The organism is Paenibacillus sp. GM2 (genome assembly GCF_900069005.2).
Taxonomy (GTDB): Bacteria; Bacillota; Bacilli; order Paenibacillales; family Paenibacillaceae; genus Fontibacillus.
Window position 1 is genome coordinate 1,307,138 of record NZ_LN831279.1, and the last position, 57,180, is coordinate 1,364,317.

Consider the following 57,180-nt stretch of genomic DNA (forward strand, 5'->3'; position numbering starts at 1 on the left):
ATATGATCTTCGGTACGCATAATATTCATCGTCTGCCTTATTTGATTCAGGAGGCACTGTTCGGTAAAGAGATGGTGGTCGAGGTCTGGTCCAAGGAAGGCGACATTATCGAAAACCTGCCGAAGAAACGCGAAGGCATGCGCGCTTGGGTGAATATTATGTATGGCTGTGACAAGTTCTGTACATATTGCATTGTTCCATTCACACGTGGGAAGGAGCGAAGCCGCAGGCCAGAGGATGTCATCGCCGAAGTGAGGGAACTGGCACGGCAGGGCTTCAAGGAGATTACGCTACTGGGTCAGAATGTGAATGCTTACGGCAAGGATTTTACCGATATCGATTACCGATTCGGGGATTTAATGGATGACATCCATAAGATCAATATTCCGCGCATTCGCTTTACGACCTCACATCCGCGCGATTTCGATGATCATCTGATTGAAGTATTGGCGAAGGGCGGCAATTTGGTGGAGCATATTCACCTTCCGGTACAGTCGGGCAGCAGCGCTGTTCTGAAGAAAATGAGCCGCAAATATACGCGCGAGAGCTATTTGGAGCTCGCTGCGAAAATTAAGGCTGCAATACCCAATGTAGTGCTGACAACAGACATCATCGTTGGCTTCCCGGGGGAGACGGATGAGCAGTTCGAGGAGACGTTGTCCTTGGTTCGTGAAGTCGGTTTTGATTCGGCATTTACATTTATATATTCGCCGCGGGAAGGCACACCGGCAGCGGTCATGGAAGATAATGTGCCGATGGAAGTGAAGAAGCAGCGACTGCAGCGGTTGAATGAGACGATCAACGAATACAGCCGCAAGTTTAATGATGCGCTTCGTGGTGAAATTGTTGAAGTATTGGTCGAAGGGGAGAGCAAGCGGAATTCGAATATCCTCTCCGGCCGAACAAGAACGAACAAGCTCGTTCATTTTGAAGGAAGCACCGATTTGATTGGCAAATTCGTCATGGTAGAAATCACCGAGCCGATGACCTGGTATATTAAGGGGAATATCTTACCGGAGAGCATCACTTCCGTGTCTTGATTAGGCGATGGAAACCGCCCGAACGAATAAGAACTCTACTAACCGAAAGCATATGATGAGGAGGGAAAACCTTGACGCAGCAACATCAACAGCAAACCGATTGCGGGATTCCAAAGTTTGATTCCCGGGATACGGTAATTCGCGAAGATATTATGGCAAAAGCGAAGGAATTGGCCGCCTTGATCGGCACTAGCGAGGAAGTTCAGCAATTTAAGAAAGCCGAGCAAAAAATTCAGAGGCATGATAAGGTGCAAAGTTTAATTAGCACCATCAAGAAGAAGCAGAAGGAAATCGTTGCCTTCGAAAGCTTTCAGAACAAAGCAATGGTGGATAAGATCGAAGCTGAAATTTCAGCATTGCAGGATGAATTAGACAATATTCCACTCGTTACTGATTTTCAGCAAAGCCAGAGTGATATCAACTATTTGCTGCAGCTTGTCATTTCGGTAATAAGCGATACTGTGTCACAGAAGGTAAATGTAGAGACAGGAAGCGGAGAGCCGGCAACGACTTCCGGCTATGGAGATTAATGACGTAATTAGTCGGTGCGGAAGTATGCTTCCGCACCTTTTTATTGATTGCTGAATCGGCGCCTTGAAGAGAAGATGGCCTAGAAAATAAGGAGGTAGCGATTCATGGATTGGTCAGAAATTATGCTGAAGGAGCAAATGAGCTTCTCAGGCGATTTGGGTATGAAATTCAACCAGATTGATAAGGAATGTGTGGAGCTCGAGCTGGAGATCCAGGAGAAGCATTTAAACTATGTTGGCATCGTGCATGGAGGGGTTTTGTCCTCGCTGATGGATCAAGCAATGGGAACCCTGGTTGGCGCGATTAAGGGACGCCTTGGGGTTACGACGCATTTGAATGTTAATTTCCTGCATGCAGCTAAAGCAGGGGCCATCAAAACCTATGCTTATCCTGTACACGAGACTTTCCGTACGATGACCTGCCGTGCAGAAGTGCGTGACTGCAATGATGAGCTTTGCTGCGTGGCTACCGGTACTTTCCGTTTGCCTCGCGAGTGAGCGAAGATAAACGACGGGACAGATTATGGCAGGCAAACACATGTGATTAACCCTATTATTGATTAATAAGATTAATAAGGAAGCTGTATTTTCTTTTATTGCATTTTTCGTCCTTAGGGTAGAATGTTATATAATAATAGGTTCTAGTAAGTGCTCCAACGGTTGGGTTTTCAGCATCAAAGCGGATGCTTCCGAAGTGCGTTTTTCCATTAAGCTTCACCCGGTTGATGTTAGGGACAAGCGGAGCTACAGGTTTTCACAGAAACGACTTCGGAAGCATGTGCTTAAAGTTTTTACATGAGCATCTGAGATGTTTGCAGAGGAAACATAATCCGGCAAGCATATGCATGTGCTCGGCTGAATTCAGGATTCGATGTTGGGTTACTGCTTCTTGGGGTTACTTGCGTAATCAAAAGGGGACCTTTGAATGAACTTAAGGGCGTTATCATTATGACTGATGTGGTGATGGTGAATCGTGATGAGTAAAGAACAAGAGCAAGAGAGGACCAAGGGTGTGATGGAGGTTAAGAAATATCGCACTCCGGACGGAATTCCGGCGGATATCGTGATGTTTACTTTGACCCGTCAGGAGAGAAAGGCCTCGACCAAATCTTTGCCAAGGTTTGATCTGAAGGTCATGCTGATTCGCAGAAGAAGCTGGCCGTTTGCGGGGGCATGGGCATTGCCGGGCGGATTTTGCCAGGAGGATGAATCGCTGTACGAGACGGCGAGAAGAGAACTGAAGGAAGAGACCGGGGTTGACGGACATCATCTGGAATATCTCGGCGTATACAGTAAGCCAGGCCGCGACCCGCGCGGGTGGATTATTTCACACGCTTTCTTCGCCCTGGTTGAGGAATGGGTGATCGAGAAGCGGCAAGCTGCGGATGATGCCCAGGAAGTGGGGCTGTTTCCGGTGCGCGAGGCGCTTGAAGAGCTGCAGCTGGCTTTTGACCATCGTGAAATATTGCAGGATGCCTATTTAAGAATCCAGCAGCAGATGCTGCATACAACCATTGCCAAGCAGTTCCTGCCCCCCCATTTTACGCTGGGCGAGCTTTATCAGGTGATTCAGACGGTGGTACCTGATTTTGCAGAGCTCAATTTTATTCGTAAAATTACTTCCACACGGAGCAGGCAGGGCATTCTGGAAGAGGTTCGCGACGAAAACGGCAAGCCGATGTTGTCCAACCAGTATTCCCAGCGTCCGGCACAGCTCTATCGATTTACGGATTTTACACCTCAGTTATCGATTTACACATAGAGTAAGTATTTAAGTAGCTCGGCCGGATTTTGGCCTCATTTATGAATAGGGCAGAGGGGATTACCTGCTGCCTCTTTTTTGTCATCAGGATGGATAGAGAGGGCGAGGACCATGTACTGTACAGATATGGCGTTACATACGGATAAGTATCAAATCAATATGATCTATGCACACTGGCTGAATGGTACCCATCTGAAGCAAACCGTATTCGAAGCTTACTTTCGCAAGTTGCCGTTCGGGAATGGATATGCGGTATTTGCGGGGTTGGAACGGATTGTAAACTATATATCCGGTTTGAAATTTACGGAAGAGGACCTCAGCTATTTGGCAACGCAGGAGGAGAATTATCAGCCGGAATTCCTGGACCTGCTGCGCAGCTTCCGCTTTAGCGGCAATATCTATTCCTTTAAAGAGGGGGCTTTGTGCTTCCCGAATGAGCCTTTGATTCGTGTGGAAGGCACCATTATGGAGACTCAGCTTGTGGAGACGGCGCTGCTTAACTTCATGAACTTCCAGACGTTGATCGCGACCAAGGCATCGCGCATTAAGCGAGTGGCTGAGCATGATACCTTGATGGAGTTCGGAACGCGCCGTGCTCAGGAAGCCGATGCGGCGATCTGGGGAGCGAGGGCCACATATATCTCGGGATTTGATGCAACATCAAACCTGTTGGCCGGCAAAGTATTTGGAATCCCGACCAAAGGGACGCACGCGCATTCCTGGGTCCAGATTTTCGATTCCGAGGAAGAGGCATTTGATATCTATGCCAAGGCGCTGCCGGATCAGGTATCGCTGTTAGTTGATACGTTCGATACGCTGGAGAGCGGTGTGCCAAATGCCATCAAGACGGCACACAAGCTTGAGGAAGCCGGCAAACGTCTCGGCAGCATCCGTATTGATAGCGGCGACCTTGCCTATCTGTCTATTAAGGCCCGCAGGATGCTGGATGATGCTGGACTTCCTTATGTGAAGATTGTCGCCTCCAACGACTTGGACGAGAATACGATCTTTAACCTGAAGGCACAAGGGGCGAGAATCGATTCCTGGGGAGTCGGAACACAGCTCATAACAGCAGCGGACCAGCCGGCGCTAGGCGGGGTGTATAAGCTGGTGGAGCGCGAGTATAATGGCGTGATGGAGCCAACGATCAAGATCTCCGGCAATCCGGAGAAGGTAACTTCTCCAGGCAAGAAGGATGTGCTGCGGATTGTCAGCAAGGAGAGCTGCAAGTGCATCGCCGACTACGTTTGCTTCCCGCATGAACAGCAGGCCCGGACAGGCGGCAATTTGCGGCTGTTCGATCCTGTGCATCCTTATATTAAGAAGTCCGTGAAAGATTATGAGGCAATCCCGATGCTGCAACCGATTTTTGAGCAGGGGGAATTAGTTTATGATATGCCTACTTTGGAGGAGATCAAAGCCTACCATAAAGAGCAGGTTGACATGTTCTGGCCGGAATATTTGCGCAAATTAAATCCAGAAATCTATCGTGTCAGATTAAGCCAGGAGGCATGGGAGCTTCGGCAGAGAATGATTGAGGAACGGCTTAGCGTACATGAGGTTATAGAGGAATAATCTATTTATAGACCAGGACTGCTTGCAGGCGTTCGCTTGCGGCAGTCTTTTTTGCGTGCAATAAAATTATTTCTCGGGAAAGCGCAAAAATCGATTTTTTTAGAGATTAGCTGCTCCTGTACCCCAACAAGGATAGTTTCCGAAGTCGTTTTCTGCGAAAACGTGGAGCTCCTCGCTTCCGGCTCTAGCTTCATCCAACTGAATGCAAAAAGACGCAGGTCCGAAGCATCAATTTGGTGTTTCGGTGCTGCAGTACTGCGGGACTTCGTTACTGAAAACGGGCCTTTTTGAGGCCTTAATTTTAGACACAAACAGTGACGAAATTCGACAATACTTAAATTTTGTGACAATCCAAGTAAAAAGCTCTAAATGAGATTGTCCATATGACATTTGTTACATTCGTCACACTGCTTCTATGATAGATTGAAAAATTAAGTAAGGTCTATTTTTTATCAAATTAATTACTGATTAACGTCGTTATGATCTCGCATTTGCGAAGAAGGGAGCTATGACGTGGCACAGTTACCGAAAAAGAACAAGCTTGGATTTTTTGAGATTCGTCTGGAATCCATTGGGGGATTAGGCGCTAATCTGGCTGGCAAAATGCTGGCGGAGGCTGGCGTAGAAGGAGCGGGCTTCAACGGAGTCAGCTTCTCGTCTTATGGTTCGGAGAAGAAGGGATCGGCGGTTAAGGCGCATATCCGCTTCTGTGATCTGGATACTCCGATCCGTGATACCTCACCGGTAGAGCGTCCGCATATTGTCGGAATTTTTCAGGAGGCGCTGGCCAAAACCGTAAATGTAATTAGCGGTATATATGAAGATAGCACGGTCCTCGTGAATTCAACGAAAACACCCAAAGAGCTAAAAGAGAAAATGAAATTAATCGGCGGAACGATCGCAGTGGTTGATGCTACGGGCATCGCGCTCGAAGAGAAAAACCGCGTAAATATGGCCATGCTGGGGGCTATGTTCAGACTTTGTCCATTCCTTGATCCGCAGACGATGAAGGATGTTATCCGCAAGTCGCTGGAGAAGAAGTATCCGCAGACGGTTGCACCGGCTTTGGCTACTTTTGAGCGAGGCTATCAGGAGGTAACGTTCGAGACGTTCGATCTTCCGGAAGGAGCAAGCATGCCGGAATTTGTACGGATGGACACGCCGGTGCTTGGCTACGAGACGCAACCTATCGGAGGTATTATCTCAAATCCGGGCAATAGTATTTTGAAGGACTTGAGCATTTCCCGTTCAGGGATGATGCCCCATTTCGAGGCGGCTTCCTGTATTCATTGCGCCCAGTGCGATAATGTATGTCCTGATAATTGCTTCGTCTGGGAAGAACTCCCGGATAAGAAGGGCAGACCCCAGATGTTCCTGAAGGGTATCGACTATCAATATTGCAAAGGCTGCCTGAAATGTATTCATGCTTGTCCTACAGACGCACTCTCCAAAGCTCGTGAAGAAGAAGGTTATGCAGAGGAGCATCGCGTTCCGCATTTATTCGACCTGGCCATTCAATAAATCTGAAACAGAAAGGCGGTAACATTGATGGCAATCAATATGGAGAAGGAACAGAGATTAGCCAAGGTGGAAGAACGGATTGTCTATGAATCCGGCAATGAGATGGCAGCGTATGCCGCCCATCAGATTAATTATCATATCATGGGGTATTTTCCAATCTCTCCATCGACAGAAGTGGCTCAATTTCTGGATTTGATGAAGGCGAACGGACAGCATGATATCAAGCTGATCCCATCAGATGGCGAGCATAGCTCGGCCGGTATCTGCTATGGCGCATCCACGGCAGGCGGTCGTGTCTTTAATGCTACGAGTGCGAACGGTTATATGTATATGCTGGAGCAAATGAACGTGCAATCCGGCACCCGCTTCCCGATGGTCATGAACTTGGTCTGCCGTTCTATATCCGGCCCGCTCGATATTCATGGCGACCATTCGGATTTGTATTTTGCCTTGAACACAGGCTGGCCTATTCTGATGTGCCGCGATCCGCAGGCTGTCTATGATATGAATATTCTGGCGCTTAAGCTTGCCGAGGATCCGGAGGTCAGATTGCCTGTTCTGGTTGCTTCGGACGGCTATTTCACGTCCCACCAAAAACGGCGGGTTCGCACCTTCGCACATAGTAAGGATGTATTGAACTTTGTAGGTGAGCGTCCACCGGCAGGCTTCCCGGACACGCTGGACCGCAACCATCCGATTACGGTTGGGCCTTACATGAATGAACCGGATTATATCAATAACAAATACCAGCAATCGGAAGCGATGTATAACGCCGAGAAAGTGTTTGAGAGAATCGCTGGCGAATATGCGGAGCTTACCGGCCGCAAATACCAAATGCTTGATACGTACCGGATGGAGGATGCCGAGGTAGCTGTATTCCTCATGAATTCAGCTTCCGAGATCATTAAGGACGTCGTTGACGAGCTGCGGGCACAAGGCATCAAGGCGGGTTCCATCGCACCGAATATGATTCGTCCGTTCCCGCAGAGGCAAATTGCTGAAGCGCTCAAGAATGTCAAGGCAATTACGGTTGGCGACCGCGCTGATTCCTTTGGTGCCCATGGCGGTAATATGGTGAATGAGATCAAGGCGGCTTTGTTTACTTACGGCAATCACTCAACGAAAGTGATCAGTCGTATTTACGGCCTTGGCGGCAAAGAGTTCTATGCTGAAGACGGACATAAGCTGTTCGAACTGGCGATTGAAGCGGCTAAGCATAATAAAGTGGAAGTTCCATTTGATTACTACGGACATACCCCTGGGGATAAGAGCAAAGAGCCCCAACGCGTATTGAAGCCGATGAAATTCGAGGATTTGAAGACCGGTCTGATTCAGGTAAAAGTGAACGAAGAGACCGGTAAGCTTGGCGTACGGATTCCACCGCTGCGTGCCTTGACGAAGAAGCCGAAACGGATTGCCCCTGGGCATGGCGCTTGTCCCGGCTGCGGTATATTCTCGGGCCTGGAGTTGTTCTTCAAAGGGATTGAGGGCGATATCGTAGCGTTGTTCCATACAGGCTGTGCGATGGTGGTCACCACGGGCTACCCGTATTCGTCGCATAAGGCTACCTACATCCACAATCTGTTCCAGAACGGGGCAGCGACGCTATCCGGCGTAGTTGAGATGTTCTGGGAGCGCAAGCGCAGAGGCGAGCTGGATGAATTTGGACTGCAGGATGATTTCACCTTCGTGATGGTTACTGGCGACGGCGGGATGGATATCGGCATGGGGCCGGCGATTGGCGCAGCATTGCGCGGACATCGCATGATCATTGTCGAATATGATAATGAAGGTTATATGAATACAGGTGCCCAGCTCTCCTACTCGACACCGCTCGGACATCGTACTTCGACTTCGAATATCGGTTCGGTGCAGAAGGGGAAGGTATTCCATCATAAAGATACGGCGCAAATTATGGCGGCGACGAATATCCCTTATGTATTTACCGGCAGTGAAGCGTACCCGCAGGATCTGGTGAAGAAGGCTGCCAAAGCACAGTGGTATGCACAAAATGAAGGGCTCGTCTATGGCAAGATTCTAATCGCCTGCCCGTTGAACTGGATCTCCCCGGATGATGAAGGTACCAACATCGTAGATGCTGCGGTAAACTCCTGCTTCTTCCCGTTGTATGAGGTCGAGCATGGACAGACAACGATAACTTATGATCCTGAGGAGAAGAACAAACGGGTTCCGCTTACGGATTGGCTGAAGACGATGGGCAAGACGCGCCACCTGCTTAAGCCTGAAAATGCCGAAGCGTTAGCTGGATTCGAACAGGAAGTGGATCGTCGCTGGCAGATTCTGAAGGCGAAGCATGAGAATCCTCTCCTGTAGCAACGGGAATTATTCTATAGTTAATATGAAGTAAAGCATGGAGCTGGAGATTGAAATATGCCACAATGAGTGGGTAGATTTCAATCTCCAGCTTTTATTGTTGTAAAATAGAAATAAATGATTACGACTGATAGATGGCCTTTACCAAGATAGATCTAAGGAGGAGTATAAGATGGAGCAAGCCTATAGAGCTTTTCGAGTGAATCAGGACGAACGGGGATTTCGGACGGGGATAGAGACGATCCGGATTGCGGACCTTCCGGATGGGGACGTAACGATTCGGGTTCACTATTCGAGTGTCAATTATAAGGATGGACTGGCCAGCATTCCGGATGGGAAAATAGTACGAAGCTACCCGATCACTCCGGGAATCGATCTGGCTGGTGAAGTGCTGGAGTCGAGCGACAGCCGTTATCAGCCCGGCGACCTTGTGCTGTGCACCGGTTACGGACTTGGTGTGAGCCAGGACGGAGGATTGGCGGATATCGCCCGTATACCTGGGGATTGGCTGGTAAAGATGCCTGAGGGGTTGACCCCCATGGAGACGATGGCTATTGGGACGGCTGGCTTCACAGCGGCCTTATCGGTCGAGCGGTTGATTGCGAACGGGCTCTCGCCTGACTGGGGGCCGGTTGTAGTGCTTGGCTCTTCCGGGGGCGTTGGAAGCATGGCGGTATCCATTCTAGGCAAGCTTGGTTACCATGTTATTGCCGTCACAGGAAAAGCACAGGCCCGTGAGAAATTGCGTGCGCTAGGCGCCGCTGAGGTCATTAGCCGTGAGGAAGCCACGGCTGGCGGGAAAGGGCCGCTGTCCAAAGAGCAATGGGCTGCTGTCGTTGATCCTGTGGGTGGCGCGGTGACAGGTGAAGTACTAAAGAAGATCAAATACGGCGGTTCGGTTGCCATCTCCGGCTTAACTGGAGGTAATAAAATTGATACTACGGTATTCCCGTTCATCCTGCGCGGGGTGAATCTGCTTGGTATCGATTCGGTGTTATGTCCGATGCCGCTGCGCTCAAAATTGTGGCAGCAGCTAGCTGCTGAGTGGAAGCCGGAGACGGCGCTCGCTAATGGGATCACTGAACTTCCGCTTGAGCGGGTATCAGAGGCATTGACGACCGTTCTCGCCGGACAGGCCGTGGGAAGACAGGTTATTAATCTTATAAAGTAATTAAGGGCTTCAGGGTTAGATAATATAGCAGGGATAGAAATGAGCGTTCAAAAAGGCTAGTTTACTGCAAGAAGGTTGGATGAATCCAGGGCATGAGGAGCGGAGTGTACGTTTTGGGTGCGAGAGCAGCGGAAGGCCGGCTGAATCCAAGATTCGATGTCGAGCTTGCTTCCTGATTCACTCCGTAATTTGAAGTAGATTTTTTGAACAACCTCTAGAAGCAAGTGAAGCTAACAGATCAGGGGAAAAGTCCCTCTGATCTGTTTTTTATACCGTGCAGCGTTGTTAGGATATAGTTGTACCTTTGTCGTTATATTATATATAATTGTCGTATACTTTGACTAAAAAACAACGATTTATTGTGGTAACTTAATAACTAGATGTCAGGAAATTATATATACTTGGGAGGCTGGAATAGATGACGATTCGAATAGGCAAGGTTAGTTACTGGCATGTCCATGCTTGGGATTACACACGTCAAGCCCAGGAGCACCCAGACACAGCAATCACAGCAGTTTGGGATGACAATGAGGTGCGCGGCCGGGAAGCGGCTGAACAACTAGGGGTTCCCTATTATGCGAAGCTTGATGAGATGTTGGCCAACCCGGACATCGATGCAGTCATTGTAGATGCTCCAACCGATAGACATGAAGACATCATTACCGCTGCTGCAAATGCGGGCAAGCATATTTTCACTGAGAAAGTGCTGGCTCCGACTGTTGAGGAAGCGGAACGAATTTTGAAAGAGATCAAGCGTAATGAAGTGAAGCTGACGGTTTCACTGCCTCGCTTGAATGATGGTTATACGCTGGCTATTCAGGATATTTTGAAGCAGGGCTTGTTAGGTCAGATCACTTATGTGCGTGTTCGTCTATCTCATAACGGCGCTATAGCCGGCTGGTTGCCGGAGCACTTCTATAATTTGCAGCAATGTGCTGGCGGAGCGTTAATCGATCTCGGCTGTCATCCGATGTATTTGACGCGCCTGTTCCTGGGCCAGGAGATTACTGGCGTAAGCGCGAACTTCGGCTATATTACAGGCAAAGAAGTGGAGGATAACGCCGCTGTTAGCCTGTACACAGCATCGGGAGCGATCGGTATCGTTGAGGCGGGGTTTGTAAATAGCCATTCTCCATTTTCGATCGAGGTTCATGGCACAGAAGGGACGCTGATGTATGGAACGCCGGATGAGACGCTGTTGATCAGAAGCAACCGTGAACAGCTTGGGGAAGCTTGGCAAGAACGGTCCACCGGAAACCGTCGCGAGAGCGCGTTTGAGCAGTGGGTGCAGCATATTCAGAAGGATACCCAGGCTGATGAGAATGTCAGCATAGCTCTGGAGTTGACCAGATTGATGGAGGCAGCAAATCGCTCGGCGAAGGAAGGCCGTGTAGTGCAGCCCGTGCAGCTAGGCGAGTAAGATGGAGCCCAGGCTGGTGAATTCATTTCCGTATGAAGTCATGTTCGGGAAGAAGGACATGATGGAGAGATTGGAGATCATCGTCTCTTGGGGGCATTATGAAATTCGTGTTCTCCGATTTCATTTAACGTCGTTTGATGCCGGGAGATTTGTTGACTTTCACAATCACGCTGAGTTTGAATTCCATTTCATCCCCAGGGGCAAGGGGGCAGTTATTCTGGAGGATACCCCTTTCACCTTGGCTGAAGGCATGTTCTATTTAACGGGGCCCGGCGTAATGCACTATCAGGAGGCATCGCCGGAAGAGGCGATGGATGAATTATGCCTCCATGTCGATATTGTCCCCAGATTTAAGAATGACGTGGACCCATGGGAGGCGGCTGAAGCGGAGGAATGCATCGAGAAGCTGCGCCATTTTCCGCTCAAGCCGACGTTGGATACGCATAATGCGATGCAATGCTTCCTTGAGGCCTATGAAGCGGCCGATAGGAAGTATCGGGGGTTCTACACATCGATTAAGCAGTCTGTGATCAGCATTCTGCTGAAGGCAGCCCGGGCTTGGGACTCGGGCGATACCGGAGCCGAGGCGCCGATCCGCGATATGCTGGAGCATCGCTATCATTATGCTATCCAGTATATTGAAGCAAACTATACGAACAATTTGACCTTGGACAATGTAGCCGAGAAGCTGAATATTAGTGCCCGGCAATTGCAGAGGGTGTTCAGAAGCATGGATGAGAGCCGTCCATTTAGTAAAATAGTTGAAGACATTAGACTGCGAGCTGTGTGCCGCAGACTGGAGGAGAGCAGCATGCCGATAGAGCAGGTCGCCCAGACCGAGGGCTTCTCGAATGCGACCTATCTGCATTCCGTATTCCGCAGGCGCTTCGGCATGACTCCCGCAGCTTATCGCAAGTGGAAGCAAGCTATTAACTAAGAATAGGGTGAGTATATATGAGTAAAGTATATCGGATTGGAATCGTAGGTTGTGGCGGTATCGCCAACGGCAAGCATATGCCTAGCCTGAGCAAGCTGGAGAATGTGGAAATGGTCGCTTTCTGCGATATTATTCCTGAGCGGGCGGAGGAAGCTGCGGCCAAATTCGGGACAGCAGAAGCGAAGGTTTATGCAGATTATAAAAAGATGCTGGCTGAAGAGCAGCTGGACATCGTTCATGTTCTGACCCCAAATGACGCTCATGCTGAGATTTCCATCGCAGCTCTGGATAGCGGTCATCATGTGATGTGCGAGAAGCCGATGGCGAAGACTGCGGCCGATGCAAGAAGAATGGTTGAAGCCGCGAAGCGCAGCGGAAAGAAGCTGACGATTGGCTACAACAACCGCTTCCGGGCAGACAGCTGGTATATGAAGAAGCTGTGCGAGGAAGGAGAGCTTGGGGATATTTATTTTGCCAAGGCACACGCGATTCGCAGAAGAGCGGTACCCACTTGGGGCGTATTCCTGGACGAAGAGAAGCAGGGCGGAGGCCCATTGATCGATATCGGCACCCACGCGCTTGATTTGACGTTGTGGATGATGGACAATTACAAGCCAAAGGTCGTTCTCGGCACAAAATATCATGAACTTGCCAAGCGTGAGAATGCGGCAAATGCTTGGGGACCTTGGGACCCTGAGAAATTTACGGTTGAGGATTCGGCATTTGGGATGATCGTGATGGAGAACGGCGCTACGGTCATGCTCGAATCCAGCTGGGCGCTCAACTCGCTTGAAGTGGATGAAGCAAAATGCAGCCTCAGCGGAACGGAAGCCGGCGCGGATATGAAGGGCGGTTTGCGCATTAATGGAGAGAAATATAGCCGCCTGTACACCAATGAGATCGAACTTAGCTCCGGCGGGGTAGCTTTCTATGACGGCAAAGCCGAAAATGCCTCCGACGTTGAAATGAGAAAGTGGATTGAAGCGATCGATCAGGATCTTGAGCCGGTCGTTACGCCGGAACAGGCCTGTGTAGTCTCGGAGATCCTTGAGGCGATTTACGAATCGGCACGTACTGGCAAGGCCGTATACATGAACTAGAAGCATTACATTATAGTAGGAACGCATCGCTAAAGCAGCGGTGCGTTCTTTTTTTGCGTGTATGTGTATGGCCGACTGCCATCCAAAAGTATGCTCCGAATTCCATACCGCCCACCGTACGCTCTATGCTCTGATTCATACCCCTCACCATATACGCTACCAGGTTTGGGTTTTCATACTACACATTGTACGCACCATACTCTTGGCCCCATACCGCCCAGCGAATACCCCATGCTCCCAATCCCACACCATTTCACCATACACACCCTGCTCCAGACTCCATGTCATCCACCATACTTATACTCCGGCTTCCCTACCACCCACCGTACGCACCTTGCTCCTGACCTCCATCCCGCTTATCATATGGCCTATACTCCGAATCCCACACCACCCGCCGTCGCCACCATACACAGGCAGACGTGCAGATGCTTGAATTGGGGCCCTAACCAATCGGCCTCTGAGAGAGTATATGAAATCGAACTTGGAATGCAGTGGTTTGTCCGCTAATGAAACTGGGAAGCGTTATATGGGTCAAAACAGGGCGAACTAGAGTTTAACGAAACACCATATCGTTATTTGGGCAAAAATAAGCCGTTTAGGCTATTTTATGTCCAATAGCGATACCCAGTTTCGTTAAATATAGATTAAGCCTATTTTCGTCCCAATAGCGATACCGTGTTTCCTTAGAACTGAATACACAGAGGTGTACAGGAAAATATGGTACAATATTGAAAATCAAATCGAGTGACGACCATATTTGGATTGAAAGAGGGGGGAGTATGATGGATACTTCTACAACGATTTTGGGATGGATACTCCCTATTTTTATAATCGTATTTTTTGTTTTGATCGCGGTGTTAGGTGTTTATTGCCTTATCCTGTCCATTAAGCTGACGCATCGGGGAATCAAGGCTCTGGACATTTACATTGCCGAGAAGAATAGAAGAGATCTCTAGCTTAAGGAGGGGGAAGATGGGAAAGAACAATCTCCGTTTATTGCTAGTATTTGTAGTTGCAGGAGTGATTCTTTCGGGATGTGGCAGCGCGAAGAACTTATCGTCAAATTCCGTTAACCCCACAGGCTCAACGGCCCCTCCCTACGTACAGCAGCGTAATCCGGATAAGGTTGAGTCTATGTTCAGCGTGGAGATGGTTATTCCATCGGATTTACAAGCGAATGAGCCGTTTGAGGTTGAAGGTTTGCTATGCAATCATAGTGATAAAAAGGTAGAGATTTTGCATGGGGCGGCGATGTTTACGTATGTTATCTATACGCCTGATGGCGTCGAAGTACCGATCGACAGGGGAACATATACGATAAATGACATTGGCATCGGAGTCCTCCTTGAGCCAAACAGCAAGTACAGCTATGATGGAGGTGGACATATCAGCACGAAATTAAATGAAATCATGCTTGAGCGGCCTGGCATATATTCGATTGTAGCCCAGGCTGAGTTCCACCTTACCGGCAGCGGGAAAAACGATAGGATAAACCTCCAATCAGAACCCTATCAGATCGAGTTAAAATCATGTAGGTGAAGGTTTTGTTAAATTTAAAAACATATCGTGATCGTAACGAGTTGAGGTCATTATTGGCTGAATGTATGTGGCCGGATGACGAACGAATATCTCGAGAACTCGATCGTTATTTAATGGATGATAGCAGAGGACTGTATGGTGCTGTGATTCATCAGCGGCTCGTTGGATTGATAGGCATTGTTCCATGTTCCGAAGAGGTGGTGGAGCTGAAGCATATCGCCATTAACCCCCAATACCGCAGGCATGGATTAGGTACAAAGTTAATCTATGAATATCGGCAAAGCTATCATCCAGTTAAAATCATCGCCGAGACGGATCGGGATGCAGTGGGATTTTACAGTAAGGTGGGGTTCGAAATTCATAGTCTAGGAGAAAAATACCCTGGCGTTGAACGATTTCAATGTATTTTATCGAAGGATCATGAGTTGATGTTAAAAGGTATGGGTTTATAAAGGTGCGTTGCAAGCGATCGTTCCAAGAGAAGGAGTGATATTGATGAAGTCTCCGGGTGGCTCGACATTTCCTTATTATTATAAAGGGGGAGAGATTCACTGTCTCAAATATGGGAACAAATACAAGGATGAACAGGCGCTGCTGCAGCTAATGCGGAAAGAAGAAGAATTTATCGTACGTATCAACAGGCGTCTGAAAATATGGGTTGATTTTGATAAGACCTCGTTTACTCCGGATGTCTGCAGCGCATTTATCCAAAATATTATCTATTTAAGCAGTCATATCGATAAGTTGTCGATTGTCGGATTGTCGGGCTTTCATCGTTGGCGGCTGCAGAGGGGAATTAGGAAAGCAAAGCTGAAGATGAGTATTTCATTTTATATGGACCCTGAAGAAGCCAAAACGTGGCTGATCTCTGAAGGAGTTATGCGATGATTAAATTCATTAGGCCCCAGAATGTATGAAAGCAAGCGATGCCTCCATGATCTATATCAAGCATTTCTTCAATCTCATTTTTGGGCAAGGAGCGGGATCATTTGCTTTATCATGTCAGTGAGGAGAGGAATATCGAAGTATTTGTTCCCAGAAAAGCTGAGGCTTGGCCGGATTTGCCGCCGGTCGTATGGGCGATGGACGAGAAGCATTTGATTAATTACCTTTTTCCCAGAGAATGCCCTCGCATTATATATGCAAATTCCCCAAGGGTTAGCGAAGCTGACCAAGCGAAATTTTTCTCGCAAGCGGCGGCAAATACAATCATTGCTGTGGAGAGCGGTTGGCTGGAGCGGATCAAGCAGGCCCGGATATACAAATACTGCTTTGCAGATGACGGATTTGAGCTGATGGATGAGAATGCCGGATACTATATCTCCAGAGAGACGGTAAGGCCGCTTCGCATCGAACCCGTCCAGGATTTGCTGGAGCGGCTCTTGTCTTATGAGATCGAACTGCGCTTCACTCCGAATCTTCATCCTTTGAAGGCGGCTATTCTTGCTTCTACAGTTACGGATTTTTCAATGATACGTCTGCGGAATGCCAGATCATGAGAAACAACTGGGGGTTAGCAATGATCTATAAAAATGATAAAATCACAGTCCGTTCGATTAAAGAGGCGGATCTGCAGCTTCTTGCAGACTGGCTGTCTAATCCGGAAGTGCTGCAATACTATGAGGGACGTGATCGGCCCCATGATCTTAAAATGGTTAGGGAACGGTTCTATCTGAAAGATGACGAGACGCGATGTATTGTTGAATATGAAGGCCAAGCGATCGGCTACATCCAGTTCTATCCGCTTGAGAAGGATTCCAGGCGGGAATACGGGTACACCGATACGGACGGGAGCATCTACGGAACGGATCAATTTATTGGTGAGCCAAGGTATTGGAATAGGGGCATTGGTAAGAAGCTGGTCCGTTCGATGCGGGATTATTTGATCCATCAGCGTAAAGCGGATAAAGTGGTCATGGATCCGCAAGCCTGGAACGACAGGGCTCTCGCTTGTTATGAACAGTGCGGATTCATCAAGAAGAAGCTGCTCAAGCAGCATGAACTGCATGAAGGGCAATTAAGGGATTGCTGGTTGATCGAATATACGGCGGAATCTGCGTTATCATAGGAGGGGGACTGAATTCAGCTCACCTTTTCCAATGGTTTACGGAATCATATTGAATCCCCAAATTTCAAGCATGGTAGTTAAGGATGATGTAACTGGACTTGAACCGGCAGGCTGAGGTTTTTGAGGTAAATGCGCAATTTAGCTATTTTACACTTTGCTGGATGAGAATCAAGGGAAGAAGTTTGATCTGTTTGCCTATCATTCGCAGGGAGAGATTGTGCATACCGAGATGATCGATGAGGGAATGGAGCCGCCATCCGAGACAGTAAGATTGAAGGATTAGTCATGGAGATCAATCTGTTAGAGCAGACCGGATTCAGAAAGGTAGGAACGCTTAAGGTTCATGGCGAATTCTATCATCATGCCAGGCTGTAGAAATAAAAAAGGATGTGAAGTGTGATGATCGAGATAAGTGAGATCCGTTGGCAGGAGGGGGGATCTTTTGTAGATGCTCTATTGACTCCCGGTAGCGCCTATACGATGGCCTCCCTGATTTCCGGATTAGAGGCAGAGGTCGTAAAAATAAGCGTAGCTGATAATCATGCTGTGCTTAAGGTGTGGAACCGGGAATCCAAGTCGGATGTGGGCTTACAATATTATCTCTTGCGGATTTTATCTGCTCAAGGGATAGCCGTGTCACAGCCGTTGGGCTATGGACTGGATTTGGAAGGGAATCCGGTTTTACTGACCCCTTATGATGGGCAGCCTCTCCAAAAGCTAAATAAATCGATATTGTCGACGCTTGTCCGTAATCTGATCGAGATACATCGTTTCCCCATTTCAGAATTGAAAGGGCTTTCGCTTCCTCAATATGATTTTGTCCGTTATTTCTTTCCGCTTATTGAGAAGCATGAGGATATCAAGCTTTTACTTGAGCAGCTTGTCCCAAAAGTGAATATGCGTCAGAACTGTATGATTCATGGAGATTATAATTTGGGCAATATTTTGTACTTGAATGGAAAGTATTCCATTATCGACTGGACCAATATACAGCTAGGCGACTCCAGATATGATGCTGCTTGGTCGATATTATTAATGAAGGTATATGCAGGTGAACGTAACGGTTCGACCTATCAATCCTTATTTATGGATGAGGGGGCGTTTGCTGCGGATGACTTTGAGCTTTTCGAGGCATTGGCTTGCCTGAGATGGATTCTGCTATCCCGTATAGCTCCAGAGCTATCCAAGGGTAGAGGAATATTAACAAGAGCACGCAGTATCCTCAAAAACAATCTGTATCTACCTGAAGACTTGCTGGCATAGAACTAGTTGATCGGTTTTTCCTTCCGATCTCCCGGTGGTCTGACTTGGGCCTGCACACCTGTATCCTAATGCTGGGCCCATTTTGTACATAGCTCCCATACTTGTTGAATGGTATCAGGATCATCCGCATAGGCAGGATAATAAGTGGAACCGAAGATTTGCTTGGCTTGTGTGAGGGGATCAGGCTTGCTTAGACCTGGCAAAATAACCTCACCTTGCTTATTAAAAAGATGCCCGGACAGATTTGCATATTTCTCGGCCGTACAAATTTGATAATAGCACTCCGCTACTTCATCCGGTAAGGGATTAAACAGGTTCTGGAGTACTGCGAGAGTCCGCCAGATCGGTGATAGGTTATCTATGGTCCGTTTGGATATTTGGGTAGCAGGAATTTGCAGCGCATTGACCTGGATGTGATCGGGTTTAAGTTCCTCGGCCAATCTTTTCGTCATCATAAATAACGCCATCTTTGAATCGCCGTACATTTTATAGGTGCTATAAGGACGCTTATCTTTGAATTCGCCTTGAAGATTGTCAAACTCGATTTTTCGCTTGGGATCGAAGAAGTGCTTGATGTTCGTGCTGCAGGCATGAAGGATCCGGGCATCCGATGATTTGCGAAGCGGCTCCATTAATAGCTTTGTCATTAAGTAGGGGCCAATTAAGTTTGTGGCGAAGGAAAGCTCAATCTGATCGGGGCTAAGTTGATAGGTTTTTACACCATGTTTCAGGTAGGCCGCATTATGGATTAATACATCCAGTTGGTCAAAGGTTTGCCGGAAAGTGGAGCAGAAATGACGGATGGATGACAAGGAAGCGAGATCCAGTTCCAACAGGCTTACGTTATCGTTTCCGCTCTTTTCGATAATCTCCTGTTGTACGCTGCGACTTGCACTTAAATCGCGACAGGCCATTACTACATGAAACCCTGCGGAAGCAAACCTAGAGGCGGCTGCTCTGCCAATCCCGGAGTTGGCACCGCTAATGATCACCACCATACGATCTCTCATGTTTCTCCTCCTCGTTTCTAGGATTAGCACAATATCAATATATGTGAATTTAGTAGCAATAATGAATATAGGTGCCGATATATGAGTGTGAGTATTATTGGGACAGTCAGGTTGAATATTTGCACAATACTCGTTCGTTGTCTTTACTATAACGATGATTATCTGGAGTTTCTAGTAAAAATCGTCTGGAGGATCGATCAACCGGTGAAGATGATTGACTTCGGCTGCGGTTATGGTTATTTAGGGCTAAAGCTCTTATAAAGAGCACCCGTTGGGCAGCAGTAAAGAACAACTATAGTTATTCTCCGGCTTGTAGTCACATATCCTAGAAGCTAAGCTCAGAAGCGGAGGCGATAAAGGCATGAAAGTATCTATTAGCTTAACCGGTCAGAATACGAAATTTATTATTAATAATCTATATCCATTGTATCTGCATGATCTGTCCGAAATCTGGGGATGGAGACCGAACCAATACGGCGTCTTTGAGACGGACGATACGTTGACACTGCATGATCAGAATAAAGTTTTTGATATTTGGTGGGAGAAGCCGTCGATTCTAATCCCTTATCTCGTCACTGTGGAAGATATTCCAGCAGGGTTCGCGCTTGTAGCGACACCGCCTTATACACCACATGGAACTGAATTTTATTTAAATGAATTTTTCATTTTGCGTTCCTTCCGTGGTCAGGGGGTTGCTGAAGCAGCCGCCATACAGGTCTTTCATCTTCATTCCGGCACTTGGGAACTGCAGACGAATCCGACGGACAGCAACAAGAGAGCGCAGGCCTTTTGGAGAAAAACGTTGAGAAATTATGCGTCCAATTCGTATCTGGAGCAGATTATGGAGACTTCGGATGACGGAAAGAAACTGGTGTTTACTTTTGATAATAGCAAATAGAAAGTTGCGCTCTGATAGAGGCTAAAAACTTGGAGGATATGAACAACTTAGAATGTTACGGATGAGCTAGAATATTAAATGAACAGCGATCAGCTGGAAGGAGGCAACTTATGTTAACGACGATATATATGGTACGGCACGCAGAGTCGCCTTATACGGCTGGTGAAGAGAGAATAAGAGGATTGAGTCCTGATGGTGAGCTGAAGTGCAGGCGGGTGACAGAGCTGCTGCAGGATGAAGGTATCGATATGATCGTCTCCAGCCCGTATGCGAGAGCGGTGTTAACCGTGGAGGGGTTGGCCGGGAAGCTGAATTTGCCGATCGTGACCTATGAAGACCTCAGGGAGAGACAGTTTGCCGATGATAGCTATCTGATCGGGGATGAGCAGTTTATGACTGAAATGCAAAATATGTTCTCCGACCCGGAATATGCTCTGCCTGGGGGCGAATCGAGCAAGGCTTGTCAGCAGAGAGCTGTTCCTGTACTGTTTGATTTGCTTGAACAGCATCGGGGGAGGAAAATCGTTATCGGTACACATGGTAACGTTATGACTCTGATGATGAATTATTTTGATCCGGAGTATGGCTGGGATTTCTTTATGGAGACAAAGAAGCCGGACATTTATAAAATGGAGTTCCAAGGAACGCGATTCATTCAAGTTGCGAAGTTGTGGAAAGATTGAAGGCGAATCCCATGGACGGAATTCAGAGCTTGAAGGAGTTTGTTATGTTATGAAAATTCAAGGCATTAATCATTTATGCTTTTCTGTCTCGGATCTGGATAGATCGATTGAGTTTTATGAAAAGGTATTCGAAGCCCGAATATTGGTAAAGGGAAGAAAGCTGGCCTACTTCGATGTGAATGGGATATGGATTGCCTTGAATCAAGAGGAGGTTGAGCGTAACACGACCGAACGGACTTATACTCACATTGCTTTTACAATAGAAGAGTCCGATTTTGAGCTGCTGATATCCAGGCTGACCGCATTGGATGTAACATTGCTTCCCGGTCGGGAGCGGGATGAGCAGGACAAACGCTCGATATATTTCCTCGATCCCGATGGTCATATGTTTGAATTCCATACGGGTAGCCTGCATGATCGTTTACAATATTACAGGGCGGAGAAGGAGCATATGATATTTTACGAACAATCGGATAAGAAAAAATAACTTGGCCCGGTGAATTCAGGCTTCGACGCTAAAAATTTTTTCAAAGTTGCTTCACAGCCATGCGAATTTTATGAAACCCTCTTAGGGAAAAACTGGTATAAAGCGGGCGCAGATGAGCCATGCTAACATCATCAACAGTTGACTAGCTTTCGATGAGGAAGGGGTTACTCCGATGAGATGCCTGGCATGGGGCTTGAATACACTGCTGGCCGTGCTGCTCCTTAGCGGGTGTGGTTCAGGTTCGCAGCAGATCGTGAAGCAGGAACTCGACAGATACAATATGAAGAGCTATCAAGAGGGAAATGATCGGCAATTGGTTAGCGGAACGACATTGAACAGCGCACTTCTCAAATCGCTTCAGGCAGAGTGTGCCAGCCGAGGAATCAGACTGACCCATGAGACGTATGCGGAAGCCTTGAATGGAGGGATCAGCTACAATTATTATATCAATGGCGATGCCCGGCATTTTCTGATTTTCAATGTGTATCCGAGCGAGCAGGATCGGATCAATGAAATATCTGAAGTATATGGTGCAGGTACGGCCAAGGATGAAGCCTACGTGATCGAGACGAAGGGCAAGGTAGCTTTGATCTATGCTTCAAGCGGGCAGAAGAAAAGCCAGTATAGCGCTGAGCTCAAAAATGTCTTCCAACAGGTATTACAACAGATCAATGAAAATTCGCTGTAAACTAATAACAATCCCCCTGGCAGGCGGTTTATCGCCTAGCAGGGGGATTTCTTTTGCAGAGGCCTATCTCTTATGAATTTCATTCAAAATATGCGGCAACTCCGGAATAATGATCTTTTCCATCGCCAGCTTAACAGCGGCCTGGGAGCCTGGGATGGAGAAGACAGCCATACTGCTGATCGTTCCGGCGATCGCCCGGCTAAGGATAGCGGCAGAGCCGATATCTTCAATAAAGCTTAAATGGCGGAATAGCTCTCCAAAACCGGGCATTTCTTTGTTAAGCAAGCTGCGTACTGCTTCATAGGTCATATCTTTTGGAGCGATCCCGGTTCCGCCACTGAGCAGGACGACATCGATAGTTCGGTGTGCAGCGGCTTGCCGCAGCAATTGGCGGATTCCATCGTAATCGTCTTTGACAATTGTATAATCCACAACATTATATCCGTTCGCTGCAAGCAGGTCCTGAATAAATTGTCCGCTGTAGTCATTACTCTTATCCCGGGTATCCGACACCGTCATAATCAGGCAGTTCTTGCGAGACGGCGCTTGGCTTCGATGTTCGTCAACTGATCGTATCATATCAATTATCCTCTCTAACGTGATGTTATCTTTCTATTTTATCATATTCCCTTAGCTTCTTATTAAGTATTAAACACAGAAAGTTGCGTGATTCTATAGCATAGTGTAAACTCGCATTCATGGAAAATAGTTCTTATAGGGCGCGTTGGTCGCTGTTTGTGTTATCATAACGCTTCGGTGGGAAGAAGCCAGGCGCTTTTTGAACAACTCTTTATAGAGAGCGAGGAATGAAAAAGATGAATAAAGCAACGCCCATTTACATATTATCGGGATTTTTGGGCAGTGGGAAGACCACGCTGCTGCAGCACTTGATTGCCAAATGGAAAGATGAAGGGCTTAAGCCGGCTGTCATTATGAATGAGATTGGTGAAGTTAATCTGGACGGTCTGCTGATTGGCCCGGAGGTACCGATGGCGGAGATGTTGGGCGGCTGTATATGCTGTACGATTCGTGGCGATCTAAGCATGCAGCTCTATGAGTTGATCCAGGGGGAGCAGCCGGATGTGGTAATTATAGAAGCCACGGGAGCGGCCAACCCGATTGAGATTTTCGATGCGGTCTCGGAATCATCCTTGCTGCTGAAGCTGGATATCCTTCCGATGATCACTGTGGTGGACGCAGCCCACTTAGCCGCCTTGTATGAAGCGCAGCAAGGGAAAACCTATCGTCTGATGATTGAACAAATCCGCTGTGGATCATGGCTGATTCTGAATAAAGCCGATCTTGTCTCTGCCGATGTGCTTCGTGAACTCCAAGCTTTGCTGCAGCGGCTCAATCCCTATGCCCAGGTGATCACAGCTGAGAAATGCGAGGTGGATATCGAGCTGCTGTTGAGTCGAAGTGAAGTTGATGCAGGTCCGGATACGCATGCTCATCTTCGTAGAGATGATGGTCAAGCCATTGAACATAGTCTTGAGCGAGACAAACATGCAGACGATAGGGATCATGTCCATACGCATGCTGATGATCATAAACATCCTGATCATGAACACCATGATCACGGGTCCCATCCGGCCCACCACACGCACGAGCATGTTACAGTCTATACGCATTATTTTACAGGTCCAGTGAACAGTGTTGATTTTGAGAAATTCATTAAGGAATTGCCGAGAGAGGTGTACCGTGGCAAAGGTATTTTGCATTTCTCCGACACTTCCAGCCGGTTTATGTTCCAATACGCTTATCGGGAAGCAGACTTTATGAAGATTAATCCGCAGGGAAATGTGCCGGATGTGGCTGTCTTTATTGGCGAGCACTTTGATAAGACAGCAATTGCAGAGGGGCTTAAGAGCCTGGAGGAGCAAGCAGCGCAATCCTAAGTGGCAGTCCAAGCAGGGGGCTGAACAGATGGGTCAATCCTGGCATTTTCCCATTTCCGTAGCTCTGGTATAGCGGTTATAGGTGCGATACAATAAGACAATAACAGGAAATTTTGTGGGGGAAGGTTGCTATGAAAGAGAATTTTGTACCGGGGGATGAGAATTCCAAGGAATTGTTCACCTATTTTGGGCTTGCGGTATATTATTCACAGGCACTGGAGCAGCAGCTGGCCAATTTGATCATGGTAATGAAGGTGTCGCAGGGAGATATGCAAAGCGCGGAACAGTTTAACGAGAACTTTCGCAAGAAGCTCAGCAGTTCGCTTGGCCAATTGGTGAACGAAATTCAACATCATTTTTCTTTTACGGACGAAGAGTCGGTGAAGCTGAAGGCCATCTGGAAGCAGCGCAATTATATCGTGCATGATTACTTTAAGCTTAGGATTCATGAAGCGTTTGACAAGCAGGGCAGAGAGGCGATGATTAAGGAGCTGCGTATCTTTTGCGAGGAAGCCAGAATGATGGAGATCAGACTGCAGCAATATGCAGAGCAGTTATTCAATCAGATTGATCCGGATAAATAGTTTTTACCCGCATGACCCGTATTAACAGAAAACAGCCCCTTATTAATCGCTAATTAAGAAGGGGCTGGAACTATACGCTAACTCTTTATTTCCCTTTGGTAAAAGTCGTACAATTGATGAATAGAAGAACTTGATAAGATATGGCTGGCTTGTTCAATTTTTTCACGTTTCCAATCGAACCAGCGCATTTCTTTTAACTTTTCGATTTCTTCGTCGGTAAAGCGTTTCTTTATCTCCTTAGCAGGATTGCCGCCTACGATGGTATAGGGTGGGACATCCTTGGCAACAACCGACTCTGCAGCAACAATGGCACCTTCACCGATGGTTACACCGGGCATAATCATGGCGTTCATACCAATCCAGGCGTCACTTTCAATGATTGTATCCCCTTTAGGTTTGTATGAAGCTTCAATGTGCTCTACAAATGGATACACGGTAATCCACTCCGGATGATGATTGTGATTGCCACCCATTAAAATAATTACACCACTTGCTATGCATACGTAATTTCCAATGATCAGCTTATCCAGCTGCCAACCATAGTCCTGGACGGGATTAAATAACGCTCTTGATTTTTCATCTCCCCATAGGTACCTTACGCAGCCATCTTCAAAATCATGATGATCGTAATAACCGGAATAGTATGAATATTCGCCTACAGTAATCATGGGGTTGGTGACCAATTCCTTGAGATACTTTATTTCAGACCAATGGTCAAATCGGTGTTGTTTCATTATTTTTTCCTCGCTTCTAAGTAGTATGAATCCCTTTTTACTTAGAAGCTTAGTGCAATAGCTACATTCTTAAACCGTTTCAAACGACGAACCATCGTCCTCATCCTTTTCCTGTTTGTAGTCTGATTTTAACAAACGAAGGATCCGCTGGTCAAACGCAGTGAAAGTCATCGAAAAGGAGGGAGAAGCATGACACCTGAAGATATACTGGACTTTGAATTTGAAAGTTTAAATTATGCCGTGGCGTTAGAGGTTTTTGAGTATCCGCCTGATAGGCATAGACCCGGAAGATTGTTGCGGGGCAATACGTCTTTTTCCCCGAGAGATTACAGCAGAGATGTTCATGCGGCATTCGATGTTGTAAAGGAAATGAAGGAGAAAGGCTGGCTATTTATTTTAAACAATGAAGGAGAGCGGTGGGAGGCAACGTTTTATAGGAACGGAAAGACGAGTATTAACGTGGTAGATGATACTGCTGAAGGTGCTATATGTAAGGCCGCTTTGTTAGCTGTATTAGGGGAAGAGTAGCGATGACAAAGCGGAGGATAGGCAGAGAAGACGCAGGAGATCGAACCTAAAAGGCGTAGATCCTGGCCGATAATAAGAGCAAAGAAGCGGAAAAACAGCATAGGGTGGAGCTGTTCATCACATAATACTTAAGAAGTAAACGTGGTTATCACAGACCGTTCGGATAATTGCCGAGGCACGCGACTTGAGGAGGTGTAATGTGATGAACAAGAAGGATAATGCGAAGCATAGCTCCAAGCAAGTTAAAAAGAAATTAGGTGTTCCAAATCTTGATACGGAATTTGCAGCTGATGAAGATGCAAAAGCCTCTAAAGGTGCGTCCCGTAAGTCGAAGCTATAGTCTGATGAAATTAGACTTGCCTTGATGCGGCAAGAACATAGTGCCTCCCGTCCGGCGGGTGAGAATCCGAAAATCTTGAACTGTCCCACTTGCCTTGATCGGTAGGTGGGTTTGTTGTATATACCAGCAGATGGCGGACTTTCTGTGCTGAATCAGGGTGTGCAGAAAGGTCGCAGCAATATATAGAGCAAAGGTCCAATCATAAATTATGGAAAAATAGTGCAACATTTGGCGGCCAGGCACGTCTATTGGAGCAGAGGTGATCTATCGTGAGAAGGAAGAAATTAAATCTGGCTGTTGCGGCATTTTTATCCGGGTCGCTCCTGCTTGTTCCTGCTGCATCGGCATTTAATGATGTGCAGGGGGACGATGCGCGAATGGTTGAATCCCTGCAGGACAGAGGAATGATCCAGGGGATGACGAAGGATAAGTTCATTCCGCTCGGTAAGGTGACCGGGGCCCAGGGCGTTCATATGATCGTACAGGCATTGGGATTGAAAGCTAAGTCTGAGAACCAGGCGAGTTCGCAAAGTACAGCTAAAAATTGGCATTGGTATGATGAATCGCTGGCGATCGCGGCGGACAATGGCATCGTATGGCCACAAGGTTTCTTGGTCAGCAAGGAGCTTACACGGGAACAATTCGCCTTCCTGCTCCAGCAAGGGATCCATGCGACCGGTGAATATCCGCTCATCGCCATGCTTATTCAGATCGCGGATGCCGATGAAGTGACGAAAAGTTATTTTAACAGTGTTCAAGCTTTGCTGCTTATGAAGATTACTAAGCTGGATGATGCGGGCAAATTCCACCCCAAACAGCCGCTCACCCGAATAGAAGCAGCAAAATGGATCTACAACAGTCGCGAGTTTGTAGATAATCACGGGAAAGCGGATGATTCGATGCAGGACGAAGTCACGTATAGTGTGGAAAAAGTGAATGATCAGATCAACAAAGTAATTCTACAGCGTGAGAACCAGCCAAATCCAGGTTACGGGATTACGGTTACCAAAGTGGACTTCGGCAAGGATCAGGTAGCAACCATTTATTATGAGCTGCTCTCTCCCAAGCCGGGGCAAATGTATCCACAGGTTATTACGACGACGAAAACGGAAACCTATATTTCCAGCTCCTATAAAGTCGCGCTGGTTCATGACACTTCACCGACGGAGCTTAAACCTATGAAATAAACAATTCGATAGCATAAATGCAAACAGCGCAGCCGAGTCGGGCTGCGCTGTTTGCATTTATAACAAGGCTTCAGATCATTATTTATATAAATAAGCTACGAGCATCTTCGCAAGCTCGGTTTTTAGCAGTTCGACATCGACAATTTGAGGAGAAAAGACAATGATATCCACGACTCTGTTCAGTGTCTCGAAGACGACGACAGAAGCAGCTTCAAGATTGTCCACTTTGAGATCCTCAGGGTTCATTAATAAGTAATCGAGAGTTTTCCGGCGTCCGAGTTCAAATTGTGTATCCATAAGCGTTTGAACTTCAGAATCTGAATTATACATCACGGCCAATTCTTTGTGGAACTTGGTAAACGCCTTGTGAGAGAAAATAAGGCTATCGATAACCTCCCGAATAAAATCAATCTTGTCCATGGAATGTAGGTCAACACCGTCAAGATAAGTATCGATCCGCTCCATGAGAGTATTGTTATAAATAATAAGCGAATCCAAAAATACGTCGCGTTTGTCCTTGTAATAGGAATAGAAGCTACCGGTGGATACACCCGCCGCCGCAGCGATCTCTTTCGTGTTGGTATTATGATATCCTTTCTCGGAAAAAAGCTCCAACGCTGCTTGTAAAATGGCTTCTTTTGTTTTGATGCTTCGTTCTTGCCGCGGTATCCGGATTTTGCTCTCATTATCGGTCACTTCTCCATTGCCCCCTTTGTAATTACGATTGTAGGTGAGAATAATAGGCCTGTCAACAAAAGATGAACTATAGTTCATAGTTTTATTGACAAATGTGAAATAAAGTTCATATAATAAAAAGCGAACTTAAGTTCATATTTGTAAAGGGGTGAGGGAGATGAATACACGATTTAGAGCTGTACTGGCTTTTTCAGCCATTTTGTTAGGATATTTTATGGCCTTACTTGATACAACGATAGTTAACATTGCTCTGCCTGAAATGACAAGTTACTTCGGTGGCACGGTTTCGCAAATTTCCTGGGTGATGAATGGTTACAATTTGGCTTTTGCCGCACTGATTTTGACGGCGTCCAGACTGGCGGATCAGTTCGGACGCAAAAAAGTATTTATTTTAGGATTAGTCCTGTTTACGTTGTCTTCTTTGCTATCCGGGCTATCCAACTCGCTTGGCATGCTGATATTGTTCAGGGCAATCCAGGGATTAGCTGGAGCCATCATCGTGCCTGTAACGATTCCATTGACGACGACGACTTTTCCAAAAGAAAAGCATGGGATAATCATCGGTATATGGGGAGCGGTTGCAGGACTTGCCGCAGCCAGCGGGCCATCGCTGGGTGGGATTTTAACGGAAAAACTGAATTGGCAATGGATATTCTATGTTAATGTTCCGCTAGGTCTGTTAAGCATCTTGCTGACTCTTCTGTTCATTAAAGAATCACGGGATGAAATGGCAGGCAAGTCGGTAGATTATGGCGGCATGCTCTCCATTACTGCCGGTATGCTATGTATCACCTATGCCTTTGTTAAAGCAAATGATTATGGTTGGAACTCTGCCGAATTTTATACCTTACTCGGCGCAGGTCTGATACTGACCGCCTTTTTCTTCCATTTGCAGACACGGGGAAAGGAGCCGATGCTTCCGTTGATGTTGCTAAAAATCAAGGAGTTTAACGGCACTTCATTAGCGCTATTTATAGTTGGAGCGGCATTATCCAACCTAACCCTGCTGACATCTTTTTTCCTGACTAGAGAGATGGGAATGACGGAATTAAAGGCAGGTCTGGTATTATCGATATTAGCTGCTGGCTCCATCATCAGTTCCGCAGTCTCAGGGGGATTATCCAATAAATATGGTAGCCGCTGGTTTGGAGTGACAGGGGTTGCGATCATTTGCGGCGCCATCTACGCTATGAGCAACTTGGATGCCCAATCCCCAATAAGCGCTGTGCTGCTTCGGTTATTTATCGCTGGCCTGGGTCTCGGCTTGACACTGGCTCCGCTAATGTCGGCGGGAGTACGTCATGTGCCTGAAGAGAAGGTCGGTATTGCATCAGGTGTAATGAATATGACTAAATCAATTGGTAGCGTATTGGGAGTTGCCATCATCGTTACTCTGCTGCAGCAGAGTATAATCGGGGAGATGCAAACAGCGCAGGTGCGGATTTTAGAGCAAGTGAGAGAGAGTCAGAGGCTAATGCCGGTTGTAAAAGAAGTTCTCGTTGCTGTAGTGGAAGAACAGGCAAGCCGCGCGCAGACCAGATCAGACAGCGAGTTACAAGAGGCAGAGTTGTCTGGTCAGATCATACAGGGGGTGGAGGCAGCGGCCGCCAAGCTTAATGCAGAGCAGCAAAAGATATTTGCTGCTGCTCGGGACGATCAGATGAAGGAAGTGAAGCTATTGCTTGCATCAGCCGGAGCGGATTTGAAGCAAGCTTCTGTCAATGGCTTCCGTAAATCCTTTATTTACGCCAGCTTCATGTTACTGCCGGGGCTTATATTTGCATGGATGAGCGATAAACGCAGAGCAGAAAAAGATTCGGACAAATCGGCTGATCGATCGACGATGAACGTGGCATAGCATAAGCGTTCAAAGTATCTCTCTCGCTAATTTTAGACACAAAGAGCAAGCATCAAGGCGGGTAAACCTTAATGCTTGCTCTTCTATAGTTTTAGTCGTCATTTGCTCTGATTCTGTCAAACCACCCTAAAGCATTACACCATCGCCGAAGCTGATGAGGCAGCGCTGGGAGTGGAGGAGGGAGCCTGTGTGTCAGCCGCCCCATGCTGCAGGCGGTACATCTGATAATAACGTCCGCCTTTGGCCAGAAGCTCGTCGTGCGTGCCGCGTTCGACGATTTCGCCGTGATGCAGCAGCAGAATCTGGTCTGCACTGCGAATGGTCGATAGGCGGTGCGCGATGATAAAGGTCGTGCGTCCGCGCTTCAGCACCTCCAGCGCCTCTTGAATGAGAGCTTCGGTTTCGGTATCAATGTTAGCCGTTGCTTCATCGAGAATCAGGATCGCCGGATCGAAGGCCAGCGCCCGAGCGAAGGAGATCAACTGCCGTTCGCCTGCGGATAACGTACTGCCTTTCTCCACGACAGGCTCATCCAGTCCCTTGGGAAGATGGGCCAGAATGCGCGTGGCCCCGACATCTTCCAGCGCTTTCTCTATCCGCTCCCGGGAGATATGCTTGTCGCCGAGACTGACGTTGGAAGCGATCGTACCCGTGAACAGATAAGGATCCTGCAGTACGATGCCCATATGCTGTCTGATCCATTGCTTCGGCAGATCCTTGATAGGCTGCCCGTCGATCGTGATCATTCCTTTTTGCGGATCGTAGAAGCGGAACAGAAGGTTGATGATCGAGCTCTTGCCGGAGCCGGTATGGCCTACGAGGGCAACGGTTTGACCTTGCTTGGCCTCGAATGATATAACCTTCAAGACGTAATCGCGTTTGTAAGCGAATGATACATTCTTAAATTCCACATTCCCTTTATAACGCGGCATCGAACCGTCTGTTACCTCTTCGCCCGGCTCATCCATAAGCGTGAACACTCTTCCGGCAGATACCATGGAGGAATCCAGCGCAGCGAGCTGGTTGACCATCCCCGTGATCGGTTGGAACAGCCGTCCCAGAACATCAACGAAGGCATAGAGGACGCCAAGCGAGATGATGCCGGCTCCGCTAAGCTGCTCCGAACCGAAGAACCATAATACAACGGCAAAGGAGAGGCTGCGAATTACGTTAACCAGGTTATGGGAGGTAAGGGCATTAAGATTAAGCATTTTGTTCTGATGCTTCATATAATCGTTATTCAGATTCTCGAACTCTTCCCGCGTCTGATCTTCACGGCGGAAGATACGAATGATCGACATCCCCTGAATCGATTCGTTGATGATGGCGTTGATCTCGCTCAGACGAGAGCGGATGATCGTATTATATTTAGTCGCGAATTTGCGGTACAGCACAACCCAGGCCCAAATGACAGGGACGACGAACAAGCAGATCAGTCCCAGGCGTAAATCAAGCAGGAACAGGGCGACATAGACCCCGAGCATATTGATAACCCCGGAGAAAAAATTGGATAATACCGCGATGAACAAGTCCTTGACTGCCTCGGTATCATTTGTAACGCGTGACACGACCTTGCCGGCTGGCAAATTATCAAAAAAGTGTACCGGAAGGCGCTGAATATGGGCATATACATCAATGCGCAGTTTCTGGATGACTTTATTGGCAGAAGACTGCAGCCAATATGTTTTGCCAAACTCCATCATGATGGAGATCGCCAGAAAGGCGAAATACCAGCCGACCAGTTGGATAATTCCAGGCATCTCAGGCTTGTAGAAAGCAAATAGCTCGGAGGAGCTTAGTTTCTGTCCCGGATACTGCTGAATTTCTCCATTCTTATTCAGCAATAGAGCACCGTCTTGATAGCTTCGTTTGCCGGTCACATCTGCGATCGATTGCTCCACGAAGATGAAGGAAGTGCCTACTTGAAGCAGACGTACTTCATCTCCTTTTGCTTCTCCCTCCGAGAACCGGTCGCCGCGCTTAAAGTACCGGCCATCGAATTTAACGGTCTCCGAACCGCCGGGATGGTTTGTCTCGAAGAAAGGCTGTTCGATGGCAAGCATATGATCGTCGATCATGGAGCGGGCGATGAACGGACCGGCCAAATCGGCGGCTACACCGATTGCCAGCATAACAAGCGCGAGTATAAACGTATTTTTAGCCGTTAAGGCGTATTTAAATAGTGATTTAGCAACATTGGTGTGCAATTCTTTGGATACCTCCTTAGTCGTCCAAGCTTGATTCCACCTGTTGACGTTCGTATTGCTCAAGGTACCAGCCGCCTTCTCGCAGCAGAGTCTCATGGGTGCCTTGCTCTACGATTCGTCCTTTCTCCAGTACGACGATCCAATCCGCATGCTCAATAGCCGATAGGCGGTGGGTGGAGATCAGTGTTGTCTTGCCGGAGCGTTTGCTTCGTATGTTATCGATAATGCGTGCTTCGGTTCGGGCATCTACTGCGGATAAGGCATCATCCAGGATCAGGATGTCCGGTTCGGCAATAAATGCTCTGGCCAGGGATACGCGTTGTTTCTGTCCGCCGGAGAGGGCCACGCCCTTCTCGCCAACAAGGGTGTCCAGTCCATCGGACAAGGTTCCCAGATCCTGGTCAAAGGCGGCGGTGCGTATGGCCTCCATAATTTGCTCATCCGGCGCATTCGGCAAGCCAAACTGGATGTTCTGCCGCACTGTCTTGGAGAACAGAATCTGTTCTTGAGGAACATAACCGATCCAGCCGTGCAGCTGATCCAGGGTGATATTCTGCAGCGGTTCACCGGAAATTCGGATATCCCCATCCCCAAGAGGATATTCATGCAGTATCTGCTTTAGCAAGGTCGACTTGCCGCTGCCCGTTCTACCAACGATGCCAAGCGTCTCGCCGCGGCGGATCGTCAGGTCAACCTGCTCAAGATTATTTACCGTAGAGGTAGGGTAGCGGAAGGTCACATTTTTAAATTGTATACTGTCAGGCGACCCTACATGCACCGGATTATCGCTGTCCTGTACATCAGGCTTGACATTCAATGTCTCATTCACCCGATCGAGCGAAGCTCCGCCGCGTTGCATGACGTTGATTAGTTCGCCAATCGCGAACATCGGCCAGATCATCATCCCAAGGTACATATTAAAGGAGACAAGATCGCCCAGGGTCAGCTCATTTTGGAATACAAGGTAGATCCCGTAGGTAAGACCGATCGCATAGCTCAGCCCAACGAACAAACGGATCGTCGGTTCAAAATAAGCATCGACCTTGGCAACCGCCAGATTTTTCTTATAGACATCATTTGTAATATCTTCGAATCTTTTCTCGTCATTACGTTCCTGAACATAGGCGCGAATGACGCGGATGCCGGCAACCGACTCCAACACCTGGTCGTTCATATCGCCGAAGGCGTCCTGGGCCAGCGTGTAGCGTTCGTGAATGATCTTGCCGTATATTTTCATCGCTAATGCAATGAACGGCAGCGGGATGATGGCGGCTAGGGTCAGCTTCCAGCTAATCAGCGTTCCCATAGCGACAAATATGACGGTTAGATAAGCCGTGGAGTCCGTCAAGGTCAGCATCCCAAAGCCAACGGTCGTTGATACGGCACGCAGGTCGTTCGTTGCCCGAGCCATCAGATCGCCCGTACGGCTGCGCTCAAAGAACGGAGGCGTCATCCGCAGCAAATGATTCATGAAGCGGGTACGCAGCAGCCGTTCGACCAGATTGGAGCCGCCAAACAATTTGTGCATCCACACATAGGTAACCATATAGATAAATGCCAATACGCCGAGGATAAGCAAGATATACTTGGTTAGCGAGCCCCAGGTAATAGAGCCGGTGACGATCTCATCAATGGCGTTCCCAAGCAGGCGCGGTGGAGCAAGCTCCACAATGCCGACGAGAATCAGGAAGGTTACTCCAATCAGGTAGCGCTTTTTTTCCCGCCCGAAGAACCATCCTAAATTTTTTAGTACAGAAAACATGTTCAGGTTTCCTCCTTACGTTCAAAATCTCATAGTTCGTGATTAAGGCAGCCTTTTTAGTTTGCATGATTTAGCATCTGCAGTTGAGGAAACCAAACAAAAAGGCATACCGTCAGTAGACGATATGCCTTAAGGATCTCCGCATATACCGCTAACGCTGCTCATAGATGAAGCAGCATGTGGTATGACCGAATTCGATTATATCCATTGATCATGAGACAATGGGGTCCAGTTAATCTATTCGAACCTGCAGGGCTGCTTCGGTATTCAGTTGATGTTGCCCCGTATGGAACAATACAGGATTAGCATTAAAGATAGTCACCGAGATTCACCCTTTCTGGTTTGGTAATAATTTCAATCGATTACTCTGACGATTTTATCACTGGTTTTACAAAGATGTCAATTTAAATTTTTTGGCGCCTTGAGCTGGAGAAGTGGTTTATCAAATCTTCATTTGGCTTTGTAGACAGATTCATCTACAATAAACTTGATAGGAGGGAAAAAAGCTATGCTAAATATTACAAATGAAGCTGCTGAGTGGTTTAAACAAGAACTGGACTTGCAAGAAGGACAAGCTATTCGATTTTTTCCTCGTTATAGTTCTGGCGGAGGGGTGCATCCCGGATTTTCGCTTGGGATTGAAGTTAATGATCCAACGGTTCCCGGATTGCAGACTGAAGCCGGGGGGATCAAGTTTTACATGGAAGAGCGGGATTTATGGTATTTGGAAGGGTATCATTTCAATGTAACTTATAATGCGGACGCCGGCGATATTGAGTACGAATATGAGGCAGCTGACTCCAAATAACGCTCGCTGATGGGGAATACGGATATACATACAAGGCCCGCTCTAGGCGGGCCTTGTTAGATCGTGCTTATCGTCATGCTTACCGAAGCTTGTTATAGAATATATTGTCCTCCATGGCAAAATCAAAATCTCCAATATCGAACACTTGTACAGGAATCTCCGCTTCAATAATGCGGCGAATGAGCTCAAGCTGGTCAGATAGAATCGGGGCCTGTTCCCGTTCGGCGGTAAGAATAATCTCAGTCTCTATCGGATCGAGAAAGTCGCCGAATCGTTCGTTATCGACCGCGTTGACGATGGTCCATACAATATTGTCGCCGAATAGAATGGACGGACTTTTGGACCAGGGAATACTTAGAGCGCGTTCGATTTTTTTGCGATTGAGCGGTTCTTCGAGATAAGTGATAAGCTCATTGATTTTATGTTTGACATGGAGATCATCAGCAGGATCATGCATTAATGGTTCCTGGCTGTTCTGGAATTCATACAGTTCCATGACGGTACTGTAAGGAACGATATACTCCACAGGTGCAGACGGTATTAACAATTCACCGTAAATCGCCACCATCACGGCTTCAATGACAAATCTACGTGACATGATTCTCCTCCTAATGCGGCAACTTGTCTCCATAAGCAGCAAAGGGCTTGTTCATAGGCCTGCTTCTCTGCATCGCTTCTATCAGCGGGGCGCGAAGACAATAATTTGATAATAATTAGGAGTATATCACTATTATCTGGGCAAATACAGTCTTCACATAAAAAACTCGGAAACAAAGGGGAGGATGTAATGAGTTCTACAAGTAGTAACTCCGCTTTTTCGTTGTCAGGGGCCACCATGCAATGGCTGCAGGAACAGGCGGGAGCAGGTTCCGTGATCGAGCAGGTCAACGCCTTGAAGGGGGGCATTTCCTCGGCGGTGTACGGGATACAAGGGATGAGGCAAGGGGAGAAGTTCGAATACGTGCTTCGACAATTCACGGATCGCGAATGGCTGGATCACGAGCCGGATCTTGCCGAGCATGAAGCCCAGGCCTTGATTCGGGCTTATGAAGCAGCTGTTCCTTCACCGCAGTGGATTGCCGGTGATTTCACAGGTCAGTGCTGCGGCCTTCCTTCCGTATTGATGACACGGCTGGAGGGTGAGGTGATTCTGCAGCCTCGAGAGCTGCCAGGCTGGATAGAGGGACTAGCGAGGGCTTTGGCTGGACTGCATCAAGCGGATACAATTCCGATGAGATGGAACTATTTCACGTACAATAATATCCATGCGCTCCAGATTCCGGAATGGACCCGTTCTCCAGAAGCCTGGGGGAAAATCATAAAGCGGGTTCAAGGGGATGCCCCTGTATACACACCGCGCTTCATCCATCGTGATTATCATCCGACCAATATCCTGTGGAAGAACGGAAAAGTAAGCGGAATTGTAGATTGGGTCAATTCTTGCTATGGCCCGGCGGGCATCGATACGGGGCATTGCCGTGTGAATCTTGTGCAGCTGCACGGGGTCGAGATCGCGGACGCTTTTCTCGAAGCGTATTTGAACAGTCCGGGCAGTACGGAGGAGGTCGCAGATGTCTATTGGGATATGCTCAGTCTGACCGACTTCCTGTGCGGGCCGCCCGAGGTGTATCAGGGCTGGATTGACCTTGGCTTCACCGGTTTAAGTACACAAATCATCAAAGAGCGGATTGATGAATATGCGGAGAGCCTGGCCGCCAAGCTAGCGTGAATGTGATAAGGGCGAAGGTAGGTTGGGAAAAGAGTGGGTGGAGCAATAAGGGCGAAGCTGTGATGGGAACTGAATGGGTGAAAGTGACAAGAGCGAAGTTGTGGCGGGAATGAGTATGTGGAGCAATAAGGGCGAAGCTGTGATGGGAACTGAATGGGTGAAAGTGACAAGAGCGAAGTTGTGGTGGGAAAAGAGTGCGTGAAGCAATAAGGGCGAAGCTGTGATGGGAACTGAATGGGTGGAAGCGACAAGAGCGAAGTTGTGGCGGAGAAGAGTGTGAGGGGGGATATAGAGAAATTTGCTCACAAAGATGGGAAGGACTTTCTCAGATGCTCCTGTACTTATAAATGTATTTTTTNCCGCCCGAGGTGTATCAGGGCTGGATTGACCTTGGCTTCACCGGTTTAAGTACACAAATCATCAAAGAGCGGATTGATGAATATGCGGAGAGCCTGGCCGCCAAGCTAGCGTGAATGTGATAAGGGCGAAGGTAGGTTGGGAAAAGAGTGGGTGAAGCAATAAGGGCGAAGCTGTGATGGGAACTGAATGGGTGGAAGCGACAAGAGCGAAGTTGTGGCGGGAATGAGTATGTGGAGCAATAAGGAGTATTGGGCCAACAACGGAGGCAAGCCCTTGCAAGAGTTGATCACCCATACCTCCTGGCCGCCGCGAAACCTCAGTAAAGGCGTCCAGGACGTGCCCGATAAGGGCAAAGCCAAGCTGGGAATAGAGTATGTGGAGTATTAAGCGCGCAGTTATGAAGCTGTGACGGGAAAAAAGGCCAGCCGCGGAACTTCCAAAACTTCTAACGAAACTACCGAACGTTATTTGCCCATAATTAACCACTTTTTAGATTTAACGAAACGTTGTAACGTTATTTGAAGGAAATAGTAGCGTTTATCCCCAAATTTGCCCTAATAGCGATCCCCAGTTTCGTTAGAATATTCAGAACCGTTTTTGCGCCCCAATAGCGATCCCCAGTTTCGTTAAAATGTTCAAAACCATTTGGCGTCCTGATAGTGGTACCTTGTTTCGTTAGAATGCACAGAACTCTTTTGACGTCCCCTAGCGGTACTCAGTTTGGTTCGAATTTGGGGCAGTTCTATCTAGCAATAATTCAGAGGGCCAATCGTATGGTGAAAAGTATGTTAGTGTATGTGAAGCAATACGAAGCTATAAAGAAGTTAAGACGGAGGAAGGGCCAGCCGGGACTTCCAAAACTTCTAACGAAACTACCAAACGTTATTTGCCCATAATTAGCCACTTTTTAATTTTAACGAAACGTTGTAACGTTATTTGCAGGAAATAGTAGCTTTTATCCCCAAATTTGCCCTAATAGCGATCCCCAGTTTCGTTAGAATATTCAGAACCGTTTTTGCGCCCCAATAGCGATCTCCAGTTTCGTTAAAATGTTCAAAACCATTTGGCGTCCCGATAGCGGTACCTTGTTTCGTTAGAATGCACAGAACTCTTTTGACGTCCCCTAGCGGTACTCAGTTGGTTCGAATTTGGGGCAGTTCTATCTAGCAATAATTCAGAGGGCCAGTCGTATGGTGAAAAGTCTGTTAGTGTATGTGAAGCAATACGAAGCTATAAAGAAGTTAAGACGGAGGAAGGGCCAGCCGGGACTTCCAAAACTTCTAACGAAACTACTGAACGTTATTTGCCCATAATTAGCCACTTTTTAGATTTAACGAAACGTTGTAACGTTATTTGCAGGAAATAGTAGCTTTTATCCCCAAATTTGCCCTAATAGCGATCCCCAGTTTCGTTAAAATTTTCAGAACCGTTTTTGCGCCCCAATAGCGATCCCCAGTTTCGTTAAAATGTTCAAAACCATTTGGCGTCCCGATAGCGGTACCTTGTTTCGTTAGAATGCACAGAACTCTTTTGACGTCCCCTAGCGGTACTCAGTTTGGTTCGAATAACGATCCTCAGTTTCGTTAGAAAGTACAGGATCATTTGGCGCCCCAATAGCGACCTCTAGTTCAAAACCATTTGGTGCCCCAATAGCGATCTCCAGTTTCGTTAGAGTGCACAGAGAGCGGCTTTTGCGCCCTAATAACAGTCCCCAGTTCCGTTGGAATTAGGGGCAGATTTATTTGGCTCTAAATCAGAGAGCCGGTATGTATGGTAAAAAGTTTGATAGAGTAGTAGATTTAATACTAGAAAGAACGACATGAGGGATGTGCATGATTTGAAGTATTGGAAGGCCTATTTTAAGTTTGTAAAGCCGTATACGAAGTGGATTATTTTGACGTTGATCATTGGGATACTGAAATTTGGAATTCCATCATTGCTGCCCTTGGTGCAAAAATACGTAGTAGACGATATTTTGATGAACGGGGCCATGGATATCGAGCATAAAGTGTCGCAGCTGATGATTGTACTGGCGATTACCTTCGTGCTATTCGTCATTGTTCGCGGCCCGGTGGAATATGCCCGGCAATACTTCGCGCAATTCATCACGGCCAAAATACTGTTTGACCTGCGCAATAAGCTGTACGGCCATTTGCAGCGTTTATCACTTAAATACTATCAGAATACAAAGGTGGGAGAGATTATCTCCCGCTTCATTAACGACGCAGAGCAGACGAAAAATATCGTTGAGATCGGGATGATGAATGTCTGGCTGGATACGTTCACCCTGGTGTTTGTGCTTGGCTTTATGTTCTATTTGAATCCCCTGTTGACCCTGGTTTCCATCTCCATTTTTCCTCTTTATGCGATCGCCGTTAAAGTTCTCTATAAACGCCTCAAAAAATTGACCAAAGACCGTTCAGCCGCTCTGGCCGGAATTCAGGCGTATCTTCATGAGCGGATTCAAGGGATATCGGTCATTCGCAGCTTTGCATTGGAGAAGCATGATCGTAAGCAATTCGAAGCGATTAACGGCAAATATCTGAACAAGGCGATGGCCCATAGCCGTTGGAATGCCTGGACCTTCGCCGTGATTAATACTTTGACGGATATCGCTCCGCTGCTCGTTATTGGTTATGGGGGATATCAGGTCATCCAGGGGCATTTGACGCTGGGAACCTTTGTCGCTTTCTTCGGCTATCTGGATCGTCTGTATGCGCCTCTGAAGCGGCTGATCAACTCCTCGACGATTCTGACTCAGGCTTCGGCATCCTGGGAGCGTGTGCTGGAATTGCTGGACGAGCCTTATGATATGACCGATGATCAGCATGCAGTGCAATTGCCGGCGGGCAGCCATGCTGTCGCTTTTCGAAATGTATGGTTCAAATATCAAGAGCATGGCGGCTGGATACTGAAAAATATTTCACTGCAGGTGAATCCGGGACAAACGGTTGCTTTCGTCGGGATGAGCGGCGGCGGTAAATCTTCATTGGTTGGCTTGATTCCAAGGTTCTATGATATCCAGAAGGGATCGGTAATCGTTGGCGGCAAAGATGTTCGCCATTGGACGATGGAGAGTCTGCGAAGCAAGGTTGGCATGGTGCTGCAGGATAATTTTCTGTTTAGCGGCACAGTCCGAGATAATATTATGCTTGGAAACCCGGAGGCCGATGAGGAAGCTGTCATTTCGGCGGCGAAGGCGGCGAACGCCCATGATTTCATTATAAACCTGACTCAGGGCTATGATACAGAAGTCGGGGAACGAGGGGTGAAGCTGTCGGGCGGCCAGAAGCAGCGGATTGCCATCGCCCGCGTGTTCTTGAAAGACCCGTCGATACTTATTCTGGATGAAGCCACCTCGGCGCTCGACCTCGAGTCCGAGCACTTGATTCAGCAAACGTTGCAGCAATTGTCCAAGAGTAGAACCACCCTGATCGTAGCCCATCGATTGTCGACGATTACCCATGCGGATCAGATTATCGTGATGAAGAACGGTACAGTCGCTGAACGGGGAACCCATGAAGAGTTAATGCACAAAGATGGCGTCTACTCACAACTGTACAGCATACAAAATTTGAATGTTTAGTTAAACTTATAGCGGATATTCCCAGCAAAGCGATTCTTCACAGTGAGAGGGGCTTGAATAATGGAAAATAAAGAGTTGTCCGCTCTTCAGGAACAATTGATTCGGGAGGCCGAGCAGTTTGCCCGTGCGGAATTAGAGCATGACCAGACCGGACATGATTGGTGGCATATCCAGCGGGTTGTTCAAATGACCAAGCGTCTGGCCCGAGCTGAGAATGCCGATGAATTTATTTGCACGGTTGCAGCATTACTCCATGATGTGGCGGACGAGAAGCTTAATGTCTCGAAGCAGGCCGGACAAGATAAGGTCAGCGCTTGGCTCTCAGAGCATGACTTTAAGGGTGCTGATCAGGAGCATATTATAGAGATTATATCGAACCTACCCTACAATGCCGGCAAGAACCCGCCGATGCGTACTTTGGAAGGGCAAGTTGTACAGGACGCCGACCGGATCGATGCTATTGGAGCGATTGCTATTGCCAGAGCCTTCCTGTATGCAGGGGTGAAGGGGAATCCGATTCATGATCCGCAAATTTCGCCGCGAAGCGAGATGACTGCGGAGCAGTATAGGCAAGAGAAAAGCACAGGGATCAACCATTTTCATGAGAAGCTGCTTAAATTGAATAACCTGATTAATACCGAATCTGCGAAACAAATCGCGGCAGAGAGACATTCCTATATGGAGCAATATGTAGAGCGTTTCTATCGGGAATGGTCAGGGGAGGAGTAATAGAACAAGCCTCTAGCACACCAGTGCAGAGGCTATAAATTTACATTTTGCCGATCAGAAGCGATAGAATGCCCGCCGCAATGAGGGGGCCGACGGGGACGCCACGGAAGAAGGCGACGCCGAGGACGGTGCCAATCAGGAGTCCGGCGACGATCGTCGGCTGATTTCCCATCAGGGCGGCACCGCGCCCGCCTAACCAGGCCACAAGCATTCCAACGCCGATGGCAAGGATCGACTTCCAGTTGAAGAAGGAGGACCAGAGCGTCTGCAGCGAAAGTTTACCGCTGGCGACCGGAGTCATTACACCGATCGTCAATACGATAATCCCGATCGTAAGTCCGTATTTCTCCAGCCAAGGGAACATGAACTGCATATGCAACACCCGAAGTAGAAGAAGAACAATCATTGCGACGGTAATCGGCATATTGTTGCTGAAAATTCCGAGTGCTGCCATCAATAGCAGTAGCAATGAAGTCATATCAATCTGATTCATAGCAAGCTCTCCTTAATAAAATGCATGATCATAAAGTCCGATTTTTCAACACCGAACCATATGGCTTCCAATGTGCATTTTCCAAAACGCTTCCGCTTGGATGACACCGGGGACGAAAGGAGCGGGGCTCCACGTTTTTGTAAAGATGACTTCGGAAGCATGTGCTTGAAGTTGGTACGTGAGCACCTGGAACAGATGTTTCCGGAGAAAACATGACATCCTTACCATCTGCTTAGTCCTTAATCCCGGCTGAATTCAAGATTCAAAGTCGAATAGCTACATGAGGTACTTCGTGACTCAAAGCGAATGAGGTTATTCTCACCCAAGGGAGGACATGATATGTTCGGCGATAATCCGCCCATGCCCGCGTCCAGTTTCGATAAATACCTCATTGGCATTTCGTCCTGAAGCAATAACCCCTGCGACATAGATCCCCGGGACATTGGACTCCATCGTCTCCGTATTAAACTTTGGTTTTTCCATCTCATCGGTTAACTCTACGCCGGCCTCATGAAGCAGCTTACGGTCAGGGCGGAAGCCTGTGAGGGCAAGCACAAAATCATTAGGAAGATGGACATGGCTATGATCGCTCAGTTCCACAACAATCTCCGCAGCCTTAATCTCGATGACGCGAGAGGACAACATCAGATGGATTCGCTCTTTGTTAACGAGACTCTCAAACAGCGGCTTCACCCAAGGCTTAATGGATGAGGACAACTCATCCCCGCGGTAAACCATCGTGATCTCTGCTCCGACACGGGACAACTCCATAGCTGCATCTACGGCAGAGTTGCTGCCTCCGATAATAGCCACCTTCATCCCCGTATACGGATGGGCTTCCTGAAAATAATGGGATACTTTATCTGTATCTTCCCCAGGAATGCCAAGCATATTAGGATGATCGAAATATCCGGTAGCGATAATGACATAACGTGTCTCATATTCCCAGACCTCACCGCTGCGGGTAATCGAATGCACTTTAAAAGTACCATCCGGCAGCCGCTCGATCTTGGTTGCTTCCTCATAAGAAGCTATAGGGACTTCATACTGCTCGCTGACTTTGCGATAGTAAGCCAGGGCTTCATGCCGGAATGGCTTCTCATTCGGGGTCGAAAAAGGCATATCGCCGATCTCCAGCAGCTCTGCTGTACTGAAGAACTGCATATGTGTGGGATAAGAAAAAATCGAATGGACAAGGCAATGCTTCTCCAGAACCAGCGTATGTAATCCGCGGCGCTGACATTCGATCGCAGCGGAAAGTCCGCATGGGCCAGCTCCGATAATGATAACATCCTGCATGAGATACCTCCTAGAACGATAAAAATATAGGCGATTCATTAAAAGAATAAACCATATCCATCCTACAGCAAAAGTTCTCTAATATCCAGATGTGCAAAAATGAATACATTTTCAAGAAAAATATTGACAATAAAGTGACAATTACCATATAATGCGCTCAAAATATAAAATTAAGGATACACTAGAAGTGTAAACGCTTTCTGTTTATTCGCATTCCTATTATAAAGCGTAAAGGGAGGAAAGAATTATGCCTCTATTTTGGAAAAGAAAAAATAGCCGCAAGCCCCCCCTTGCCGAACCTAAGCCTGCGATCCATGTGACGCTGGAGCAGGTCAAGAAGGCCGTGTTACAATTCGAAGCTGATATGCCTAAGGGTATTTCGCGGAAATCATTGCTGCTGCCGGATGGCAGCCTTGAATTATCGCGTTTGTCAAGATATTTGGGCGGAATGAGCGATCAGAAGTTCTATCTATCAAGGGAGACCTACGAAATATTCGAAGAAGCAGATCGGGAAATTCCATATTATCTGGACATCGTTCAGGTGGCTGTAGATGATTATATAGAGGAACGGGGTAAAATTCCTGTGCTGGGCAATTCGCAATATAATCAGGTCGATGTCCGCCTGCTGAGAGATCAGCATTATTTGAAGGAATTACCGCCTTTTCCGCTCTATATTACAGACCAGGAAATGCTGCTAACCCACAGGCGCAAAGAGATCATGTAATACAATTGAATAAACTTGAATAAGAAGCGGAAGCCCGCGTGTCGGGCTTCCGCTTCTTTTATTGTACATTTACCTAAATAAGCAATGACGAGGTTAACTGGGGGCCAAAGATGAAGCAGAATAGGGATAGGACATTATAGATTGCACAGATAAAACTTAGCATAGTCAACACATTTAAAAAGATTGTTCAATAACGTACAAATCTTCATTATTTGACTATTGCAAGAAGTTTTTCACTTCGTATAATAATAAACAGTTGTTGTTTATTGGATGTGAATCTATAAAAGTGCACTTGTATTTTAAAATATATATGAAAGCTAAAAATGAATTATCAGATAAACCAGTTTGCAAAACCACTGATCATCCAGTCTTATCAAATAAGGCGGTTCTATATAGAAAACGTCACTTCAACAACTAAATACATCAAAGGAGTCATTAAAAATATGGGGAATAAATTAAAAATCTACATGTTAGCTTTTTTAGGGTTTTTAGCGGGAACAGCGGAATATGTTATTGCTGGCATACTGGATCAAGTTGCTGATTCAACTCATGTTTCCGTAGCCGCGGCAGGACAACTCATAACTATTTTTTCAATTGGATTTGCATTTGGAACTCCGGTTTTTATGATGATCGCTGCAAAAATGGAGCGTCGTCGGCTGCTAATACTTTCTCTTGTTTTTATAGTGATTGGAAGTTTAATGACAGTTGTACTACCTGGATTTAGCTTATTAGTCGTCTCGCGGGTTATACTTGCTATAGGAGCTGGAGGATTCGTTATTACCGCAATGACTGTATCCTCAAATTTAGTCCCATCTGACCGTCAGGGCGGAGCGATTGCTACGATCTTTGCAGGATTCAGTGCGTCTCTTATACTTGGCATACCCATTGGCCGGGTAATAGCGGCAGCATACGACTGGAAACTTATCTTTTTGGGGATTGGTATCTTAAATCTAATGGGGATTTTAGCGATTATTAAGAATATACCTGTTACGAGAGCTGAAGCTCCGGCCCCTCTTCGTCAGCAACTCGCATTTTTGAAACAACCTAAAATTGCACTAGCGTTAGGAATTACTTTCTTTGTTTTTACGGGATATTCAATGCTGAACACATATATGGCTCCATATTTGTCTTCAGTTATGGGTTTGAGCGAACATATAATAAGTGGTATTTTCTTGGCTCTAGGAATTGGCTGCTTAATTGGAACTAAATTTGGGGGAACCATTGGGGATCGAATTGGTTATGGTCGTACAATTATTATTGCCATCGTAATGCAGTTTTTGATATTCATACTATTATCTGCGCTTTTCTCAATCTCTTCCGGACCCATTGCAGTAACGATCGGGATTATGCTGCTTATGATTTGGACAATGGTATCTTGGGCATTCGGAACCGTACAGAATACCAGCCTAGCTACAATAACTCCTGAGGCTGCTGGGATTATTCTAAGTCTAAATAGTTCTTTTGTGCACATTGGTGTTGCTGCGGGTGCTGGTATGGGAGGAATAGTTCTGGATGGACCTTCAGTTGTAGCAATCAGTTGGATTGGGTCCATTCCAGCCGCAATTGCTATAGTTATTTCAATTATTTCCTTTAAACTTAATCGTTCACATGAAAAAGAAGGCTATTAGTTATTTAAACCTCAATTTGAACTCTAAAAAGACTTGCAAAAACAACATGATAAAGGGTATGCGTAACAATTTTACGTATACCCTTTATCGTTTGGTTAGTAAACTCTATAAATTTCTATCGATTAATACATCGAGTTGTTTTTCCATAATATGCGGTGGATACGGCATTTCATTATTAAACCACCACTCCACAAGTTGTACATAACCTGCTCCAACAAAATTATAAATAGCCTCTTCATTTAAACCTTTGTTTTGCCCCTCTATAGTATTAATCTCCCGACGATTTTTTATATCTTCAATCACAAACGCAAGGAATCGTTTTCGAAAGAAAGGAGCTCCTTTACTGCATAACATTACTGAGAAAAACACATAATTCTGTTCAAAATAAGCGAACCAGCCTGCGGTTCCATCTACAGAATCTATTTTACATGATGTTTCACTGATACCATGTAATTCATTAATATGTTCTTCGATCAGTTTATCCAACAAATCATATTTATCCGTATAATGAAGATAAATGGTTCCTCGATTCACATCTGCGGCATCAGCAATATCTTGTATAGTAATGTCATCAAAGGACTTTGTATACATTAATTCAGTAACCGCACTTTTAATGGCTTTTTGGCTTTTCGCTATCCTTCTATCTACTTTAGACATGATTCATTCACCAAGCTTTCCCAAATATAATCGCAGTCTATCCCTCATTATAAACATACGTTGATTAATCAAACAACGATGAAAAAGCAATTACCTCCAGAAATGAGGTTTTGTCCTAGCTGTAATTGAATAGCTTGTAAGACAAGCAGGGATTCTTCCGGGAGTTGATCGAGAGGCTTCCCTGGGTAAAACGGCCGGATCTGGACGGATTAACGAGATACTATGAATTACACGATATGACGCATGCCAGAGCTATGAACCATGCTGTCCGGACACTGGAACAATGCAAAGCGCTTGGCCTCAAGCTTGGTATTATCACCAATGGCAGAAGCGAGGTTCAGCATGGCAAAATAGATCTGCTTGGTTTGAGACCCTTCTTTGGCACGATCCTTGTGTCGGAGGATATCGACATGAAGAAGCCGGACCCGCAAATTTATAGGATTGCGCTGGAGCGGTTGGGAACATTGGCGGAGGAGACGATCATCGCAGGCGATCATCCGCGAAATGATATAGGGGTGCAGCAAACATAGGCACCAGGCGTGTGGCTTCGCCGTGCGCATGGTTGGGATGCGCAGCTGCCAGGGGGCAAGCCGTGGCAGGAGACTCATGAATTAAATGAGCTGATCCCGTTGATTCGCAGCTAATCTAATCCAGCCTTAACAACGAAAGACCCGTAAGCGAATTGCGCTTACGGGTCTTTCTATGTCTAGTAAAGTAATGTTGATATTAATAGAGCGAGAGTGCCACAGTGTCAAATTCGCTCTTGCTATGCAGAATCGCTTCGGATCCTTCAATTTCGATACTAATCAAGGAGTTCAAGCACTTCTTCAAGGCGTTCTTGCCATTTCGCAATTTGTTATCGAGAGCGCTTGTCAGCAATTTTAATGTACGTTGAATGGGTTGTTTCGTCTCAGCATTAAAATATACGGGAACTTGAACATTTTGAAAGTTTATTAAGATTCTCATACCAGATCACCTCTATACAGTGGTTTCATATTACACATTGTAGGTTAGAATGCTTAAAAATACATTAATATTTCATTATTTTTCAATTAATGTTTTGTGACGCTTGTAAGACAATGATACATATTTGCTTATATAATACTAGAAAAAAATACTAGGCACAACATTTTCAAGAAAGTTGCGTCAAATAAGTTGAACCGTTACTGATAACATGGTAGATTGCTATATGGGAATTCCTGAATTGCTTATAAATAGTTGATACAACTGAGTTTATCCGCTCTTGTGCAGCTGTTTTGAGGTGGAATGAAATAGAAAATAATGACAAAGGAGGTGCGAAAATGGACACCGTAGAATCAGATCTGCCGGGCGAATTCATCCTAAGCTCTATGGAATTATATTTCATGATTAATCTATTAGGGGAGAAAGGCTTGCCGGATCGAGATACAGAGGCTTTCGTGCTTCGATGCTGCGAATCCGAATCCGCAGAGCAAATCTGGTATGAAGGTAAAGAATTGCTGAAGCGTAGAGGATATTTTATGCCCGGAACAGATGGAGAGCTTCGAATTTCAGCCCAGCTGCTTATTACGCTCGGCCATATTTTTCTGGCCAAGAAAGCTTATTTATTGCAGTATATATTGGACGGCCGGGAATATGAGGAGTTTCTATATATACACGAAGATAAAATTATAAGAATCGAATGTCTCAGGAAAGCTGAAGGACAATATCGATTAACTTATTTGGACATAGATAATAATGAGCTTGTGCATTCATTTGGCTGCACGGAGCAGAAGCTGCAGAACCCTGGGGAGCTTCCGGCTCTAATGTTGTCCAGAAGTCAATTTGATGAGATATTATCTGAGGCCAGACAGCTGGATATAGAGGAATTGATAGAACAACTCTCGAATACTACAGATGAACAGGAAGCCATGATTGCTTTGGCGAGATGCATCAAGTCTAATACTTCCAAGGGTTCGCTTCGCTTTTATTTATGGAATAATAATGCCTGGGAAGTTCAATGCGTACAATTTATGAGTAATCATCATTTAAATTGGTTGATTCGATCAAGCGCGAAGCATGATGAGGACTGGCTGATTGCAACGCCTACTTCGATGGGAAATATTCAGGAGATGATTAAGGATTGGCTGACCGAGCCTGTTTCATAAAGTACTTCGTAATCACACGGGGAATTGTTGAATAACCTGTTACCATAGGGGGAGTAGATAATGAGTTCATTTTACAATGATGATGATGTTCGCGATCTTCGCGAGCGTGTGGAGCGGTTGGAAAGAGAGCTTGAGCAGTATCGAAGCCAACCAACGCGGCCAAGCCACTATGTAAAATGGTTTATAACGGGCTTTATCATTGCAACCGGAGCCATGATAATGGTTGGAGTCCTTCAGTTTATAACAGCAGGCTAGAGACTACACACAGGTTTAATCCAAAAGGCTGTCACCTTGGTGATGGCTTTTTTGCTGTGTCCGCTGCCGCTGGAATCGATTAGAACTCATTCTGACTTTCAATCTGGCTCCTAGCTCCGCTGGAATTCACTAGGGTAACACCGGTAAATTTCTTGCAGATGCGGTTAAAGGAGCCTAGTTGAATAACACCCCGTCTGATCGGTGAACTCAGGAATGGCCCGGCTGGTAAATACCAACCTTTTATTTGCACGCGGAAGGCGAACCTCATTGCCTTTTTGATGAAATTTAGGCCTGTCTTTTCCTTGAAATGCATTAAATAGTTAATGTCCGGTACCGTGAATTTACTCGCGAATGTGAAGCTGGATTTGAAAATATTAAGAGGTTGATCCTGAGCAAAATCGTTTGCTTAAGGAAGGACCTCTATTTGGGCGTTTTGAAGCAATAAGTGAAATAAGTTGCAAAAATTGTTTATAGTGTATATATTGTATATATACATTAAAGACGAAAACGATATTGTTTTAGAAGAAGGTGAAGCATGAACATTTTATTGTCCCACTCTTCGGGAGAACCCATATATTCGCAGATTGTCAGACAGATCCGCAGCGGTATTTTGCAGGGGGAGCTTGCGCCGGGGAGCGCTCTTCCGTCCATCCGCCAACTGGCCAAGGACTTGCAAATTAGTGTTATAACAACCAAGCGGGCGTATGACGAGCTGGAACAGGAAGGACTGATCGACTCCGTAGTGGGCAAAGGCTCATTCGTATCGGGAGGAAACCAGGAATTTATCCGTGAGCAGCAGATGAGACAGTTGGAGAAGCAGATCAGAGAGCTGCTGGATGGAGCTCATCAAATTTCCGTGTCCACCGATGAGCTGATCGAATGGATCAGGCTGTTAGATCAAGAGGGAGGTAAAGAGGAATGAATGCAATTGAAGTTCAGGGAATAGGCAAAAACTATAAAAACTATGAGCTGTCGGACGTGACGTTTGAGGTTCCGAAGGGATATATAACCGGACTGATCGGCCCGAACGGAGCGGGGAAAAGTACGATTATTAAAATGATTATGGGGATTGTAATGCCGGATCAGGGCGATATCCGGGTACTGGGGCAGGATACGGGGAAGGTGGAAGCAGTATATAAGCAGCAGATCGGGTATATTTCCGATGAGAATATTTTTTATGACTGGCTGAGTATGGAACAGATGAAGAAGGTTGTAGCCCCATTTTATAAAGATTGGAATGAGCTGGCTTTCCAGAGGTACATGGATCAGTTTGAGCTTCCGATGCGCAAGAAGATTAAGGACTGCTCCAAAGGAATGAAGATGAAATATGCGATTGCAATCGCGCTGGCGCACAATCCTTTGCTGCTTATTATGGACGAACCTACAGCCGGGCTTGATCCGGTGTTCCGCCGTGAATTGCTGGAGCTGTTGTCGGAATATATATTGGATGAGCAGAAGACGATCCTGTTCTCAACTCATGTTACAACGGATCTGGATCGGATCGCCGACTATGTGACATTCTTGAATCGGGGAAGGCTCGTATTTACGGATACGAAGGATGATATTTTGGAGCGGTATGTGCTTATCAAGGGCGGCAAGGAGCTGTTGGATAATGATGTGCGTCAAGCCTTTGTCGGAGTCAAAGAGACGGACCTGGGCTTTGAAGGATTGTCGGCCGACCGCAGCAGTGCGGTCTCCATGTTCGGCAATGCGGTAATGTATCAGCAGCCGACCCTGGAGGATATTATGTATTTTACGGTAAAGGAGAGAAAGGTCCGTGTCTAATATTATCAATCTGGTCCGCAAGGATTTCATTCTGCAGCGCCGTTATCTGTGGATTATCGCACTTTATGTACTCGCGTTCTCCGGCATGTTCTCGACGAATAATCCGAATATGCTGTATGGCCTCTTCCCGGGAATGATGCTGATTCTCGTAGTTGGCAGCGATATGCGGCTGGGCAATCAAAAGTTCCTGGTCACCCTGCCGATTAAACGCAGTATCATCGTGTTAGCCAAATATGTGTCCGCGGTCCTGGCCATTTTCCTGGCGGAGATTATTAGCTTTGGCGTCAGCTTCGGGATCAGGCAGTTTAGCGCGGAGGTTGTATTTAATGAATACGTTCTATTAGCCGGAAGCCTGGCTTCGGTGCTGCTGATGATGAGTATCTATTTGCCTTTATATTATTGGCTTGGCATACATGGTGCGCAGCTGCTGAATATAGCTATGATGGTGCTAGTCATGCTAGGCAATGTCGCCATATCGGGCCTTGCGGGTGACGAAAATGACATTGAACGGATCACATCATGGGTCAATACCCATCAGGTGGGGAGCATTGCGCTGGGGATAAGCTTATTACTGCTGATCATCGTCATTTCCTATCTAATCTCATTGTCCATCTTCAAGAGAAGGGATTTATAATGATTAAATAGCCCCTCATTATGGGTAATCTTGTGACAGGGACTTTTGCATGAACAGAGGTTATTGGTTTGTGTTACATGATCATAATGAGGAGCGTGTTCCATATGACGGAAGATCTGAGCAAGTCCGGAAGATTTAGTGGAAGAACAGCGCTGATAACCGGAGCGGGCTCCGGGATCGGCAGGGCTGCGGCGTTGAAGCTAGCGGCGGAAGGAGCCAATGTCGCGCTTTTTGATCTGATTGATGAGCGTACTCGCAGCACAGAGCGACATATTAATGAAGTGATTCACGGCCATTCACGAGCTTATGATGTCGATGTTGCTGATCCGGTCAGAGTCGAGCAAGCCGTGAAGGAAGCAGCAGATCATTTTGGCGGGATTGATATCGTCTTCGCAAATGCCGGCATTAATGGTGTACTGGCGCCTGTAGAGGAACTAAGCTTCGAGGATTGGGAGAGGACGATCAGCATTAATCTGGGCGGTACTTTCCTGACCGTCAAGCATACCGTACCTTATTTGAAGCAGCAAGACAGGGGAAGCATCATTATAACGAGCTCGATCAATGGCAATGACCGCTTCTCCGGTTTTGGCATGTCGGCATACAGTACAACCAAGGCGGGACAGGTTGCCTTTGCCAAGATGATGGCGCTGGAGCTGGCCAAATATAAAATCCGCGTGAATGTCCTCTGTCCGGGTGCTATTTCGACGAATATTGATTCATCCACGGAAGTCCGTGAAGAACTGAAGGAGATCGTGATTCCTGTTAAATATCCGGAGGGTTCGCAGCCGCTTGCGAACGGTCCGGGTCAACCTGCTCAAGTAGCCGACTTGGTCGCTTTCCTGGCCAGCGATGAATCCTCGCATATTACTGGGGCGCGCATTGTGATCGATGGCGCGGAGTCCTTGCTGTAACTTGCCCTATAGGAACACAGGAGCGGCATACAATTTTGTGAAGCTGCTGTGCATGGTTTTAGGGAATATAGGTGATAAGGCGCTGAACAAAATAGCCCCTGTCACTCCTGGGTTCAGGAGGGCAGGAGCTGCCGGATGATTTGCTGTGTCAGTATAAAAGGCTGCCTCGAAACCTGCTGCAGTGAGAAGCTGCTGATTAGTTCGCTAGCCTGGGCGGGCTCCGGCTTGCTGTTAAGTCCGCAGATGTAGGCGATCCAGCCGATGATTGCCTCTGGTCTCGCGCCAGCCGTGCGCAGCGCGGATATGCTGAGATCGCCATGCCGCTTGGCCAGGCGATGTCCGTCTTCGCCGAGCAGCAGCGGTGCGTGGGCGAAGGTAGGCGGGGTCAGCTCCAGCGCCTGGAAGAGCTGGAGCTGNAAGTCGGCGATTATTCTCTCCGTAATCTCCGGTCGGGAGCGCTGTATATCAATGTCTTCAATTCGCAGAATAAATTGTCCGCCAGCTGCACGAATTTGCAGCCAGGATAGCAGGGCGATTTTGGCGTTGCCAAGATGCATATCCCCTGAAGGAGTCGGCGCAAAGCGTCCTCGTCTCATCTTCCAATCACTTCCTCGTACTCGTAAATCTTGTTCAGACCATTCAGATCATTTGCTGGTGATTATACGGTTACATATGTATTTGAAGCACCCAGACTTTCCTAGCAATTATAACTCTATCGTGGCAAGCTGTGAATAAGTGCTATCTGAATTCCTTCATTACTATGGAATCAGGATGCCCATTTTCAGTAAAGAATCCACGTTATTCAAGCCGATTCAATTTGGCTTGAATAACGATCATGGTTCCTTGCGTATTTTGCAGCGAATGAGGAATGAAAGCTTGCGTAGCGCAAATGAATTCTATACGCTATTTACAGGATAGAGAGCAGGGACATGTTCTTGTGTTCACTGGTCAGCACAAATAGAAAATATACAGGAGTTATTTATGCATAATTCACAACCGATGCCCATCGATACGGTGTTGCCAACACTAATCGAGAAATTGCGAGAGTCTGGACGTGCCGTCTTGACGGCGGAGCCTGGGGCGGGGAAAACGACGCGAACGCCGCTGGCGCTGTTGGATGAGGTGTGGCTGAATGGCCAGGGCATAATCATGCTGGAGCCCCGACGGCTTGCCGCGCGTTCTGCGGCCATCTATATGGCCCGGCAATTAGGCGAATCCGTGGGAGAGACGGTGGGCTATCGCATCCGTACAGAGAGCCGGGTGTCCGCCCGTACCAGAATCACCGTTGTGACAGAGGGGATTCTGACAAGAATGCTGCAGAATGACCCGGGTTTGAGCGGAATCGGACTCATTATATTTGATGAATTTCATGAGCGAAGTCTGCATGCGGATCTTGGATTGGCGCTGGCGATGCAGAGCCGTTCCTTGCTGCGCGAGGATTTACGGATTCTGGTCATGTCAGCGACACTGGATGCCGCTGCCGTAGCAGGCCTGCTTGAAGACGCTCCAGTGATTCAATGCCAAGGCAGCATGTATCCCGTGGAGACGATTCACGCGCCAACGCGGCAGAATGAACCGCTGGAAGCGGCGGCAGCTCGCGTCGTTCTACAGGCCTTAAATGCCCATTCGGGCAGTCTGCTTGTGTTCCTGCCTGGTGCCGGGGAGATCCGTCGTGTACAAAGCGCGTTGGAGCAGGCACAGCGGGTGGGCAGCGACGTGCTGATCACCCCGCTCTATGGTGCGCTGTCGCAGGATCAGCAGCAGCAAGCGATTGCTGCGCCCCCTGCGGGCAAGCGCAAGATCGTATTGGCGACGTCCATCGCCGAGTCAAGTCTGACCGTGGCCGGGATCACGGTCGTCATCGACAGCGGCCTGCGGCGTACCGCGTTGTTCTCGCCGCGCACCGGCATGAGCCGGCTCACGACGATGNGGTCAGCGGCCAATGGGAGCGGCAGCTTCATAAGATGAACGCTGATATCCAGTCTGGCAGCGGAATGATCCGTGGGCAGACCGGGGATTGGCTGTCATTTTGCGGGCTGCTTGTCTCTTACGCTTATCCGGACCGGATCGCTCGGCGGCGTCCGGATGGAAGATACCTGCTGCGTTCGGGCCGGGGCGCGGTATTCCGAAACCGGCAGCTGCTCGGCGACGAGCCGTTTGTTGCCATTGCAGAGGTGGATGACGAAGGCGCGGAGGGCCGTATTTTGCTAGCCGCTCCGCTGCCGGAGGAGCATGTATATGAGTATTATCACGACCAGATGGAGGAGAGCGCTCTTGCGGATTGGGATGAACATACCGGGGCAGTGCGGGTACGGCGGCGTCTGACATTAGGGGCCATCCTGCTGCAGGATAAGCCGGATCCGCATCCAACCGCTGAGCGAATTACAGAGGCTTTGCTTGGTGCGGTGGCGGAGCAAATCGATACGCTGCTGCCCTGGAATGCCAAGTCCAAGCAACTGCAGGCGCGAGTCGAGTTCCTGCGCCGCCTTGAGCCTGCCTGGCCTGATCTGACGGATGAGGCATTGGCTCGTCATGTGCATGAATGGCTAGCGCCATATGTGACCGGGATGCGCAAGCGTTCGGAGCTCCAGAGCCTGTCGCTTTATACGATTCTGGAAAATCGGATCGGCTGGGCTCGCATGCAGGAGCTTCAGACTGAAGCGCCAACGCATTTGATCGTTCCAAGCGGGTCCAAAATACCGGTTCAATACGAGGGTCCGCAGGTGCCTTATGTCTCAGTCCGTCTACAGGAGGTTTTCGGCATGATGGAGACGCCGCGTATCGGCTATGGACGCATCCCGATTACATTGCATCTGCTGTCGCCCGCCAGCCGTCCTGTCCAGGTGACCTCGGATTTGCGCAGCTTCTGGAGCGGCACCTACTTCGAGATCAAAAAGGATCTGAAGGGTCGTTATCCGAAGCACTATTGGCCGGATGATCCGTTGGAAGCCACCGCCACTCGCAGGGTCCGCCCTGATCGGAAACGCTAACGAAACACCATATCGCTATTTACGCCAAAATCGGCCTCCAAAAATTTTAACGAAACAGGGTATCGCTATTTTGCCAAAAAAGCCGTTCAAGGCCTGGATTTGTTGGCAATAACGATACGTAGTTTCGTTAAAATTACTAACCTCGTATTTTCGAGGGAATAACGTTATGCAGTTTCGTTAAGATGCTTCTATGTACTTGAGTACACCGCATGGCCCTTCTTAATAGGAAACAGCCTGTTGAGCTTAATGCAACAGGCTGTTTTTCATAGGTATATTGCGACCCAATAGACTTAATGATTGTTCTTAGGTATCACTTATTTTTTTCGAGCTCTGACGGGGGATGCTGAAATACTCTGAAATAGCCAGGAAAAGTAATGGCCGCTGGAATGGCCCTTGGATACGGCTTGCTGCCCCTATTCTGGATGTGCGGTCCGTTTATTTCACCAGCTATTTAACCTCGAATCCGGCACCTGTATTAGATGAGTCGAGATCCGCTCTTTTAATATATCAAGCAAGGCGTTATGTTGGCCATGGTTTTAGCGATTATGGCCCTGTGCAGCATGGGGCCGATCATTATTCTGAAAGACCTTATTGTGTGCATGGTCCGCTTAGAGACGAGCCTATTTTTCCACCATCACAATCCATCTGGAGGGCCCGTTATCATTTGGCAGGAGGAGGATGGGTACAAAAGGATTGTCAAACATATGACAGGTAATGTGTGCGGCGAGCGGCATGTTGGTGTATAAGCTCTCTCGGGGAAACGGGCTTGAATGGAGGGGGGAGACAAGCCAAAGCGTATTCCTGATCAGTCTTATGGGCGCATGTGGTTTAACCGACCGCCGTCATGTAGCAATGCACCGCGCGCTGGGAGCTGCGCGCGGTGCGAAAAGAGATGGAGCGATTAGAACAAGGGGCAATTTCCAAAGACCTTTCCTTTTGTTCAAAGCTGGCGCTCCCGCTCATTTATATGCCGCTACCTCTGGTGAGAGGGCAAATTCAGTGGAACGAATACATGGAATATGGTTATCCCATTAAAGGGTTAGTGAGATAAACCAAAGATCTCGGCGCCTTGCTGCAAATGCTGCAAATGAATGCTTCGACCGGGAGTATCCTAGAGGAGGGCGTCTGGATCGAATCCTGCTTATAACGGTTCGGCAGCTGGTTCGAATTAAGACATCCGATTTTCAGTACAATTCCAATCAAACAGGATTTATCAGCGTAGTTCCTGTATGGGCGGGCATCTTCCTGATTTTAATGAATTAAATGTCCGGATTTGGCTTTTTTGACCCATTTTGCGGAGGTGCGGTTCACGAATCGCTTGAGTCCTAACCCAAGGATGAGTGATAGGCCGGCATAGATCAGCAGAATACTGATATCCCTTGTAATCAGGCCGGCTACGCTACCTCCAACGGCCTCGCGCATCAGCCCGATTCCGTAGGTAAAGGGCAGATAAGGATAGATCGCCTGGAAGAAGGGCGGTGTAACCTGAATGGGGAAGGTACCGCCCGAACCGGCTAATTGCAGGACGAGCAGTACGATGGCCATCGCTTTGCCGACATTGCCGAATACGGATACCAGCGTATAGATCATAAGCATAAACACCGCGCTGATTAAGAGCCCGAACAGAATGAATTGAAGCGGCTCCGCGGCATAGGTTCCTAGAATCCACAGATCTCCCATTGTGACGAATAACGATTGCAGCAATGCCAGCGTCAAGAAGGTGAAGAAGCGGCCAAAATACTCTTGATAGCTGCGTAGCGGAACACCGTGGATGGTCTTGTTATGCACTTCAACGGTAAGCATGGAGACGAGCAGCAGGCCGCCGACCCATAATGACAAGGTGGTGAAGAAGGGAGACATCGCTGAACCATAATTCGGAATCGGGAACATCCGGGTTTCCTTCAAGATGACCGGCTCGGCAAAAAAATCGCCCTCCTTGGCATAATTCAAATTCAGTAGCTTGATCAGATCCTCCAGCGAGCCTTTTTTCTCCAGGGCCGTGATATGGTCGGTCACTTCCTTGAGCTTGCGCTCCGCCTCCGGAAGGCGTCCGCGTACGGTCTTTGCTTCTGTCGTTGCCACGACGAGTCCTTTCTGCGCATCCTTAATAATGCCGCTGACGACAGGCAAGTCGGATAAAGCCTCCGACAGAATACCTTTTGTATGGTTGGCGTCTTTTTGTGCTTGTTCAAGAGCGGCTGTCATCGCAGGCAATATCGTACTGTCGAAGCTGCCAATCAGCCCGTCAAGACGCCCGAATGCATCCTTGGCCAGACCATTGAATTTTTCAAGTAAGGGGCGTATTACATCTTTCCCTTGGCCGGCAGCTGTGGAGAGCTCCTTTACGATCTGTGCCATCTGTTTGAAATCCGCTGCAATGCGGTCCAGTTCAGCTATTTTTGCACTGGGTCTGGAGCTGGGAGCGATGGACTGCAACCGGCTTAGCAGCTTGCCAAATGAATCCGCGCCTTTAGCAGCTGCAGTAAGGCCAGTCTCTAAATGCTTCGGCAGCTGCAATGGCTCCAGGTCTTCAGCTACATCGAGGCCGGATAACAAAGTGTTGCTTGTCTGATCGGCCAGGTCGGCCATCTGCTTAAGCTGCTCTAGCGTCTCCTTGGCCACTGGACCGGCAGCTTGAACAGCGTC

Annotated in this window: 59 protein-coding genes and 2 pseudogenes (2 of these 61 only partly in view); 47 read left to right on the plus strand and 14 right to left on the minus strand. The window is 47.4% G+C overall.

The genetic code is table 11. The annotated features are described in order from the left end of the window. The 11 genes from miaB to BN1360_RS15720 form a co-directional block, all read left to right on the plus strand. Positions 1-1,040, plus strand: the 3' portion of a protein-coding gene (miaB, locus tag BN1360_RS15670; protein ID WP_068780792.1) for a tRNA (N6-isopentenyl adenosine(37)-C2)-methylthiotransferase MiaB. Its footprint begins 514 nt before the window's first position; only the last 1,040 of its 1,554 coding nucleotides appear in the window; the start codon falls outside the window, past its left edge; its stop codon occupies positions 1,038-1,040. A 71-nt stretch (positions 1,041-1,111) separates the two neighbouring features. After that, the gene (locus tag BN1360_RS15675; protein ID WP_068780793.1) at positions 1,112-1,570 is read left to right on the plus strand and encodes a YlbF/YmcA family competence regulator; all 459 of its coding nucleotides are present in this window, start codon (positions 1,112-1,114) and stop codon (positions 1,568-1,570) included. A 105-nt stretch (positions 1,571-1,675) separates the two neighbouring features. Next, complete coding sequence (locus BN1360_RS15680) at positions 1,676-2,068, plus strand: PaaI family thioesterase (RefSeq protein WP_068780794.1); 393 nt, start codon at positions 1,676-1,678, stop codon at positions 2,066-2,068. A gap of 478 nt (positions 2,069-2,546) precedes the next feature. Next, positions 2,547-3,332 (plus strand): NUDIX domain-containing protein, encoded by a 786-nt coding sequence (locus tag BN1360_RS15685; protein WP_068780795.1) that lies wholly within the window; start codon positions 2,547-2,549, stop codon positions 3,330-3,332. A gap of 111 nt (positions 3,333-3,443) precedes the next feature. Further along, positions 3,444-4,907: a nicotinate phosphoribosyltransferase gene (locus BN1360_RS15690; protein ID WP_068780796.1), complete on the plus strand. Its 1,464-nt coding sequence runs from the start codon at positions 3,444-3,446 to the stop codon at positions 4,905-4,907. A 513-nt stretch (positions 4,908-5,420) separates the two neighbouring features. Further along, positions 5,421-6,428 carry a 2-oxoacid:acceptor oxidoreductase family protein gene (locus tag BN1360_RS15695; protein ID WP_068780797.1) on the plus strand — a complete coding sequence of 336 codons (1,008 nt, stop codon included), beginning with the start codon at positions 5,421-5,423 and terminating at the stop codon, positions 6,426-6,428. A gap of 27 nt (positions 6,429-6,455) precedes the next feature. Then, positions 6,456-8,762, plus strand: a complete 2,307-nt coding sequence (locus BN1360_RS15700) for a thiamine pyrophosphate-dependent enzyme (RefSeq protein ID WP_068780798.1) — start codon at positions 6,456-6,458, stop codon at positions 8,760-8,762. A gap of 172 nt (positions 8,763-8,934) precedes the next feature. Then, positions 8,935-9,933 (plus strand): acrylyl-CoA reductase family protein, encoded by a 999-nt coding sequence (locus BN1360_RS15705; protein ID WP_068780799.1) that lies wholly within the window; start codon positions 8,935-8,937, stop codon positions 9,931-9,933. Between the two features lie 418 nt (positions 9,934-10,351). Next, positions 10,352-11,353 (plus strand): Gfo/Idh/MocA family protein, encoded by a 1,002-nt coding sequence (locus tag BN1360_RS15710; protein WP_068780800.1) that lies wholly within the window; start codon positions 10,352-10,354, stop codon positions 11,351-11,353. Positions 11,354-11,369: 16 nt separating this feature from the next. Next, the gene (locus BN1360_RS15715; protein ID WP_324254272.1) at positions 11,370-12,290 is read left to right on the plus strand and encodes a helix-turn-helix domain-containing protein; all 921 of its coding nucleotides are present in this window, start codon (positions 11,370-11,372) and stop codon (positions 12,288-12,290) included. A gap of 17 nt (positions 12,291-12,307) precedes the next feature. Beyond that, a complete protein-coding gene (locus BN1360_RS15720; protein ID WP_068780801.1) occupies positions 12,308-13,390 on the plus strand; it encodes a Gfo/Idh/MocA family protein in 1,083 nt (360 codons plus the stop codon). A gap of 156 nt (positions 13,391-13,546) precedes the next feature. Here the strand turns inward: BN1360_RS15720 and BN1360_RS26235 are convergent, their stop codons facing one another. Then, positions 13,547-13,678: a hypothetical protein gene (locus BN1360_RS26235; protein ID WP_267490888.1), complete on the minus strand. Its 132-nt coding sequence runs from the start codon at positions 13,676-13,678 to the stop codon at positions 13,547-13,549. 684 nt (positions 13,679-14,362) lie between these two features. Here BN1360_RS26235 and BN1360_RS15725 point away from each other — a divergent pair. The 7 genes from BN1360_RS15725 (at position 14,363) to BN1360_RS15750 (ending at position 18,260) form a co-directional block, all read left to right on the plus strand. Beyond that, a complete protein-coding gene (locus tag BN1360_RS15725) occupies positions 14,363-14,929 on the plus strand; it encodes a hypothetical protein (RefSeq protein ID WP_068780802.1) in 567 nt (188 codons plus the stop codon). Continuing rightward, positions 14,926-15,381, plus strand: a complete 456-nt coding sequence (locus tag BN1360_RS15730) for a GNAT family N-acetyltransferase (RefSeq protein WP_069188358.1) — start codon at positions 14,926-14,928, stop codon at positions 15,379-15,381. The genes BN1360_RS15725 and BN1360_RS15730 overlap by 4 nt, the downstream gene beginning before the upstream one ends. Positions 15,382-15,424: 43 nt before the next feature. Further along, positions 15,425-15,817, plus strand: a complete 393-nt coding sequence (locus BN1360_RS15735) for a hypothetical protein (RefSeq protein ID WP_068780804.1) — start codon at positions 15,425-15,427, stop codon at positions 15,815-15,817. Between the two features lie 101 nt (positions 15,818-15,918). After that, positions 15,919-16,428: a DUF6886 family protein gene (locus BN1360_RS15740; RefSeq protein ID WP_068780805.1), complete on the plus strand. Its 510-nt coding sequence runs from the start codon at positions 15,919-15,921 to the stop codon at positions 16,426-16,428. Continuing rightward, positions 16,425-16,997: a GNAT family N-acetyltransferase gene (locus tag BN1360_RS15745; protein ID WP_229521017.1), complete on the plus strand. Its 573-nt coding sequence runs from the start codon at positions 16,425-16,427 to the stop codon at positions 16,995-16,997. The genes BN1360_RS15740 and BN1360_RS15745 overlap by 4 nt, the downstream gene beginning before the upstream one ends. 154 nt (positions 16,998-17,151) lie before the next feature. Continuing rightward, positions 17,152-17,280, plus strand: a complete 129-nt coding sequence (locus tag BN1360_RS26240; RefSeq protein ID WP_267490889.1) for a hypothetical protein — start codon at positions 17,152-17,154, stop codon at positions 17,278-17,280. A gap of 116 nt (positions 17,281-17,396) precedes the next feature. Continuing rightward, positions 17,397-18,260, plus strand: coding sequence for a phosphotransferase family protein (locus tag BN1360_RS15750; RefSeq protein ID WP_069188359.1), 864 nt, complete (start codon positions 17,397-17,399; stop codon positions 18,258-18,260). A gap of 65 nt (positions 18,261-18,325) precedes the next feature. Here the strand turns inward: BN1360_RS15750 and BN1360_RS15755 are convergent, their stop codons facing one another. After that, positions 18,326-19,270, minus strand: coding sequence for an SDR family NAD(P)-dependent oxidoreductase (locus BN1360_RS15755; protein ID WP_068780807.1), 945 nt, complete (start codon positions 19,268-19,270; stop codon positions 18,326-18,328). Between the two features lie 77 nt (positions 19,271-19,347). Here BN1360_RS15755 and BN1360_RS15760 point away from each other — a divergent pair. The 5 genes and pseudogenes from BN1360_RS15760 to BN1360_RS15780 form a co-directional block, all read left to right on the plus strand. Next, positions 19,348-19,528: pseudogene (locus tag BN1360_RS15760) on the plus strand (methyltransferase); the annotation flags it as partial. A 103-nt stretch (positions 19,529-19,631) separates the two neighbouring features. After that, positions 19,632-20,168, plus strand: a complete 537-nt coding sequence (locus tag BN1360_RS15765) for a GNAT family N-acetyltransferase (protein WP_068780808.1) — start codon at positions 19,632-19,634, stop codon at positions 20,166-20,168. Between the two features lie 110 nt (positions 20,169-20,278). Beyond that, positions 20,279-20,851, plus strand: coding sequence for a histidine phosphatase family protein (locus BN1360_RS15770; protein ID WP_068780809.1), 573 nt, complete (start codon positions 20,279-20,281; stop codon positions 20,849-20,851). Between the two features lie 49 nt (positions 20,852-20,900). Further along, positions 20,901-21,338, plus strand: coding sequence for a metallothiol transferase FosB (fosB, locus tag BN1360_RS15775; protein ID WP_068780810.1), 438 nt, complete (start codon positions 20,901-20,903; stop codon positions 21,336-21,338). Between the two features lie 172 nt (positions 21,339-21,510). Then, positions 21,511-22,026 (plus strand): hypothetical protein, encoded by a 516-nt coding sequence (locus BN1360_RS15780; RefSeq protein ID WP_068780811.1) that lies wholly within the window; start codon positions 21,511-21,513, stop codon positions 22,024-22,026. Between the two features lie 63 nt (positions 22,027-22,089). Here BN1360_RS15780 and BN1360_RS15785 read toward each other — a convergent pair whose 3' ends face one another. Then, positions 22,090-22,605 (minus strand): MogA/MoaB family molybdenum cofactor biosynthesis protein, encoded by a 516-nt coding sequence (locus tag BN1360_RS15785; RefSeq protein WP_068780812.1) that lies wholly within the window; start codon positions 22,603-22,605, stop codon positions 22,090-22,092. 236 nt (positions 22,606-22,841) lie between these two features. Here BN1360_RS15785 and BN1360_RS15790 point away from each other — a divergent pair, with 236 nt between their 5' ends. After that, positions 22,842-23,924 (plus strand): CobW family GTP-binding protein, encoded by a 1,083-nt coding sequence (locus BN1360_RS15790; protein ID WP_068780956.1) that lies wholly within the window; start codon positions 22,842-22,844, stop codon positions 23,922-23,924. 131 nt (positions 23,925-24,055) lie between these two features. Beyond that, positions 24,056-24,508, plus strand: coding sequence for a hypothetical protein (locus BN1360_RS15795; protein ID WP_068780813.1), 453 nt, complete (start codon positions 24,056-24,058; stop codon positions 24,506-24,508). 77 nt (positions 24,509-24,585) lie between these two features. Here the strand turns inward: BN1360_RS15795 and BN1360_RS15800 are convergent, their stop codons facing one another. Further along, on the minus strand, positions 24,586-25,242 hold the full coding sequence (locus BN1360_RS15800) for a CatB-related O-acetyltransferase (RefSeq protein ID WP_068780814.1): 657 nt from the start codon (positions 25,240-25,242) through the stop codon (positions 24,586-24,588). A gap of 189 nt (positions 25,243-25,431) precedes the next feature. Here BN1360_RS15800 and BN1360_RS15805 point away from each other — a divergent pair, with 189 nt between their 5' ends. From BN1360_RS15805 to BN1360_RS15815, 3 genes are all read left to right on the plus strand, one after another. Then, complete coding sequence (locus tag BN1360_RS15805; RefSeq protein ID WP_068780815.1) at positions 25,432-25,770, plus strand: BC1872 family protein; 339 nt, start codon at positions 25,432-25,434, stop codon at positions 25,768-25,770. Between the two features lie 202 nt (positions 25,771-25,972). Further along, positions 25,973-26,110, plus strand: coding sequence for a hypothetical protein (locus tag BN1360_RS15810; RefSeq protein WP_157259352.1), 138 nt, complete (start codon positions 25,973-25,975; stop codon positions 26,108-26,110). 269 nt (positions 26,111-26,379) lie between these two features. Further along, complete coding sequence (locus tag BN1360_RS15815) at positions 26,380-27,297, plus strand: S-layer homology domain-containing protein (protein WP_068780816.1); 918 nt, start codon at positions 26,380-26,382, stop codon at positions 27,295-27,297. Positions 27,298-27,375: 78 nt separating this feature from the next. Here the strand turns inward: BN1360_RS15815 and BN1360_RS15820 are convergent, their stop codons facing one another. Continuing rightward, positions 27,376-28,071, minus strand: coding sequence for a TetR/AcrR family transcriptional regulator (locus tag BN1360_RS15820; protein ID WP_082790083.1), 696 nt, complete (start codon positions 28,069-28,071; stop codon positions 27,376-27,378). Positions 28,072-28,150: 79 nt separating this feature from the next. Here BN1360_RS15820 and BN1360_RS15825 point away from each other — a divergent pair, with 79 nt between their 5' ends. Continuing rightward, the gene (locus BN1360_RS15825) at positions 28,151-29,851 is read left to right on the plus strand and encodes an MFS transporter (protein ID WP_068780818.1); all 1,701 of its coding nucleotides are present in this window, start codon (positions 28,151-28,153) and stop codon (positions 29,849-29,851) included. Between the two features lie 134 nt (positions 29,852-29,985). On the opposite strand, the gene BN1360_RS15830 is transcribed toward BN1360_RS15825, so the two are convergent. Beyond that, the gene (locus tag BN1360_RS15830; RefSeq protein WP_068780819.1) at positions 29,986-32,058 is read right to left on the minus strand and encodes an ABC transporter ATP-binding protein; all 2,073 of its coding nucleotides are present in this window, start codon (positions 32,056-32,058) and stop codon (positions 29,986-29,988) included. Between the two features lie 16 nt (positions 32,059-32,074). Then, positions 32,075-33,820, minus strand: coding sequence for an ABC transporter ATP-binding protein (locus BN1360_RS15835; protein ID WP_068780820.1), 1,746 nt, complete (start codon positions 33,818-33,820; stop codon positions 32,075-32,077). A 508-nt stretch (positions 33,821-34,328) separates the two neighbouring features. Between BN1360_RS15835 and BN1360_RS15840 the strand changes: the two genes are divergently transcribed. Continuing rightward, positions 34,329-34,628: a HesB/YadR/YfhF family protein gene (locus tag BN1360_RS15840; RefSeq protein WP_068780821.1), complete on the plus strand. Its 300-nt coding sequence runs from the start codon at positions 34,329-34,331 to the stop codon at positions 34,626-34,628. Positions 34,629-34,707: 79 nt separating this feature from the next. Here BN1360_RS15840 and BN1360_RS15845 read toward each other — a convergent pair whose 3' ends face one another. Beyond that, positions 34,708-35,226, minus strand: coding sequence for an ADP-heptose synthase (locus BN1360_RS15845; RefSeq protein ID WP_068780822.1), 519 nt, complete (start codon positions 35,224-35,226; stop codon positions 34,708-34,710). 189 nt (positions 35,227-35,415) lie between these two features. Between BN1360_RS15845 and BN1360_RS15850 the strand changes: the two genes are divergently transcribed. The 5 genes from BN1360_RS15850 (at position 35,416) to BN1360_RS15865 (ending at position 41,032) form a co-directional block, all read left to right on the plus strand. Beyond that, positions 35,416-36,357, plus strand: a complete 942-nt coding sequence (locus BN1360_RS15850; protein ID WP_069188360.1) for a phosphotransferase family protein — start codon at positions 35,416-35,418, stop codon at positions 36,355-36,357. Between the two features lie 73 nt (positions 36,358-36,430). Continuing rightward, a complete protein-coding gene (locus tag BN1360_RS26245) occupies positions 36,431-36,559 on the plus strand; it encodes a hypothetical protein (protein ID WP_267490890.1) in 129 nt (42 codons plus the stop codon). Between the two features lie 344 nt (positions 36,560-36,903). After that, positions 36,904-37,104, plus strand: a complete 201-nt coding sequence (locus BN1360_RS15855) for a hypothetical protein (RefSeq protein ID WP_148466587.1) — start codon at positions 36,904-36,906, stop codon at positions 37,102-37,104. Positions 37,105-38,554: 1,450 nt separating this feature from the next. Beyond that, positions 38,555-40,303, plus strand: coding sequence for an ABC transporter ATP-binding protein (locus BN1360_RS15860; RefSeq protein ID WP_068780957.1), 1,749 nt, complete (start codon positions 38,555-38,557; stop codon positions 40,301-40,303). Between the two features lie 60 nt (positions 40,304-40,363). Continuing rightward, on the plus strand, positions 40,364-41,032 hold the full coding sequence (locus BN1360_RS15865; protein ID WP_068780824.1) for an HD domain-containing protein: 669 nt from the start codon (positions 40,364-40,366) through the stop codon (positions 41,030-41,032). A 40-nt stretch (positions 41,033-41,072) separates the two neighbouring features. Here BN1360_RS15865 and BN1360_RS15870 read toward each other — a convergent pair whose 3' ends face one another. Continuing rightward, a complete protein-coding gene (locus BN1360_RS15870) occupies positions 41,073-41,525 on the minus strand; it encodes a DUF441 domain-containing protein (RefSeq protein ID WP_193556382.1) in 453 nt (150 codons plus the stop codon). Positions 41,526-41,843: 318 nt separating this feature from the next. Further along, the gene (locus BN1360_RS15875) at positions 41,844-42,863 is read right to left on the minus strand and encodes a YpdA family putative bacillithiol disulfide reductase (RefSeq protein WP_082790085.1); all 1,020 of its coding nucleotides are present in this window, start codon (positions 42,861-42,863) and stop codon (positions 41,844-41,846) included. 208 nt (positions 42,864-43,071) lie between these two features. Here BN1360_RS15875 and BN1360_RS15880 point away from each other — a divergent pair, with 208 nt between their 5' ends. Together BN1360_RS15880 and BN1360_RS15885 are read left to right on the plus strand one after the other, a co-directional pair. Further along, positions 43,072-43,548 carry a DUF3939 domain-containing protein gene (locus BN1360_RS15880; RefSeq protein WP_068780826.1) on the plus strand — a complete coding sequence of 159 codons (477 nt, stop codon included), beginning with the start codon at positions 43,072-43,074 and terminating at the stop codon, positions 43,546-43,548. A 323-nt stretch (positions 43,549-43,871) separates the two neighbouring features. Beyond that, on the plus strand, positions 43,872-45,176 hold the full coding sequence (locus BN1360_RS15885) for an MFS transporter (protein ID WP_229521018.1): 1,305 nt from the start codon (positions 43,872-43,874) through the stop codon (positions 45,174-45,176). A 105-nt stretch (positions 45,177-45,281) separates the two neighbouring features. Here BN1360_RS15885 and BN1360_RS15890 read toward each other — a convergent pair whose 3' ends face one another. Next, entirely contained in the window at positions 45,282-45,833 is a 552-nt protein-coding gene (locus BN1360_RS15890) for a TetR/AcrR family transcriptional regulator (protein WP_068780828.1), read from the minus strand. 164 nt (positions 45,834-45,997) lie between these two features. Here BN1360_RS15890 and BN1360_RS15895 point away from each other — a divergent pair, with 164 nt between their 5' ends. Beyond that, positions 45,998-46,363 (plus strand): HAD family hydrolase, encoded by a 366-nt coding sequence (locus tag BN1360_RS15895; RefSeq protein WP_068780829.1) that lies wholly within the window; start codon positions 45,998-46,000, stop codon positions 46,361-46,363. 196 nt (positions 46,364-46,559) lie between these two features. On the opposite strand, the gene BN1360_RS15900 is transcribed toward BN1360_RS15895, so the two are convergent. Then, positions 46,560-46,799, minus strand: a complete 240-nt coding sequence (locus tag BN1360_RS15900; protein ID WP_068780830.1) for a hypothetical protein — start codon at positions 46,797-46,799, stop codon at positions 46,560-46,562. Positions 46,800-47,134: 335 nt separating this feature from the next. On the opposite strand from BN1360_RS15900, the gene BN1360_RS15905 reads away from it, so the two are divergent. The 6 genes from BN1360_RS15905 to BN1360_RS15930 all read left to right on the plus strand — a co-directional run bounded on the left by BN1360_RS15905 (position 47,135) and on the right by BN1360_RS15930 (position 51,544). Continuing rightward, positions 47,135-47,959 (plus strand): hypothetical protein, encoded by an 825-nt coding sequence (locus BN1360_RS15905; protein WP_068780831.1) that lies wholly within the window; start codon positions 47,135-47,137, stop codon positions 47,957-47,959. 60 nt (positions 47,960-48,019) lie between these two features. Next, positions 48,020-48,214, plus strand: coding sequence for a hypothetical protein (locus tag BN1360_RS15910; protein ID WP_068780832.1), 195 nt, complete (start codon positions 48,020-48,022; stop codon positions 48,212-48,214). Between the two features lie 535 nt (positions 48,215-48,749). Beyond that, entirely contained in the window at positions 48,750-49,136 is a 387-nt protein-coding gene (locus BN1360_RS15915) for a GntR family transcriptional regulator (protein WP_068780833.1), read from the plus strand. Then, positions 49,133-49,999: an ABC transporter ATP-binding protein gene (locus BN1360_RS15920; RefSeq protein ID WP_068780834.1), complete on the plus strand. Its 867-nt coding sequence runs from the start codon at positions 49,133-49,135 to the stop codon at positions 49,997-49,999. The genes BN1360_RS15915 and BN1360_RS15920 overlap by 4 nt, the downstream gene beginning before the upstream one ends. Further along, positions 49,992-50,633: an ABC-2 transporter permease gene (locus BN1360_RS15925; RefSeq protein WP_068780835.1), complete on the plus strand. Its 642-nt coding sequence runs from the start codon at positions 49,992-49,994 to the stop codon at positions 50,631-50,633. The genes BN1360_RS15920 and BN1360_RS15925 overlap by 8 nt, the downstream gene beginning before the upstream one ends. Before the next feature lie 104 nt (positions 50,634-50,737). Continuing rightward, positions 50,738-51,544, plus strand: coding sequence for an SDR family oxidoreductase (locus BN1360_RS15930; protein ID WP_068780836.1), 807 nt, complete (start codon positions 50,738-50,740; stop codon positions 51,542-51,544). A gap of 113 nt (positions 51,545-51,657) precedes the next feature. On the opposite strand, the gene BN1360_RS15935 is transcribed toward BN1360_RS15930, so the two are convergent. Further along, positions 51,658-52,140, minus strand: coding sequence for a glutamate--tRNA ligase family protein (locus tag BN1360_RS15935; protein WP_068780837.1), 483 nt, complete (start codon positions 52,138-52,140; stop codon positions 51,658-51,660). 403 nt (positions 52,141-52,543) lie between these two features. Here BN1360_RS15935 and BN1360_RS26435 point away from each other — a divergent pair. The 3 genes and pseudogenes from BN1360_RS26435 to BN1360_RS15950 all read left to right on the plus strand — a co-directional run. After that, a pseudogene (locus BN1360_RS26435) lies at positions 52,544-53,473 on the plus strand (DEAD/DEAH box helicase); the annotation flags it as partial. A gap of 35 nt (positions 53,474-53,508) precedes the next feature. Next, on the plus strand, positions 53,509-54,534 hold the full coding sequence (locus tag BN1360_RS26440) for an ATP-dependent helicase C-terminal domain-containing protein (protein WP_068780839.1): 1,026 nt from the start codon (positions 53,509-53,511) through the stop codon (positions 54,532-54,534). 521 nt (positions 54,535-55,055) lie between these two features. Further along, positions 55,056-55,280, plus strand: coding sequence for a hypothetical protein (locus BN1360_RS15950; RefSeq protein WP_229521019.1), 225 nt, complete (start codon positions 55,056-55,058; stop codon positions 55,278-55,280). A gap of 505 nt (positions 55,281-55,785) precedes the next feature. Here the strand turns inward: BN1360_RS15950 and BN1360_RS15955 are convergent. Further along, a protein-coding gene (locus tag BN1360_RS15955) for a YhgE/Pip domain-containing protein (protein ID WP_068780841.1) crosses the window boundary here: on the minus strand, positions 55,786-57,180 show its 3' portion. 771 nt of this gene lie beyond the right edge of the window; 1,395 of the gene's 2,166 nt are visible here — the last part of the coding sequence; its start codon lies beyond the right edge, outside the window; it ends in the stop codon at positions 55,786-55,788.

Excerpts from the sequence above, each read along its gene's own strand:
- BN1360_RS15680 (WP_068780794.1), top strand. The coding sequence starts at position 1,676 with ATGGATTGGTCAGAAATTATGCTGAAGGAGCAAATGAGCTTCTCAGGC.
- BN1360_RS15685 (WP_068780795.1), top strand. The coding sequence starts at position 2,547 with ATGAGTAAAGAACAAGAGCAAGAGAGGACCAAGGGTGTGATGGAGGTT.
- BN1360_RS15690 (WP_068780796.1), top strand. The coding sequence starts at position 3,444 with ATGTACTGTACAGATATGGCGTTACATACGGATAAGTATCAAATCAAT.
- BN1360_RS15700 (WP_068780798.1), top strand. The coding sequence starts at position 6,456 with ATGGCAATCAATATGGAGAAGGAACAGAGATTAGCCAAGGTGGAAGAA.
- BN1360_RS15705 (WP_068780799.1), top strand. The coding sequence starts at position 8,935 with ATGGAGCAAGCCTATAGAGCTTTTCGAGTGAATCAGGACGAACGGGGA.
- BN1360_RS15710 (WP_068780800.1), top strand. The coding sequence starts at position 10,352 with ATGACGATTCGAATAGGCAAGGTTAGTTACTGGCATGTCCATGCTTGG.
- BN1360_RS15720 (WP_068780801.1), top strand. The coding sequence starts at position 12,308 with ATGAGTAAAGTATATCGGATTGGAATCGTAGGTTGTGGCGGTATCGCC.
- BN1360_RS26235 (WP_267490888.1), bottom strand. The coding sequence starts at position 13,678 with ATGACATGGAGTCTGGAGCAGGGTGTGTATGGTGAAATGGTGTGGGAT.
- BN1360_RS15725 (WP_068780802.1), top strand. The coding sequence starts at position 14,363 with ATGGGAAAGAACAATCTCCGTTTATTGCTAGTATTTGTAGTTGCAGGA.
- BN1360_RS15735 (WP_068780804.1), top strand. The coding sequence starts at position 15,425 with ATGAAGTCTCCGGGTGGCTCGACATTTCCTTATTATTATAAAGGGGGA.
- BN1360_RS15745 (WP_229521017.1), top strand. The coding sequence starts at position 16,425 with ATGAGAAACAACTGGGGGTTAGCAATGATCTATAAAAATGATAAAATC.
- BN1360_RS15750 (WP_069188359.1), top strand. The coding sequence starts at position 17,397 with ATGATCGAGATAAGTGAGATCCGTTGGCAGGAGGGGGGATCTTTTGTA.
- BN1360_RS15755 (WP_068780807.1), bottom strand. The coding sequence starts at position 19,270 with ATGAGAGATCGTATGGTGGTGATCATTAGCGGTGCCAACTCCGGGATT.
- BN1360_RS15765 (WP_068780808.1), top strand. The coding sequence starts at position 19,632 with ATGAAAGTATCTATTAGCTTAACCGGTCAGAATACGAAATTTATTATT.
- BN1360_RS15770 (WP_068780809.1), top strand. The coding sequence starts at position 20,279 with ATGTTAACGACGATATATATGGTACGGCACGCAGAGTCGCCTTATACG.
- fosB (WP_068780810.1), top strand. The coding sequence starts at position 20,901 with ATGAAAATTCAAGGCATTAATCATTTATGCTTTTCTGTCTCGGATCTG.
- BN1360_RS15780 (WP_068780811.1), top strand. The coding sequence starts at position 21,511 with ATGAGATGCCTGGCATGGGGCTTGAATACACTGCTGGCCGTGCTGCTC.
- BN1360_RS15785 (WP_068780812.1), bottom strand. The coding sequence starts at position 22,605 with ATGATACGATCAGTTGACGAACATCGAAGCCAAGCGCCGTCTCGCAAG.
- BN1360_RS15790 (WP_068780956.1), top strand. The coding sequence starts at position 22,842 with ATGAATAAAGCAACGCCCATTTACATATTATCGGGATTTTTGGGCAGT.
- BN1360_RS15795 (WP_068780813.1), top strand. The coding sequence starts at position 24,056 with ATGAAAGAGAATTTTGTACCGGGGGATGAGAATTCCAAGGAATTGTTC.
- BN1360_RS15800 (WP_068780814.1), bottom strand. The coding sequence starts at position 25,242 with ATGAAACAACACCGATTTGACCATTGGTCTGAAATAAAGTATCTCAAG.
- BN1360_RS15805 (WP_068780815.1), top strand. The coding sequence starts at position 25,432 with ATGACACCTGAAGATATACTGGACTTTGAATTTGAAAGTTTAAATTAT.
- BN1360_RS15810 (WP_157259352.1), top strand. The coding sequence starts at position 25,973 with ATGAACAAGAAGGATAATGCGAAGCATAGCTCCAAGCAAGTTAAAAAG.
- BN1360_RS15820 (WP_082790083.1), bottom strand. The coding sequence starts at position 28,071 with ATGAACTATAGTTCATCTTTTGTTGACAGGCCTATTATTCTCACCTAC.
- BN1360_RS15825 (WP_068780818.1), top strand. The coding sequence starts at position 28,151 with ATGAATACACGATTTAGAGCTGTACTGGCTTTTTCAGCCATTTTGTTA.
- BN1360_RS15835 (WP_068780820.1), bottom strand. The coding sequence starts at position 33,820 with ATGTTTTCTGTACTAAAAAATTTAGGATGGTTCTTCGGGCGGGAAAAA.
- BN1360_RS15840 (WP_068780821.1), top strand. The coding sequence starts at position 34,329 with ATGCTAAATATTACAAATGAAGCTGCTGAGTGGTTTAAACAAGAACTG.
- BN1360_RS15845 (WP_068780822.1), bottom strand. The coding sequence starts at position 35,226 with ATGTCACGTAGATTTGTCATTGAAGCCGTGATGGTGGCGATTTACGGT.
- BN1360_RS15850 (WP_069188360.1), top strand. The coding sequence starts at position 35,416 with ATGAGTTCTACAAGTAGTAACTCCGCTTTTTCGTTGTCAGGGGCCACC.
- BN1360_RS26245 (WP_267490890.1), top strand. The coding sequence starts at position 36,431 with ATGGGTGAAAGTGACAAGAGCGAAGTTGTGGCGGGAATGAGTATGTGG.
- BN1360_RS15855 (WP_148466587.1), top strand. The coding sequence starts at position 36,904 with ATGGGTGGAAGCGACAAGAGCGAAGTTGTGGCGGGAATGAGTATGTGG.
- BN1360_RS15865 (WP_068780824.1), top strand. The coding sequence starts at position 40,364 with ATGGAAAATAAAGAGTTGTCCGCTCTTCAGGAACAATTGATTCGGGAG.
- BN1360_RS15870 (WP_193556382.1), bottom strand. The coding sequence starts at position 41,525 with ATGAATCAGATTGATATGACTTCATTGCTACTGCTATTGATGGCAGCA.
- BN1360_RS15875 (WP_082790085.1), bottom strand. The coding sequence starts at position 42,863 with ATGAATCGCCTATATTTTTATCGTTCTAGGAGGTATCTCATGCAGGAT.
- BN1360_RS15880 (WP_068780826.1), top strand. The coding sequence starts at position 43,072 with ATGCCTCTATTTTGGAAAAGAAAAAATAGCCGCAAGCCCCCCCTTGCC.
- BN1360_RS15885 (WP_229521018.1), top strand. The coding sequence starts at position 43,872 with ATGAATTATCAGATAAACCAGTTTGCAAAACCACTGATCATCCAGTCT.
- BN1360_RS15890 (WP_068780828.1), bottom strand. The coding sequence starts at position 45,833 with ATGTCTAAAGTAGATAGAAGGATAGCGAAAAGCCAAAAAGCCATTAAA.
- BN1360_RS15900 (WP_068780830.1), bottom strand. The coding sequence starts at position 46,799 with ATGAGAATCTTAATAAACTTTCAAAATGTTCAAGTTCCCGTATATTTT.
- BN1360_RS15905 (WP_068780831.1), top strand. The coding sequence starts at position 47,135 with ATGGACACCGTAGAATCAGATCTGCCGGGCGAATTCATCCTAAGCTCT.
- BN1360_RS15910 (WP_068780832.1), top strand. The coding sequence starts at position 48,020 with ATGAGTTCATTTTACAATGATGATGATGTTCGCGATCTTCGCGAGCGT.
- BN1360_RS15915 (WP_068780833.1), top strand. The coding sequence starts at position 48,750 with ATGAACATTTTATTGTCCCACTCTTCGGGAGAACCCATATATTCGCAG.
- BN1360_RS15920 (WP_068780834.1), top strand. The coding sequence starts at position 49,133 with ATGAATGCAATTGAAGTTCAGGGAATAGGCAAAAACTATAAAAACTAT.
- BN1360_RS15930 (WP_068780836.1), top strand. The coding sequence starts at position 50,738 with ATGACGGAAGATCTGAGCAAGTCCGGAAGATTTAGTGGAAGAACAGCG.
- BN1360_RS26440 (WP_068780839.1), top strand. The coding sequence starts at position 53,509 with ATGAACGCTGATATCCAGTCTGGCAGCGGAATGATCCGTGGGCAGACC.
- BN1360_RS15950 (WP_229521019.1), top strand. The coding sequence starts at position 55,056 with ATGTTGGCCATGGTTTTAGCGATTATGGCCCTGTGCAGCATGGGGCCG.